The organism is Pseudomonas sp. PMCC200344 (assembly GCF_030053095.1).
Taxonomy (GTDB): Bacteria; Pseudomonadota; Gammaproteobacteria; order Pseudomonadales; family Pseudomonadaceae; genus Aquipseudomonas; species Aquipseudomonas svalbardensis.
Map to the genome: position 1 here is coordinate 5694395 of NZ_CP125618.1, position 56646 is coordinate 5751040.

At 59.5% G+C, this 56646-nt stretch carries 56 protein-coding genes and 1 pseudogene (2 of these 57 only partly in view); 26 read left to right on the forward strand and 31 right to left on the reverse strand.

The genetic code is table 11. From position 1 onward, the window contains the following. Positions 1 to 932, forward strand: the 3' end of a protein-coding gene (gene dxs, locus QFW87_RS26115) for a 1-deoxy-D-xylulose-5-phosphate synthase (protein ID WP_283189219.1). Its footprint begins 967 nt before the window's first position; the window shows 932 of its 1899 coding nt (coding positions 968–1899); the start codon falls outside the window, past its left edge; the stop codon is at positions 930 to 932. A gap of 171 nt (positions 933 to 1103) precedes the next feature. Beyond that, positions 1104 to 2987, forward strand: coding sequence for a TonB-dependent receptor (locus QFW87_RS26120; protein WP_283189220.1), 1884 nt, complete (start codon positions 1104 to 1106; stop codon positions 2985 to 2987). A 116-nt stretch (positions 2988 to 3103) separates the two neighbouring features. Here QFW87_RS26120 and QFW87_RS26125 read toward each other — a convergent pair whose 3' ends face one another. The 12 genes from QFW87_RS26125 to nrdR form a co-directional block, all read right to left on the reverse strand. Continuing rightward, positions 3104 to 3904: a cobalamin-binding protein gene (locus QFW87_RS26125; RefSeq protein WP_283189221.1), complete on the reverse strand. Its 801-nt coding sequence runs from the start codon at positions 3902 to 3904 to the stop codon at positions 3104 to 3106. Next, a complete protein-coding gene (locus tag QFW87_RS26130) occupies positions 3904 to 4323 on the reverse strand; it encodes an MFS transporter (protein WP_074871267.1) in 420 nt (139 codons plus the stop codon). Before QFW87_RS26130 ends, QFW87_RS26125 begins: the two co-directional genes overlap by 1 nt. Continuing rightward, a complete protein-coding gene (ribA, locus tag QFW87_RS26135) occupies positions 4320 to 4937 on the reverse strand; it encodes a GTP cyclohydrolase II (RefSeq protein ID WP_033059420.1) in 618 nt (205 codons plus the stop codon). Before ribA ends, QFW87_RS26130 begins: the two co-directional genes overlap by 4 nt. A gap of 306 nt (positions 4938 to 5243) precedes the next feature. Then, on the reverse strand, positions 5244 to 5981 hold the full coding sequence (locus tag QFW87_RS26140; RefSeq protein WP_283181830.1) for a transporter substrate-binding domain-containing protein: 738 nt from the start codon (positions 5979 to 5981) through the stop codon (positions 5244 to 5246). Positions 5982 to 6003: 22 nt separating this feature from the next. Then, positions 6004 to 6507 carry a phosphatidylglycerophosphatase A gene (locus tag QFW87_RS26145; RefSeq protein ID WP_003228639.1) on the reverse strand — a complete coding sequence of 168 codons (504 nt, stop codon included), beginning with the start codon at positions 6505 to 6507 and terminating at the stop codon, positions 6004 to 6006. Continuing rightward, on the reverse strand, positions 6504 to 7469 hold the full coding sequence (gene thiL / locus QFW87_RS26150; RefSeq protein WP_283189222.1) for a thiamine-phosphate kinase: 966 nt from the start codon (positions 7467 to 7469) through the stop codon (positions 6504 to 6506). Before thiL ends, QFW87_RS26145 begins: the two co-directional genes overlap by 4 nt. A gap of 20 nt (positions 7470 to 7489) precedes the next feature. Beyond that, positions 7490 to 7990, reverse strand: coding sequence for a transcription antitermination factor NusB (gene nusB, locus QFW87_RS26155; protein ID WP_008153530.1), 501 nt, complete (start codon positions 7988 to 7990; stop codon positions 7490 to 7492). Next, positions 7987 to 8463, reverse strand: a complete 477-nt coding sequence (ribE, locus tag QFW87_RS26160) for a 6,7-dimethyl-8-ribityllumazine synthase (RefSeq protein WP_003185938.1) — start codon at positions 8461 to 8463, stop codon at positions 7987 to 7989. Before ribE ends, nusB begins: the two co-directional genes overlap by 4 nt. A gap of 91 nt (positions 8464 to 8554) precedes the next feature. After that, entirely contained in the window at positions 8555 to 9646 is a 1092-nt protein-coding gene (ribBA, locus tag QFW87_RS26165; protein WP_283189223.1) for a bifunctional 3,4-dihydroxy-2-butanone-4-phosphate synthase/GTP cyclohydrolase II, read from the reverse strand. A 16-nt stretch (positions 9647 to 9662) separates the two neighbouring features. Next, the gene (locus tag QFW87_RS26170; protein ID WP_008033746.1) at positions 9663 to 10325 is read right to left on the reverse strand and encodes a riboflavin synthase; all 663 of its coding nucleotides are present in this window, start codon (positions 10323 to 10325) and stop codon (positions 9663 to 9665) included. Positions 10326 to 10371: 46 nt separating this feature from the next. Continuing rightward, the gene (ribD, locus tag QFW87_RS26175; RefSeq protein WP_283189224.1) at positions 10372 to 11505 is read right to left on the reverse strand and encodes a bifunctional diaminohydroxyphosphoribosylaminopyrimidine deaminase/5-amino-6-(5-phosphoribosylamino)uracil reductase RibD; all 1134 of its coding nucleotides are present in this window, start codon (positions 11503 to 11505) and stop codon (positions 10372 to 10374) included. Continuing rightward, the gene (gene nrdR, locus QFW87_RS26180; RefSeq protein WP_003228656.1) at positions 11502 to 11966 is read right to left on the reverse strand and encodes a transcriptional regulator NrdR; all 465 of its coding nucleotides are present in this window, start codon (positions 11964 to 11966) and stop codon (positions 11502 to 11504) included. Before nrdR ends, ribD begins: the two co-directional genes overlap by 4 nt. A 128-nt stretch (positions 11967 to 12094) precedes the next feature. Here nrdR and QFW87_RS26185 point away from each other — a divergent pair, with 128 nt between their 5' ends. From QFW87_RS26185 to trxA, 3 genes are all read left to right on the forward strand, one after another. After that, on the forward strand, positions 12095 to 12559 hold the full coding sequence (locus QFW87_RS26185; protein WP_283184638.1) for a YbaY family lipoprotein: 465 nt from the start codon (positions 12095 to 12097) through the stop codon (positions 12557 to 12559). Further along, positions 12556 to 13212 (forward strand): 50S ribosomal protein L11 methyltransferase, encoded by a 657-nt coding sequence (locus QFW87_RS26190; RefSeq protein ID WP_283189225.1) that lies wholly within the window; start codon positions 12556 to 12558, stop codon positions 13210 to 13212. The genes QFW87_RS26185 and QFW87_RS26190 overlap by 4 nt, the downstream gene beginning before the upstream one ends. Positions 13213 to 13306: 94 nt before the next feature. Continuing rightward, positions 13307 to 14179, forward strand: a complete 873-nt coding sequence (trxA, locus tag QFW87_RS26195; protein ID WP_283189226.1) for a thioredoxin — start codon at positions 13307 to 13309, stop codon at positions 14177 to 14179. Here trxA and QFW87_RS26200 read toward each other — a convergent pair. Next, the gene (locus QFW87_RS26200; RefSeq protein ID WP_223432919.1) at positions 14176 to 14523 is read right to left on the reverse strand and encodes a hypothetical protein; all 348 of its coding nucleotides are present in this window, start codon (positions 14521 to 14523) and stop codon (positions 14176 to 14178) included. The two genes, trxA and QFW87_RS26200, sit on opposite strands and share 4 nt — an antisense overlap. Before the next feature lie 135 nt (positions 14524 to 14658). Here QFW87_RS26200 and QFW87_RS26205 point away from each other — a divergent pair, with 135 nt between their 5' ends. The 5 genes from QFW87_RS26205 to QFW87_RS26225 all read left to right on the forward strand — a co-directional run bounded on the left by QFW87_RS26205 (position 14659) and on the right by QFW87_RS26225 (position 18710). Then, a complete protein-coding gene (locus QFW87_RS26205; RefSeq protein ID WP_283189227.1) occupies positions 14659 to 15249 on the forward strand; it encodes a DUF2796 domain-containing protein in 591 nt (196 codons plus the stop codon). A 151-nt stretch (positions 15250 to 15400) separates the two neighbouring features. Then, complete coding sequence (locus QFW87_RS26210) at positions 15401 to 16111, forward strand: ABC transporter ATP-binding protein (RefSeq protein ID WP_283189228.1); 711 nt, start codon at positions 15401 to 15403, stop codon at positions 16109 to 16111. Position 16112: 1 nt separating this feature from the next. Then, positions 16113 to 17378 (forward strand): ABC transporter permease, encoded by a 1266-nt coding sequence (locus tag QFW87_RS26215; RefSeq protein WP_283181838.1) that lies wholly within the window; start codon positions 16113 to 16115, stop codon positions 17376 to 17378. An 11-nt stretch (positions 17379 to 17389) separates the two neighbouring features. Continuing rightward, positions 17390 to 17908 carry a DUF3299 domain-containing protein gene (locus tag QFW87_RS26220; protein WP_283189229.1) on the forward strand — a complete coding sequence of 173 codons (519 nt, stop codon included), beginning with the start codon at positions 17390 to 17392 and terminating at the stop codon, positions 17906 to 17908. A 103-nt stretch (positions 17909 to 18011) separates the two neighbouring features. Continuing rightward, the gene (locus QFW87_RS26225) at positions 18012 to 18710 is read left to right on the forward strand and encodes an OmpW family outer membrane protein (protein WP_283189230.1); all 699 of its coding nucleotides are present in this window, start codon (positions 18012 to 18014) and stop codon (positions 18708 to 18710) included. Positions 18711 to 18946: 236 nt separating this feature from the next. On the opposite strand, the gene QFW87_RS26230 is transcribed toward QFW87_RS26225, so the two are convergent. Both QFW87_RS26230 and QFW87_RS26235 read right to left on the reverse strand, forming a co-directional pair. Continuing rightward, positions 18947 to 19876 (reverse strand): NAD-dependent epimerase/dehydratase family protein, encoded by a 930-nt coding sequence (locus QFW87_RS26230; protein WP_283181841.1) that lies wholly within the window; start codon positions 19874 to 19876, stop codon positions 18947 to 18949. Continuing rightward, positions 19869 to 20753, reverse strand: coding sequence for a sugar nucleotide-binding protein (locus QFW87_RS26235; protein ID WP_046053235.1), 885 nt, complete (start codon positions 20751 to 20753; stop codon positions 19869 to 19871). The genes QFW87_RS26230 and QFW87_RS26235 overlap by 8 nt, the downstream gene beginning before the upstream one ends. 312 nt (positions 20754 to 21065) lie before the next feature. On the opposite strand from QFW87_RS26235, the pseudogene QFW87_RS26240 reads away from it, so the two are divergent. Beyond that, a pseudogene (locus tag QFW87_RS26240) lies at positions 21066 to 25381 on the forward strand (DEAD/DEAH box helicase). Positions 25382 to 25501: 120 nt separating this feature from the next. Here the strand turns inward: QFW87_RS26240 and QFW87_RS26245 are convergent. After that, the gene (locus QFW87_RS26245; RefSeq protein ID WP_283189231.1) at positions 25502 to 27625 is read right to left on the reverse strand and encodes a mechanosensitive ion channel domain-containing protein; all 2124 of its coding nucleotides are present in this window, start codon (positions 27623 to 27625) and stop codon (positions 25502 to 25504) included. Positions 27626 to 28109: 484 nt separating this feature from the next. On the opposite strand from QFW87_RS26245, the gene QFW87_RS26250 reads away from it, so the two are divergent. Genes QFW87_RS26250 through QFW87_RS26265 form a run of 4 tightly spaced genes read left to right on the forward strand, consistent with a single transcriptional unit; the run spans position 28110 to position 32099 of the window. Then, positions 28110 to 29036: a DUF72 domain-containing protein gene (locus tag QFW87_RS26250; RefSeq protein WP_283181844.1), complete on the forward strand. Its 927-nt coding sequence runs from the start codon at positions 28110 to 28112 to the stop codon at positions 29034 to 29036. Further along, positions 29033 to 29830: an endonuclease/exonuclease/phosphatase family protein gene (locus QFW87_RS26255; protein WP_283181845.1), complete on the forward strand. Its 798-nt coding sequence runs from the start codon at positions 29033 to 29035 to the stop codon at positions 29828 to 29830. The genes QFW87_RS26250 and QFW87_RS26255 overlap by 4 nt, the downstream gene beginning before the upstream one ends. Continuing rightward, complete coding sequence (clsB, locus tag QFW87_RS26260) at positions 29827 to 31110, forward strand: cardiolipin synthase ClsB (protein ID WP_283181846.1); 1284 nt, start codon at positions 29827 to 29829, stop codon at positions 31108 to 31110. Before QFW87_RS26255 ends, clsB begins: the two co-directional genes overlap by 4 nt. Beyond that, positions 31110 to 32099 (forward strand): lysylphosphatidylglycerol synthase domain-containing protein, encoded by a 990-nt coding sequence (locus QFW87_RS26265; RefSeq protein WP_283189232.1) that lies wholly within the window; start codon positions 31110 to 31112, stop codon positions 32097 to 32099. The genes clsB and QFW87_RS26265 overlap by 1 nt, the downstream gene beginning before the upstream one ends. A gap of 11 nt (positions 32100 to 32110) precedes the next feature. Here the strand turns inward: QFW87_RS26265 and QFW87_RS26270 are convergent, their stop codons facing one another. From QFW87_RS26270 to QFW87_RS26280, 3 genes are all read right to left on the reverse strand, one after another. Next, complete coding sequence (locus QFW87_RS26270) at positions 32111 to 32869, reverse strand: alpha/beta fold hydrolase (RefSeq protein WP_283181848.1); 759 nt, start codon at positions 32867 to 32869, stop codon at positions 32111 to 32113. Further along, positions 32859 to 33968 carry a DUF3182 family protein gene (locus QFW87_RS26275; protein ID WP_283189233.1) on the reverse strand — a complete coding sequence of 370 codons (1110 nt, stop codon included), beginning with the start codon at positions 33966 to 33968 and terminating at the stop codon, positions 32859 to 32861. The genes QFW87_RS26270 and QFW87_RS26275 overlap by 11 nt, the downstream gene beginning before the upstream one ends. Before the next feature lie 177 nt (positions 33969 to 34145). Beyond that, entirely contained in the window at positions 34146 to 35132 is a 987-nt protein-coding gene (locus QFW87_RS26280; protein ID WP_283189234.1) for a GlxA family transcriptional regulator, read from the reverse strand. Between the two features lie 101 nt (positions 35133 to 35233). On the opposite strand from QFW87_RS26280, the gene QFW87_RS26285 reads away from it, so the two are divergent. The 10 genes from QFW87_RS26285 to QFW87_RS26330 all read left to right on the forward strand — a co-directional run bounded on the left by QFW87_RS26285 (position 35234) and on the right by QFW87_RS26330 (position 44423). Then, positions 35234 to 35788 (forward strand): cysteine hydrolase family protein, encoded by a 555-nt coding sequence (locus tag QFW87_RS26285; protein WP_283189235.1) that lies wholly within the window; start codon positions 35234 to 35236, stop codon positions 35786 to 35788. 269 nt (positions 35789 to 36057) lie between these two features. After that, on the forward strand, positions 36058 to 36639 hold the full coding sequence (locus QFW87_RS26290) for a YjfI family protein (protein ID WP_088500343.1): 582 nt from the start codon (positions 36058 to 36060) through the stop codon (positions 36637 to 36639). A gap of 24 nt (positions 36640 to 36663) precedes the next feature. Next, on the forward strand, positions 36664 to 37362 hold the full coding sequence (locus QFW87_RS26295; RefSeq protein WP_283181852.1) for a PspA/IM30 family protein: 699 nt from the start codon (positions 36664 to 36666) through the stop codon (positions 37360 to 37362). A 71-nt stretch (positions 37363 to 37433) separates the two neighbouring features. Next, positions 37434 to 37997 (forward strand): rhomboid family intramembrane serine protease, encoded by a 564-nt coding sequence (locus QFW87_RS26300; protein ID WP_283189236.1) that lies wholly within the window; start codon positions 37434 to 37436, stop codon positions 37995 to 37997. Positions 37998 to 38070: 73 nt separating this feature from the next. Continuing rightward, positions 38071 to 39105 (forward strand): ion channel, encoded by a 1035-nt coding sequence (locus tag QFW87_RS26305; protein WP_283181854.1) that lies wholly within the window; start codon positions 38071 to 38073, stop codon positions 39103 to 39105. After that, positions 39092 to 39766, forward strand: coding sequence for a DUF2491 family protein (locus QFW87_RS26310; RefSeq protein ID WP_283189237.1), 675 nt, complete (start codon positions 39092 to 39094; stop codon positions 39764 to 39766). Before QFW87_RS26305 ends, QFW87_RS26310 begins: the two co-directional genes overlap by 14 nt. 15 nt (positions 39767 to 39781) lie before the next feature. Then, positions 39782 to 40210, forward strand: coding sequence for a DUF350 domain-containing protein (locus QFW87_RS26315; protein ID WP_131062034.1), 429 nt, complete (start codon positions 39782 to 39784; stop codon positions 40208 to 40210). Positions 40211 to 40228: 18 nt separating this feature from the next. Continuing rightward, positions 40229 to 40942: a DUF1190 domain-containing protein gene (locus tag QFW87_RS26320; RefSeq protein ID WP_283181856.1), complete on the forward strand. Its 714-nt coding sequence runs from the start codon at positions 40229 to 40231 to the stop codon at positions 40940 to 40942. Between the two features lie 12 nt (positions 40943 to 40954). Continuing rightward, on the forward strand, positions 40955 to 42112 hold the full coding sequence (locus tag QFW87_RS26325) for a glutathionylspermidine synthase family protein (protein ID WP_283189238.1): 1158 nt from the start codon (positions 40955 to 40957) through the stop codon (positions 42110 to 42112). 106 nt (positions 42113 to 42218) lie between these two features. Continuing rightward, positions 42219 to 44423: an OsmC domain/YcaO domain-containing protein gene (locus tag QFW87_RS26330; RefSeq protein ID WP_129440772.1), complete on the forward strand. Its 2205-nt coding sequence runs from the start codon at positions 42219 to 42221 to the stop codon at positions 44421 to 44423. Between the two features lie 65 nt (positions 44424 to 44488). Here the strand turns inward: QFW87_RS26330 and QFW87_RS26335 are convergent, their stop codons facing one another. Both QFW87_RS26335 and QFW87_RS26340 read right to left on the reverse strand, forming a co-directional pair. After that, on the reverse strand, positions 44489 to 45016 hold the full coding sequence (locus QFW87_RS26335) for a single-stranded DNA-binding protein (protein ID WP_016969466.1): 528 nt from the start codon (positions 45014 to 45016) through the stop codon (positions 44489 to 44491). Positions 45017 to 45025: 9 nt separating this feature from the next. Then, the gene (locus QFW87_RS26340) at positions 45026 to 46423 is read right to left on the reverse strand and encodes an MFS transporter (RefSeq protein ID WP_095131472.1); all 1398 of its coding nucleotides are present in this window, start codon (positions 46421 to 46423) and stop codon (positions 45026 to 45028) included. Positions 46424 to 46614: 191 nt separating this feature from the next. On the opposite strand from QFW87_RS26340, the gene uvrA reads away from it, so the two are divergent. Next, positions 46615 to 49449, forward strand: coding sequence for an excinuclease ABC subunit UvrA (gene uvrA, locus QFW87_RS26345; protein WP_283181871.1), 2835 nt, complete (start codon positions 46615 to 46617; stop codon positions 49447 to 49449). A gap of 63 nt (positions 49450 to 49512) precedes the next feature. On the opposite strand, the gene bfr is transcribed toward uvrA, so the two are convergent. The 10 genes from bfr to rplO all read right to left on the reverse strand — a co-directional run. Beyond that, positions 49513 to 49977: a bacterioferritin gene (gene bfr, locus QFW87_RS26350; protein WP_007943775.1), complete on the reverse strand. Its 465-nt coding sequence runs from the start codon at positions 49975 to 49977 to the stop codon at positions 49513 to 49515. Between the two features lie 149 nt (positions 49978 to 50126). Continuing rightward, positions 50127 to 51581, reverse strand: coding sequence for a catalase (locus QFW87_RS26355; protein WP_283189239.1), 1455 nt, complete (start codon positions 51579 to 51581; stop codon positions 50127 to 50129). Positions 51582 to 51790: 209 nt separating this feature from the next. Continuing rightward, positions 51791 to 52177 carry a 50S ribosomal protein L17 gene (gene rplQ / locus QFW87_RS26360; protein ID WP_008145500.1) on the reverse strand — a complete coding sequence of 129 codons (387 nt, stop codon included), beginning with the start codon at positions 52175 to 52177 and terminating at the stop codon, positions 51791 to 51793. Positions 52178 to 52219: 42 nt separating this feature from the next. Further along, positions 52220 to 53221 (reverse strand): DNA-directed RNA polymerase subunit alpha, encoded by a 1002-nt coding sequence (gene rpoA / locus QFW87_RS26365; protein ID WP_003186012.1) that lies wholly within the window; start codon positions 53219 to 53221, stop codon positions 52220 to 52222. A 22-nt stretch (positions 53222 to 53243) separates the two neighbouring features. Further along, entirely contained in the window at positions 53244 to 53864 is a 621-nt protein-coding gene (rpsD, locus tag QFW87_RS26370; RefSeq protein WP_003210056.1) for a 30S ribosomal protein S4, read from the reverse strand. 18 nt (positions 53865 to 53882) lie between these two features. Further along, positions 53883 to 54272 carry a 30S ribosomal protein S11 gene (gene rpsK, locus QFW87_RS26375; protein ID WP_002555466.1) on the reverse strand — a complete coding sequence of 130 codons (390 nt, stop codon included), beginning with the start codon at positions 54270 to 54272 and terminating at the stop codon, positions 53883 to 53885. Positions 54273 to 54302: 30 nt separating this feature from the next. Beyond that, positions 54303 to 54659: a 30S ribosomal protein S13 gene (gene rpsM, locus QFW87_RS26380; RefSeq protein WP_003186020.1), complete on the reverse strand. Its 357-nt coding sequence runs from the start codon at positions 54657 to 54659 to the stop codon at positions 54303 to 54305. A gap of 130 nt (positions 54660 to 54789) precedes the next feature. Next, positions 54790 to 54906 carry a 50S ribosomal protein L36 gene (gene rpmJ, locus QFW87_RS26385; RefSeq protein ID WP_002555468.1) on the reverse strand — a complete coding sequence of 39 codons (117 nt, stop codon included), beginning with the start codon at positions 54904 to 54906 and terminating at the stop codon, positions 54790 to 54792. Positions 54907 to 54933: 27 nt separating this feature from the next. Continuing rightward, positions 54934 to 56262 carry a preprotein translocase subunit SecY gene (secY, locus tag QFW87_RS26390; protein WP_007896784.1) on the reverse strand — a complete coding sequence of 443 codons (1329 nt, stop codon included), beginning with the start codon at positions 56260 to 56262 and terminating at the stop codon, positions 54934 to 54936. Continuing rightward, positions 56263 to 56646, reverse strand: the 3' portion of a protein-coding gene (gene rplO, locus QFW87_RS26395) for a 50S ribosomal protein L15 (RefSeq protein WP_007896782.1). It continues 54 nt past the right edge of the window; only the last 384 of its 438 coding nucleotides appear in the window; the start codon falls outside the window, past its right edge; its stop codon occupies positions 56263 to 56265.

The window sequence follows — 56646 nt, forward strand, 5'->3', positions numbered from 1 at the left end:
AAGCTGGCGGGCCGAAGTATTCCGGTGTGTTCGGTGAATGGCTATGCGACATGGCCGCTTCTGATCCGCGCTTGGTCGGCATCACTCCCGCGATGAAGGAAGGCTCCGATCTGGTGGCCTTCAGCGAGCGTTTCCCGCTGCGCTATTTCGATGTGGCGATTGCCGAACAACACGCCGTGACCCTCGCTGCCGGCATGGCCTGCGAAGGCGCGAAACCGGTGGTGGCGATTTATTCGACGTTCCTGCAACGTGGCTACGACCAATTAATTCATGACGTCGCGGTGCAAAACCTCGACGTGCTGTTCGCCATCGACCGCGCGGGTCTGGTGGGCGAAGACGGCCCGACTCACGCAGGTAGCTTCGACCTGTCGTTCCTGCGCTGCATTCCCGGCATGCTGGTGATGACCCCGAGCGACGAAAACGAACTGCGCAAAATGCTCACCACTGGCCACCTGTTCAACGGCCCGGCGGCGGTGCGTTATCCGCGCGGCTCTGGCCCGAACGCGACGATCGAGAAAAACCTCGAACCGATCGAAATCGGCAAGGGTGTGGTTCGTCGCCAAGGCAGCAAAGTCGCCCTGCTGGTGTTCGGCGTACAACTGGCCGAGGCGCTGAAAGTCGCCGAAACGCTGGATGCAACCGTGGTCGACATGCGGTTCGTCAAACCGCTCGATGAAACACTGGTTCGCGATATCACCGGCCGCCACGAGCTGCTGGTGACCATCGAAGAGAACGCGATCATGGGCGGTGCCGGTGGCGCCGTCAGCGAATTTCTCGCCCGCGAAAACATCCTCAAGTCGATGCTGCACCTGGGCTTGCCGGACAGTTACGTCGAGCATGCCAAGCCTGCGCAAATGCTGGCCGAGTGTGGGCTGGATGAGGCCGGGATCGAAGCTTCGATTCGTCAGCGCTTGCAACTGCTGAGCATCTAAACCTCAGACTTATGCAAAACCCCTTGTGGGAGCGAGCCTGCTCGCGATAGCGGACTGACAGTCAACTTATTCATTGACTGACACACCGTCATCGCGAGCAGGCTCGCTCCCACATTGGTTTTTTGTGCCTTTCAAAACCTGTGCTCGCCTCAAAGCGCCGATGGACTGCTGATGAAACTCTCCCGCCTCGCCCTGACGCTGACCCTGCTACCGGCCGGCGAACTGCTGGCCGACACCTTCGAACGCGACCAGGCCCTGAAGCTTCCCGACGTGCTGATCAGCGCCAACCGTCAGGTCGAAGCGCGCAATGACAGCAGCGCCGCCAACACCGTGTTCACCCGCGAAGACATTGATCGCCTGCAACCGAGCAGCGTGACTGACTTGCTGCGTCGTGTGCCGGGTGTGCAGGTCGGACAAACCGGCGGGCGCGGGAGTCTGCCGGGGATTTACATCCGCGGCACCAAATCAGCCCAAAGCCTGGTGCTGGTCGACGGCCAGCGCATCGGCAACTCCACCTCCGGCGACAGCAACCTGCAACACATCAACATCGAACAGGTCGAGCGCGTGGAAGTGCTGCGCGGTTCCCGCTCGGTGATTTATGGCAGCGATGCGATTGGCGGGGTGATCCAGATCTTCACTCGTCGCGGCGGCGAGCAAGGCCTGCAACCGCGAATGCACGTGGGCTTTGGCAGCAACCAGACCTGGGAACGCAGCCTCGGGCTGTCCGGCGGCGACGAGCAGACCCGATTCAACCTGGGTGCCAGCCTCGATGAAACTGCCGAAATCAATCGCACCCGCGAGTCCTATTCCAGCGACGGCGATCATGACGAATACCGCAACAAATCGATGAGTTTGAGCCTGAGTCACGCCCTCACCGATGACATCGAAATCGGCGCCAATCTGCTGGATAACCGTGGCAAAAGCGAGTTCGACAATCCGTTCGGCCGCTTCGACATGGACGCGTTCGAGTCAGTCCAGCAACAGCCCTACAGCGACTTCGCAGTGAGCAGCGTCAGCAGTTACGTCGATGCGCGGATCAATGACCTGTGGAAAACCCGCGTCGAGTTCGGCCACAGCGAAAACCGCGAGAAGACTTTGGACAAGCTCAGTGACGAGCGCAGCGTGTTCAACACTTACCGTGATTCGGTGAACTGGCAGAACGACCTGACCCTCGACGAGCGCAACAGCCTGATCCTCGGCGGCGACTGGTACGAGGACCGGATCAACAGCAGCACGCCATTCGACGAGGACAGCCGCTGGAACCGTGCGGCGTTCATTCAGCATCATTACCAGGCAGAAAGCTTCTCCACCGAACTGGGCCTGCGCCGGGACCGGAACCAGCAGTTCGGCGGCCAGAATAGCTGGAGCGGCACCTTCACCCTACCGCTGAATCCGGACAACGATGTGCTGCTGACCTACAGCGAAGGCTTCCGCGCGCCGACGTTCAACGATCTGTACTACCCCGATTTCAGTAATCCGGATCTGAAACCCGAGACCTCGAAAAGCTACGAACTGCAATGGCGCAGTCAGCTGACCGACACCGCTCGCCTGGAAGCTTCTTTGTACCGTACGGACCTGGAAGACGCGATTATTCTCGGTAGCAACTCACGGCCACAGAACGTGGCCTCGGCACGGATCAACGGGTTCGAAGCGGCATTGAAACAGGAACTGTTCGGCTGGCAGAGCAACCTCGGCGTGGCGATCATCGACCCGCGGGATCGCGACAGCGGCCACACCCTGGCTCGGCGCGCGCGGCGGACCTTGAGCCTCGATCTGGATAGGCAGTTCGACCGGCTGCGGCTCGGCGCCAGCTGGCAGGCTGTGAGCAGCAGCTATGACGATGAGAACAATCAGCAGCCGTTGGGCGGGTACGCGTTGCTGGGGTTGCGCAGTAGCTGGGAATTGAATCGTGAGATCAAGTTTGAGTTGAAGGTCGATAACCTGCTGGACAAGGGTTATAGCCGGGCGCTGTACAGCCATGACGGCAGTCAGAATGGGTATCGTGAAGAAGGTCGGGCGTGGATGTTTGGGGTGACCTGGACGCCGGAGCTCTGATCTGAAACCAGCGGTGTTTGGGCTGGCCTCTTCGCGAGCAGGCTCGCTCCCACAGGGGGGTTCGCACAGAGATCCAATGTGGGAGCGAGCCTGCTCGCGAAGGCCGCTCCTCGGTCTCAGCGGTCCGGCGCGATCACATGGCACAACTTCGCGGTCGCTTCGATCATCTGCCCGCTCGGCCGCTCCAGCCCCTTATCCGTTACCAACAGCAATTGCCCCTGCGCCACTGCGGCAACCTGCGGCCAGGCTTTCCACGCATCGAGCTGCGCCTGATCACTGGCCAGAATCACGTCTGGATTACGCTGCAATACCGCTTCAATACTGACCTGCGGCGCCGGCAACGCCAGGTCGGCAAACACATTGCGCGCCCCGCACACCTCAAGCGCATCGCTGATGATCTGCCCGCCGCCAACGGTGTACAGCGGCCGATCCCAGACCTGATAAAACACCCGCAATGGCACATCCCGACGATAACGCTGGCGCAGCGAATCCAATCGTTGACGCAAATTTTCTGCCAATGAAACGCCACGCTCCGGACGGCCGAGTTGTGAGGCAATCGCCTCAATCTGCGACGTGAGTTGTTCGAGGCTGTGGGGTTCAGCAACGTAGGTCGGGAGGTTCAACCGCTTGAGCTGTTCACGCTGGGCCGGGCCAACGCTACCGGGCCAGAGCAACAGCAGATCGGGTTTGAGACTGAGCAGCTGTTCCATGTCCAGCTGACCGTACCGACCAACGGAAGGAAGGTCTTTGAGTTCAGCAGGACGCTCTCCCGCATCCAGCACACCCACCAACAGGTCGGCTGAATCCAGCTCAACAACGATTTCAGAGAGCGATGGCGCGAGGCTGACAACGCGTTCGACCGCAACCGTCGGGCCACTGACGGCCAGCAGCAAAACCGCCAGCCAGACGGGTCGCATCAGCCGAGTTGACGCGGAATACGGTAGAGGTAAAACAGCACCAGGGTCGACAGCGCCAGCAGCATCAACGGCACGGCTTCGAGGCCGACGAATACCGCCAGCGCGGCGATCCAGGCCGGCAGGCCGGCAGCCAGGAACGCCGTGCGACGCTTGGCAGCCAAGGCGATCCAGGCAGCAGGTTCTTCAGGGGTATCGAGGGCTTTTTGAGTGGCGATCAACGCGTGTTTGTAGCCGCCAAAGAATTTCAGGCTGACAAACATCGACGCCACACCGGCGATGAACAACGGCATCGCCAGCACCGGCAGGATCGCCTCGCTCTGGCCAAATACGCCGTTGATCACGAACAGCGGCACCAAAGCCAGCGCCAGGTATTGCCACCAATTGACGGACAGTCGCCGCCGAACCTGACCGCGGGTCACGCCCGGTCTGCCTCACCCTGGTGCTCGTTGCCCATCATGTGGTCGAGCTTGCTGGCCTTGGTGGCCAGGTAGAGTTTGTTATGCGGGTTATGGCCGGTGTGCAGCGGCACGCGCTCGGCGACCACGATGCCCATGTCGGTCAAGGCTTTGACCTTGCGTGGGTTATTGGTCATCAGACGCAGGGATTTCACGCCCAGGTGCTCCAGCATCGGCAGGCACATGGCGTAGTCACGTTGGTCGGCGGCAAAGCCCAGACGCTCGTTGGCTTCAACGGTATCGGCGCCGCCATCCTGCAATTCATAGGCGCGGATCTTGTTCAGCAGGCCAATACCACGGCCCTCTTGACGCAAGTACAGCAACACGCCCCGGCCCTCACGGGCGATGGCCTGCAAGGCAGCCTCGAGCTGCGAGCCGCAGTCGCAACGCTGGCTGAACAAGGCATCGCCGGTCAGGCATTCGGAGTGCAACCGGCCGAGTACCGGGGCACCGTCGACGAACTCACCCAGGCTCAGCACAACGTGCTCGCGCCCGTTTTCTTCATCGAGAAAGCCGTGCATGGTGAATTGCGCAAAAGGCGTTGGCAGCTTGGAAGCGGCGACAAAAACGACAGGCACCGGTGTGCTCCTGATCAATAAGTACTGGAGATTCGCAGAGGCGGCATTGTAACAGCACGTTCCGACAGACGCTTAGGCTGAATTATGGGGCATAACAATCAAAAAGTTAGATCACTAGTGCCTAAGGCCCAGTCTACGCACGCCCTGTAATTGAATGGACTCGCCCACGCCGAGGCGTCAATGCGCCACGGTGGCAGAGCCGTCGTGAAACCTGTCGACTCGGTCAGTCTGATACACCGCGGTGCCTGAATTTACGACGGCTTCGCCGCCGGACGCAGGCTTCGCCAGCGGCTACAGGGTTCGCGCTTAGTTTGAGTCGAACGGATAGGGTTGTTTCCAGCGCTCGAAGATCGGTTTCAGCTGGCCGTTCTTCACCAGTTGCTCCATGCGTTGGTCGAAAAGCGCCATCAGGGTGCGAGCCTTGGGGGTCTTGGCAAAGCACAGATACAGCGGCAGTTCCGCGATGTGGGTGCGACGGAACTGCGACGGATCCTTGGCCCACCTGAGGACATAGTCGACCTCGGTCAGCGCGTCGATGTAAAAGTCGGCGCGGTTGCGGGTCAACATCGACAAAATCCCGGTACGCCGCATGACTTCGTTATAGCGGCGTACGTTAGGCAGGTAATCCTGAAAGTCGTAGCCGCGGACCCAGGCCAGTCGATAGTTGCCCAGGGTTTCCGGGGTCGGCGCAGGGTTGCTGGCCAGCCCCAAGGCATAGATGTGATCGGTATCGAAGTTCCAGCGCGGATAGAGCAGATCGCTGGACTCATCAAGATAGGAGCCGACACAGGCATCCACTTCGCCGCGCTGGGCCAGGCCCATGGAGCGGACGTAGGGTTCGCTGCGGATGTCCAGCTTGACCCCCGCTGGCTCGAAGACTTCCCGCAACACGTCCCAGCCCAGACCGTGGCCATCGGCGGCGGTGTAGTCTTCCCAATCTTCGCTGGCCAGATGAATCACCGACGGCGTTGCATCCCCGTCACTAGCTTGGGCGAGCGAGCAAAACATCGCGAAAATCATCACAGCCAACCAGCGCCGAGCCATCCCTAGTCCCCTGTTTTGCCCGTCAGGCAAAAATCCATACCAGCCCCTGCATCGCCAACCACGCAAACACCCCGGCCAATACGTCATCGAGCATGATCCCAACGCCGCCATGCACATGCCGGTCGATCCAGCGAATCGGCCACGGCTTGAGGATGTCGAAGAAGCGGAACATCAAAAACCCCGCCAGCAACCAGTACCAACCTTCCGGCACCAGCCACAGGGTGATCCACATCCCGACCATTTCGTCCCAGACGATGCCTTCATGGTCGTGCACCCGCAAATCGTCAGCGACCTTGCCGCACAGCCAGAAGCCAAACAGCATGGTGATGCCGAGCATCAGCCAGTAACCCCAATCGGGCAGCATCTGCCACAACGGGATAAAGGGTAGCGCAACTAACGAACCCCAGGTGCCCGGTGCTTTTGGCAAGGTGCCCGAGCCGAAGCCGAACGCCAGGAAATGCCACGGATTGCGCCAGACCGAGGGCGGTACGAATTCCGCCGGGACCTGTTTGGGATGATCTGTCACGGTGTCTCCCGAAAATGTTGATAGCCCCGGGTTTGCGGGGTGATGTCTTGTCCATCGGCGTCCAGCAGCACTACGCCCTGCCCCGTCACAACACGCCCGACCACATGGATCGGCCAGCCGTCGCTCAACAATTGCGGCAACTCGACGGACGGCAAGGTAAAGGCCAGCACGTAATCATCACCACCGCTCAGGGCCGCTTTTTCGGCACCCGACTGGCCGAGGAAGGCGACTAAAGCGTTCGACAGTGGCAGCATGTCCCGTTCAACCTGAATGCCGACCTTCGACGCGAGCGCGATGTGCCCGCAGTCCGCGAGCAGGCCGTCGGAGATGTCCAGCGCCGAGGTGGCTTTGCCGCGTAGCGCCTGGCCCAACGCGAGTTGCGGCTGCGGCGACCAGTAATGTGCCAGCAGTGGATCGGCGACGATGGCTTCAGCCGTCCGCTGACCGAGCACCAGCGGCAATGCCCCCGCCGCGTTGCCAAGCTCACCGCCAACGCACAGCAAGTCGCCTGGCTGCGCACCGCTGCGGGTCAACGCCAGACCTGCCGGTACACGACCGAACACGGTCATGGTCAGGCTCAACGACCCACGGGTGGTATCACCGCCCACCAGCGCCACACCACAGCGCTGCGCCATGATGTTCAAACCACGGGCGTAGGCGTCCAGCCAATCGGCGGTCACCGTCGGCAAGGTCAGGGCAAGGGTAAAGGCAACGGGAGTGGCGCCCATGGCAGCCAGATCGCTGACGGCCACAGCCAGCGAGCGCTGACCGAGCAGAAACGGGTCGCAAGGATCTGTGAAATGCACACCGGCAACCAGTGTGTCGGTGGAAATTGCCAACTGCTCCCCGGGGGGAACAGCCAGCAAGGCGCAGTCATCGCCGATCCCGAGGGCAACGCCTTCGCCGCCTTGCGCACAAGGCGCGGCGGCGAAGAAATTGCGGATCAGCTCAAACTCGCCCATGGCAGCCATTCAAGCGCGAATCAGCGCTTGAACGCCTTCACTTCAGCTTCACGCAGACGCGGGGCCAGCTTGTCGAGTACACCGTTGACGAACTTGTGGCCGTCGGTGGAACCGAAGACTTTCGCCAGCTCGATACCTTCGTTGATCACAACGCGGTACGGCACGTCGACGCGCTTGAGCAGTTCCCAGGTCGACAGGCGCAGAACGGCCAGTTCAACCGGGTCCAGCTCTTCGATCGTGATGTCCAGGCACGGTGTCAGTGCAGCGTCGATCTCAGGCTTGTGAGCCGGAACGCCGTGCAGGATGTCGTGAAAGTAAGCGGCATCGACATCGCTGAAATCGTTATCGACCCGGAACTGCGCTTCGATCTCGTTCAAAGATTGCTTGGCCATGTGCCATTGGTACAGCGCTTGAGTCGCGAGCTGACGGGCTTCGCGACGCTTGACGCTTTTCGATGGCTTGCCGGCATCCGCAGGCTTTGGATCGCGCGGGTTGAAACGATCGCTTTCGTCGCTAATCACTTGGCCTCCAACTGCGCCAGCAGGCTGACCATTTCCAGAGCGGACAGGGCAGCTTCAGCACCTTTGTTACCGGCCTTGGTGCCGGAACGTTCGATGGCTTGCTCGATGGAATCAACAGTCAGCACGCCAAATGCGACTGGAACGCCGAACTCCATGGACACCTGGGCCAGGCCCTTGGTGCATTCGCCAGCCACGTATTCGAAGTGCGGAGTACCGCCACGAATGACCGCGCCCAGGGCGATGATTGCTGCGTATTCGCCCTTTTGAGCGACTTTTTGCGCAACCAGCGGGATTTCGAAGGCGCCAGGGGCGCGGATGATGGTGATGTCGCTTTCGCTCACGCCGTGGCGAACCAGGGCATCAACTGCACCGCTGACCAGGCTTTCAACGACGAAGCTGTTGAAACGGCCTACTACCAAAGCGTAGCGGCCTTTAGGGGCGATGAAGGTACCTTCGATGGTCTTCAGGGTCATTCGTTAGATCTCTTAAAGAGCCGGGACGCGTTTTCTACGCGTCCCTCAGTGATGTGTTAACCGCGAATCAAGGACTGGAAACAACCGGTCATTATTCGGAGGGCACGTATTCTACAACTTCCAGATCGAAACCGGATATCGCATTAAATTTCATTGGCGCACTCATCAGGCGCATTTTGCGCACGCCCAGGTCCCGGAGGATCTGCGAACCGGCACCGACAATGCTGTAGGTGGTCGGTTTTTTCGCCGGTACGTGCTCCGCGGTTTCGCGGATATGCGCCAGCAACACGTCGCCATCGAGCGGGTGACCGAGCAACAGCACCACACCGCTGCCCGCCTCGGCAACCGCGGCCATCGCGGCGCGCAGGCTCCAGCGGCCAGGCTGCTTGACCATCAACAGGTCGCGCAACGGGTCCATGTTGTGCACCCGAACCAGGGTCGGCTCTTCGGCGCACACGGTGCCCAGAGTCAGGGCCATGTGCACGTCGCCTTCCACGGAATCACGATAGGTCACCAGGTTGAATTGGCCCAGTTCGCTGTCCAGCGGCTGCTCGGCAATCCGCTGAACGGTACGTTCGTGGATCATCCGGTAGTGAATCAGGTCGGCGATGGTGCCGATCTTGATGTTGTGTTCGGCAGCAAACGCTTCCAGTTCCACGCGGCGGGACATGGTGCCGTCGTCGTTCATCACTTCGCAGATCACGCCGCTCGGCTCGAAACCGGCCATGCGCGCCAGGTCGCACGCCGCTTCGGTGTGGCCGGCGCGAGCGAGGGTGCCGCCGGCCTGGGCCATCAGCGGGAAGATGTGACCGGGGCTGACGATGTCTTCAGCCTTGGCGTCTTTCGCGGCAGCCGCTTGCACTGTACGCGCACGGTCGGCGGCAGAAATGCCGGTGGTCACGCCGGTGGCCGCTTCGATGGACACGGTGAACTTGGTGCCGAAGCCGGAACCGTTGCGCGGCGCCATCAAGGGCAGCTTCAGCAGTTCGCAGCGCTCGCGGCTCATCGGCATGCAAATCAGGCCACGGGCGTGCTTGGCCATGAAGTTGATGTGTTCAGGCTGGCAGCACTCGGCGGCCATGATCAGGTCACCTTCGTTCTCGCGGTCTTCGTCATCCATGAGGATGACCATCTTGCCTTGGCGGATGTCTTCAACCAGTTCTTCGATGCTATTGAGCGCCACAAGGCACCCCCTTGGGTCAGGATTTGAGGTAGCCGTTGGCGGCCAGAAAGCTTTCGGTGATGTTGCTGGAGGTTGGCTCTGCGGCTTTATCGCCTAAAAGCAGGCGTTCCAGATAACGTGCCAGCAAGTCAACTTCAAGATTCACCCGGCGACCTGGCTGGTAAGACGCCATGATGGTTTCGCTCAGGGTGTGCGGAATGATCGTCAGCAAGAACTCGGCGCCATCGACCGCGTTCACGGTCAGGCTGGTGCCGTCGACGGTGATCGAGCCTTTATGGGCGATGTACTTGGCCAGCTCTTTGGGAGCGCGGATGCGGAACTCCACAGCGCGAGCATTCTCAGTACGGGCAACCACTTCGCCCACGCCATCGACATGGCCGCTGACCAGATGCCCGCCGAGGCGAGTGGTCGGGGTCAGGGCTTTTTCCAGGTTGACCGGGCTGCCGCTTTTCAGATCATTCATGGCGGTGCAGTCGAGGGTTTCGCGACTGACGTCCGCCGCAAAGCCGTTGCCTGGTAACTCAACCGCGGTCAGGCACACGCCGTTGACCGCGATGCTGTCGCCCAGTTTGACGTCGCTCAGATCGAGCTTGCCGGTTTCTACGTGTACCCGCACATCTCCGCCTTTTGGGGTCAATGCACGAATACTGCCGATGGATTCGATGATGCCGGTAAACATGGAGTCCTCCTCGAGAACAGGGCCGTCGCGTGGCGCAGGCCCGGAATTATACGCTCGCCGCTGGCGAAGGAATGGCGATGACTCGCCAGTCATCGCCAACCGCGCGAATTTCGGTGATTTTGAGTTCAGGCGCATCCTTCATTTGCGCGAGCGGCCAATCCAGCAACGGGCGCGCAGACGAACCTAAAAACTTGCCAGCGATGAAAATCTGAAACTCGTCCACCAGCCCTTGCTGAGCGAAAGCCCCGGCGAGACGCGGCCCCGCTTCGACCAACACTTCGTTGACCCCACGGGCAGCGAGTTCGACCAGCAGTTTGCGCAGGTCGACCAAGCCGTCCTCGCCCGCCACGATCAGGCATTCCGGACCGTTGGCGTATTGCTCCTCGATCGCCATGCACGTGGCGACCAATGCAGGCCCGGCCTTGAAGAACGGCGCATCCAGCGGCACGCGCAGGCGGCCGTCGATCAGCACGCGAAGCGGCGGACGGCTCATGGCCAGGGCCGTTTGCTCAGGATCCAGGCCTAGTTCATCGGCACGCACAGTGAGACGGGCGTTGTCTGCCAGCACCGTGTCGGCGCCGGTCAGCACTACGCTGGCCTGGGCGCGCAGGCGTTGTACCGCAGAACGCGCCGCTGTACCGGTGATCCATTGGCTTTCACCGCTTTCCATCGCTGTCCGACCGTCGAGGCTCATGGCCAACTTGACCCGCACGAACGGTAAGCCGTGCTCCATGCGCTTGAGGAAACCTTCATTAAGCTTGCGCGCTTCGCCTTCCAGCACGCCGCTTTCGATAGCGATGCCGGCCTGGGCCAGGCGCTGCATGCCGCGACCGGCAACCGACGGATTCGGGTCTTGCATCGCCGCGACTACCCGAGCCACACCGGCATGTACCAGCGCATCCGCACAAGGCGGCGTCCGTCCGTGGTGGCTGCAAGGTTCAAGGGTCACGTAAGCGGTGGCGCCTCGAGCCTTATCGCCGGCGGCGCGCAGGGCATGGACTTCGGCATGGGGTTCGCCGGTGCGCACGTGCCAGCCTTCGCCGACAATCTGCCCGTCCCGCACGATCACGCAGCCCACCCGAGGGTTGGGGTGTGTCGTGTAATGACCTTTGCGCGCCAGTTCCAGGGCGCGAGCCATATAATGGGCGTCGAGGATGGCTTGTTCTACGGAGGTGGTCATTCTTTCACCGGCTCACGGGCCAGGCGATCGATCTCTTCGCGGAACTCGTTGAGGTCCTGGAAGCGCCGATACACGGAGGCGAAACGAATGTAGGCGACTTCGTCGAGCTTTTGCAGCTCGGCCATCACCAGTTCACCGACGACAAGGGATTTAACCTCTCGCTCACCGGTGGCGCGCAGTTTGTGTTTGATGTGCACCAACGACGATTCCAGGCGCTCGACACTCACCGGGCGCTTCTCCAGCGCACGCTGCATGCCGGCGCGGAGTTTTTCTTCGTCGAACGGCTGACGGCTGCCGTCGGTTTTGATCAGGCGCGGCAACACCAGTTCGGCAGTCTCGAACGTTGTGAAACGCTCGCCGCAGGCCAGGCATTCACGCCGGCGGCGTACCTGTTCGCCCTCGGCGACCAGACGCGAGTCGATGACCTTGGTGTCGTTGGCACCGCAGAAGGGACAGTGCATGGTGGCAGGCAACAAAAAAAGGGAGGGCCATGGTAGCGCATCCCCGTGGCAAGACAAGCCATAGGGTTTGCGGTATACAGACGGGCTATAGAGCTAGATCCATGGATTTCACCTTGCTGGAGCCGAAAATGTCCCTAAGACCGCTCGTTTTGCTCAGTCTTTTCAGCCTGCTGGTGGCCTGCAGCAGCGATGCGCCCAAGCCCCAGCCGCCGACGCCAGGCCCCGCGCCACAACAGGCACAGAAGAAAGCCAGGGAATCGGCCAACCTCGGCCCGCTGCCCGCATATCAGCGTGAATTGAGTGGCACCTTGCAAGGCGTGCCGGCCGGCGCCGAAGTCGAACTGGCGCTGCTGGTGATCGACGACAAGGACCGTCCGCAACAATTGCTGGCCAGTTCCAGCCTGATCGGCACCAATCAGATTCTGCCGTTTCACCTGCGTTTCAACCCGGAATCCTTCCCGGTCGGTGCCCGCGTTGAACTGCGTGGCCGCGCCAGCCAGTCCGGCCAGCTGATTTTGCATCTGCCGTCGCAAGTCATCAGCCAGCCAACGACGCAAGTGCTGGGTCAGCTGCAGTTCGTCAAAGCGCCATGACTGCACCGTTCGACCTGCAACAGGCGTTAGGCGAACTGCTCGGTGACGCACAGCTGGTTGCCTGTGAATTGCCGGACACCGACCTGAAGCTTTGGCTGATCGACGGCGACAACATGGACCGCGCGTTCAGCCCGGAAGAAACCCGGCGGATTCTGCATGAGCCGCCCTATTGGAGTTTTTGCTGGGCCAGTGGGCTGGCGGTCGCCCGCTATCTCGCCCAGAACCCGCACTGGGTCGAGGGCAAACGGGTGCTGGATTTCGGTGCCGGTTCCGGGGTGGCGGGGATTGCGGCGGTGAAGGCCGGAGCGCTGGAAGTGGTGGCCTGTGACCTCGACCCGCTGGCGATCGCTGCGTGTCGGGCGAATGCCGAACTTAATGACGTCCACCTCAACTACTCGACGGACTTTTTCGCCGAAGCGGATCGCTTTGATCTGATTCTGGTGGCCGACGTGCTGTACGACCGGGCGAATCTGCCGTTGCTCGATGAATTCCTGAGTCGCGGCCAGCAAACCCTGGTGGCCGATTCGCGCGTGAGGGATTTTCGCCACCCGTTGTATCAACGCATCGAGATGCTGGAAGCGATGACCTTGCCCGATCTGGCCGAGCCCGAAGAGTTTCGGCATGTGAGCCTCTACCACGCGCGGCGCGGCTAAAAGCTTCGCGGGCAATCTGTCAGACTGACCACACTTTCAGCCACACCCCGCCAAGTCGTATAGTTGCCCCATTCACGCTTTTACGAGATCCCCCATGAGTCAGGAAACGCCGTACATCTTCGACGCCACGACTGCCGATTTCGAGCAGTCGGTGATCGAGAACTCTTTCCACAAACCGGTGCTGGTGGATTTCTGGGCCGAATGGTGTGCGCCGTGCAAGGCCTTGATGCCAATGCTGCAAACCATCGCCGAGAGCTATCAGGGCGAGTTGCTGCTGGCCAAGGTCAACTGCGACGTTGAACCGGACATCGTTTCGCGCTTCGGCATTCGCAGCCTGCCGACGGTGGTGCTGTTCAAGGACGGTCAGCCGGTGGATGGTTTTGCCGGTGCACAGCCGGAATCCGCCGTGCGCGCGATGCTTGAGCCTCACGTGCAAATGCCTCCACCGGCTGCTGCCGACCCGTTTGAACAGACTCAGGTGCTGTTTGATGACAACCGCTTTGCCGACGCAGAAGCCACCCTCAAAGTGCTGCTGGGCGAAGACAACACCAATGCCAAGGCACTGATTCTCTACGCCCGCTGCCTCACCGAACGTGGCGAGCTGGGTGAAGCGCAAACCGTGCTCGACGCGGTCAAGAGCGACGAGCACAAGGCCGCCCTCGCCGGCGCCAAGGCGCAGATCCAGTTCCTCGGCCAGGCCAAGGATTTGCCGGATGCGGCAGACCTGAAAGCGCGCCTGGCAAAAAATCCGCAGGACGATGAAGCGGTTTATCAGCTGGCGATCCAGCAACTGGCCCGTCAGCAGTACGACGCGGCGCTGGATGCATTGCTCAAGCTGTTCGTGCGCAATCGCAGCTACAGCGAAGGCTTGCCGCACAAGACCTTGCTGCAGGTGTTCGAACTGCTGGGCAACGATCACCCGCTGGTGACCACGTACCGCCGCAAGTTGTTTGCTGCGCTTTACTAACCTGCGTTGATCCAGCTGTAGAGCGGCGTATCCCCGCCGCTCGTCACTTTCACATCTGAGCAGTGGCGCAAACGCACCAGCAACCGCTTGCCCGACGCCGCGCTGCCGGTCAAACCTTCCAACTGATCGAGCAAATCCGGCCCGCTCAATTGCCCGGCCTTGCGCAGCAAATCCTTGGCGATCTGCCACAGCGCATCATCCTGATTGATCGGTTTTGCCGGTGCAGCACTGGCCTCCGGTTTCACCACCTGCAACTGCGCACCAAGCCGTGCCCAGTCGCCGTCATCCATCTCCAGCGTCAAATCCACCGGCCAGTCGCCGATGCTTCCGCGTATACGCAACATAAGACTGCTCCTGCACATTTCTGACTTGCATGCTCCCATGGGACTTGTGCAACGCCAAGCAGGCGGTCAAACTCTCGCCACCTACGTTATAAGATTACATAACAAATTCTTCATTTTACTTTTCGGAGACCCGCCATGCGCCGTCTGCTTCTCGCTCTGCCGTTTGCCCTGTTGCCGCTGGCCGTCGCCCACGCTGCCGATGAACATGATCATGATCATGATCATGACCATGGCAGCCTCAGCGCCCACGAACATGGTGTCGGGCGCCTGAACGCAGCGCTGGACGGTCAGACTCTGGAGCTGGAACTGGAAAGCCCGGCGATGAACCTGGTGGGTTTCGAACACGCCGCCACCACCGACGCCGACAAAGCCAAAGTTGCCGCCGTTCGTGCGCAGCTGGAGAAACCGCTGGTGCTGTTCAACTTGCCGAAAGCCGCCGGTTGCGTGGTTGCGACTCAGGAACTGGAAAGCCCGCTGTTCGGTGACAAACCCGATATCGATGATGATCACGACGAAGCGGGCAAGGACGGGCATCACCACGACCACAGCGAAATCCACGCTCACTACCAATTCAGTTGCTCGGCACCGGGCGCGCTGAAAAACCTGGATCTGGCGAACATCTTCAACACCTTCCCGGCGACCCAGAAGATTCAGGTACAACTGATCAGCCCGAGCGGGCAGCAAGGGGTTGAAGTGACGGCCAAGGCTGCCGCCCTCCAGTTCTAAACTCACCGCAGTACCAATGTGGGAGCGGCGGTGCGACGATTCGACTTGCTCGCGAAGGGGCCGTCAAATTCAACACAATTGTTGACCGTTAGACCGCTTTCGCGAGCAAGCCCGCTCCCACAGGGCTCACCTATTACCTGACCGGTTTCACATGACCCAAGCACTCATCGAACTGTCCGACCTGGGCTTCAGCTGGCCCGGTCATCCGCCGCTGCTGGATATCCCGGCGTTTCGCCTGGAGCCTGGGGAAACCCTGTTCCTCAAAGGTCCCAGCGGCAGCGGCAAGACCACCCTGCTCGGCCTGCTCGGCGGCGTGCAGAAGCCTGATCGCGGCAGCATCCGATTGCTGGGCCAGGAGCTGACCGAACTCTCGGCCGGCGCTCGCGACCGCTTTCGGGTCGATCACACCGGCTACATCTTCCAGCAGTTCAACTTGCTGCCGTTTCTCTCGGTGCGCGAGAACGTTGAGCTGCCCTGCCACTTTTCCAAACTGCGCGCGGAACGGGCGATCCAGCGCCACGGCAGCGTCGATCAGGCGGCGGCCACCCTCCTCGCCCACTTGGGTCTGAAGGATGAAAGCATCCTCAGTCGTCGCGCCGATTCGCTGTCCATCGGCCAGCAGCAACGGGTTGCCGCTGCGCGCGCGTTGATCGGTCAGCCTGAATTGGTGATTGCCGACGAACCGACTTCGGCCCTGGATTACGACGCTCGCGAGAATTTCATTCGCTTGCTGTTCGCCGAATGCCGCGAAGCCGGATCGAGCCTGCTGTTCGTCAGCCATGACGAGAGCCTGGCACCGCTGTTCGATCGCCACCTGTCGCTGGCCGATCTCAATCGCGCCGCCAACCCGTCCGAGGTCTGAGATGTATTTGTTTCGTCTAGCCATGGCCAGCCTGGCTAACCGCCGCTTCACCGCGATCCTCACCGCGTTCGCCATTGCCCTATCGGTCTGCCTGCTGTTGGCCGTGGAACGGGTGCGCACCGAAGCCAAGGCCAGTTTCGCCAGCACCATCAGCGGCACCGACCTGATCGTCGGCGCACGTTCCGGCTCGGTAAACCTGTTGCTGTACTCGGTGTTCCGCATTGGCAACGCCACCAACAACATCCGTTGGGACAGCTTCGAACACTTCGCCAACAACCCGAAAGTGAAGTGGGCGATCCCGATGTCCCTCGGCGACTCCCATCGCGGTTACCGCGTGATGGGCACCACCGAGGCGTACTTCGAGCACTATCAATACGGTCATCAGCAACACCTGGAACTGGCCGACGGCCGCGCCTTCGCCACCGACCCGTTCGAAGTGGTACTCGGCGCCGAAGTGGCCGATGCGCTGCACTACAAACTCGGTGAGAAACTGGTGCTGGCCCACGGCGTGGCGGTGATCAGTCTGGTCAAGCACGACGACAAGCCGTTCACCGTGGTCGGCATTCTCAAACGCACCGGCACCCCGGTGGACCGCACGTTGCATATCAGCCTCGGCGGTATGGAAGCTATCCACATCGACTGGCACAACGGCGTGCCAGCGCGCGGCAACGGCCGGATCAGTGCCGACCAGGCACGCAACATGGACCTGACGCCGCAAGCGATCACCGCGTTCATGCTCGGCCTCAACAGCAAGATTTCGACCTTCGCGCTGCAGCGTGAGATCAACGAATTTCGGGGTGAACCGATGCTGGCGATCCTGCCGGGCGTGGCGCTGCAAGAGCTGTGGAGTTTGATGAGCACGGCGGAAAAAGCCTTGTTCGTGGTCTCGCTGTTCGTGGTGCTGACCGGGTTGATCGGCATGCTCACGGCGATCCTCACCAGCCTCAACGAACGCCGTCGGGAGATGGCGATTCTGCGTTCGGTGGGTGCCCGCCCGTGGCACATCGCAACCTTGCTCGTGCTGGAGGCGTTTGCCTTGGCGCTGTCGGGCGTGATTGCCGGGGTGGGTCTTTTGTATGTGGGCATCGCCTTGGCCCAAGGTTATGTGCAAGCGAATTACGGCTTGTATCTGCCGCTGGCCTGGCCGAGCGAATATGAATGGACGCTGCTCGGTGGCATCCTGATCGCCGCGTTGCTGATGGGCAGCGTGCCGGCCTGGCGCGCGTATCGCCAATCCTTGGCCGATGGCCTGTCGATCCGTTTATGAGGACGTTGAACATGCCCCGCGCTGTGCTTGCGCTGTTGATGCTGGTCGCCTTGCCCCTGTGGGCGGCCGAGCCGAAAGACCTGACCTGGTCGGAAATGATCCCACCGGACGCCGCACCAGAAGTGCCGAACATGACGCCACTGCACGACCTGTCACAGATGGGCAACGCATTGGCCGCCGAATCGGCGCCAGCGGCCAAGCAAGACATGCCCAATGCACCGGTGGTGAAAAGCCTCGACGGTCAGAACATTCGGCTGCCGGGCTACATCGTGCCGCTGGAAGTGAGTGAAGAAGGTCGCACCACGGAGTTTCTGTTGGTGCCTTATTTCGGCGCCTGCATCCATGTGCCGCCACCGCCGTCGAACCAGATCGTGCACGTCAAAAGCGAGGTGGGTGTGAAGCTTGATGAGTTGTATCAGCCGTACTGGATCGAAGGGGCATTGCAGGTCAAGGCATCCAGCAGCGAATTGGCGGATGCCGGGTATCAGATGCAGGCTGGCAAGATTTATGTGTATGAGCTGCCGGAGTGAATGACGTCCCCATCACTGTTTCATTGAGCTGAGTCAAAAGACCGTATCAGACGGCTCCGTACCATTGGACATCGAATATTTTTAACGTCCTTTGGAGCCCTCCATGCACAAGTCCTTGCTCAGCGCTTCGCTGTTTGCCCTCGCGCTCGCAGCACCGTTAGCCTACGCCCACGAAGCCGGCGATATCATCGTTCGCGCCGGTGCAATCACCGTCAACCCGAAAGCCGACAGCTCCAGCGTCAAGGTTGATCAAGGCCCGCTGAAGGGTGCCGATCTGGGTGGCAAGGCCACCATGAGCAGCGACACTCAACTGGGTCTGAACTTCGCTTACATGCTCAACAGCCACTGGGGGATCGAGCTGCTGGCGGCCTCGCCGTTCGAGCATGACGTGAAGATCAAAGGCACCGCCCTGGGCGCAGCCAACGGCAAACTCGGTACGCTGAAACACCTGCCACCGACGTTGAGCATTGTGTATTACCCACTGGACGGGAAGTCCGCATTTCAGCCGTATGTCGGCGCCGGTATCAACTACACCTGGATCTACGACGAGCACGTCGGCAGCGAAGCCAGCGCCAACGGCTTCAGCAACTTCAAAGCGGATAACTCTTGGGGCATGGCGTTCCAGGTCGGCGCCGACTACATGCTGACCGACAACATCATGATCAACGCCCAAGTGCGCTACATCGACATCGACACCACCGCGACGGTGCAAAATAACGCAGTGGCACAGGGCACTCGTGCCAAGGTCGATGTGGACGTAGACCCGTTCATCTACATGGTTGGCCTGGGTTACAAGTTCTAAACCCGCCACACAAAAAAAGGCGCCTCGAAAGGCTAATGCCAGTCAGTTAAGCCAAAACGCGATCCGTAGCAGCTGGCGAAGCCTGCGTTCGGCTGCGCAGCAGTCGTGAAATCAGACGATGCGGTGTTTCAGGAAGACCGCAAACTCAGGTTTTACGACTGCTGCTACGGATTGTGTCGTTCCTTAACTGACTGGCATTAGCCTCGAAAGGCGCCTTTTTCATGACTGCGGAAACCTCAGCGCCCCAACAACCGCGCCAGGCCGACACGCATCGGTGTCTGCTCCGGGTAGGTAAAGCGCTCCAGCAAACGCTGATTGTTCGCTCGTGAGTGACGGATGTCACCGGAGCGTGCCGGGCCATAGCTCACCGGCGGCAATTGACCGACCACCGTTTCAAGGGCTTCAAGCATTTGCTTGAGGGTCGTGGCCTGGTTCCAGCCGACGTTGACCGCGCCGACTTCGACCTGCGGTTTCTCGATGGCTTGCACCAACAAGTCGACCAGGTCTTCGACGTAGACGAAATCGCGAGTCTGCTCACCATCGCCGAACACAGTGATCGGCAGGCCCTTCTGCGCGCGCTCGCTGAAAATGCTGATCACCCCAGAATACGGCGAGGACGGATCCTGGCGCGGGCCGAAGATGTTGAAGAAGCGGAAAATCACCGGCTCCAGACCATGCTGGCGACGGTAAAAATCAAAGTACTGCTCGCTCGCCAATTTGTCCGAAGCGTAGGGCGTCAACGGTGCCTTGGGCGTGTCTTCGTCGATCGACTCGCCTTCGCCATTGTTGCCGTAGACCGCTGCGCTGGACGCGTACAGCACCCGCTTGACGCCGGACTGGCGCATGGCTTCGCAGACATTCAGCGAGCCAATGAAATTGCTCTGGTGAGTCTTCACCGGATCATCCACCGACGCCTGCACCGACGCCACTGCGGCCAGGTGTGCCACAGCGCTGCATCCGACCATCGCCCGTGCTACCAGCGCGGCATCGGCGACATCGCCCACGATCAGTTCGACGCCAGGATTGTCCAGCGGCAAATTGCTGCGCTTGCCGGTGGAGAGGTCATCGAGAATGCGCACCGAATGGCCCGTGGCGAGTAAGGCATCGGTGAGGTGCGAGCCAATGAAACCGGCGCCGCCGGTGATTAAAACAGGGCTGTCAGCCATGGCGATAAAACCTATCCAGTAAGCCCGGGAGTGCCGCACGCCAGGCGCGGGGCTTGATCCCGAAAGTGTGCAGAATTTTCTTGCAGGCCAGCACCGCGTGTTGCGGTTCTTCGGCGGCGTCGGGCCGGGCGGCGTGAGCCTGGGCGGTCGGCGCTTCGATGGCCAGCGGATGCAGCGCGCGTGCTTCGGTGAGGATCGCCTGCCCAAGTGCCAGCGGCGTGGTCGCCTCATGCCCGGCGTAATGGTAGGTGCCCCACAGCGGCGCCGAGCAATCGAGTTGCTTGAGGACCGAGATGATCACCCGGGCGGCGTCATCCACCGGCGTCGGATTGCCCCGACGGTCGTCGGCCATCAGCAATTCTTCAGGTAGTTCGGCGCGACCGAGGAAACGCCCGAGGGTGCCGTCAGGGCTGTCATCCAACAGCCAGCCGAATCGCAGCAACACGTGTTGCGGGCAGGTGGCACGGACGCTTTGTTCGATCCGCCACAAGGCCTGACCGCGCAGGCCCAAGGGCACCGGTTCGTCTTTTTCGCTGTAGGCCGTCGCCCGGGAACCATCGAACACGCGATAGCTCGACGGTTGCAACAGCACGATGTTGTGATGCTGGCACAGTTCGGCCAGACGCTCGATCGCCCGCTCCTGCCCGGCCAGACGCTGTTCGCTGACCGTCTCCGCCTGAAACCAGTCGAAGTAATAGGCGAGGTTGATCAACGCGTCCGGACGGGTGTCGTCGAGCAGTTGCGTCAGGGTCGCGGCGTCCCAGCCGTCTTGCGGTGGGCGGGGGGCGAGGAAGCCGATATCTTCCTCCGCACCGAGGCGAATCAGCGCCTGCCCAAGGGCATTTCCGCCGCCCAGTAACATAAGGCGCATTCGCATAGAGTCAGCAGGCCCAGTCTGATTGAAACAATGGCTTTATCGACACCGCTCGCGGGCGATGCCGTCGATAGTTGCCGGAATCGTTGCATTTTGCGGGTTTAGTGCGCAACCGTCATCCGTAAAGTGTAGATCCCTGGGTTTTGCGCCGCCTATGATGGCCTCTTCGCGGGCAAGTCGGATCGCCGCACCGCTCGCTCCTACAAAGCGCCACCGGCCCTGTAGGAGCGAGGCTTGCCCGCGAAGGGGCCATTAAAATCACAGAGATCCCAGCGGTACTTGCATCTTCAGCCCCCCGCCCGCATAAATTGCTGCATGAATCTGCCAATCCCGACGGACAGCGCCCTGGCAGGCTTCCACCCCGCCGTCAGCGCCTGGTTCAGCAGCACCTTCCCGACGGTCACCGCCGCCCAGGCCCGGGCGTGGCCGCTGATCCGCCAGCACCGTTCGACGCTGGTCGCCGCACCCACGGGATCCGGCAAGACCCTCACCGCGTTCCTCGCGGTCATCGACGACCTGGTCCACCGCGCAATGGCCAACGAAGGCCATCTGCCGGATGAAACCCTGGTGGTCTACGTCTCACCTCTTAAAGCCTTATCCAACGACATACAAATCAACCTGCAAGACCCGCTGGCCGGCATCACCGAGCAGTTACGCGAGATGGGCCTGCCGCAATTGCAGATCAACACCGCGTGCGCACCGGCGATACACCGCAAAAAGACCGCTCGGCGATGCGCAAGACCGCGCCGCATATTCTGGTGACCACCCCGGAATCCCTTTACGTGCTGCTCGGCTCCGACTCCGGCCGGCAAATGCTCAGCACCGCCCGCACGGTGATCGTCGACGAAATTCACGCGATCGCCGCCAGCAAGCGCGGCAGCCATCTGGCCCTTAGCCTCGAGCGACTGCAAGCGTTGTGCCCGCAACCGCTGATGCGGATCGGCCTGTCTGCCACGCAAAAACCCATCGAAGCCGTCTCGCAGTTTCTGGTTGGCCGTGATCGCGCGTGCGAAATCATCGACATCGGCCACGCCCGCCCGCGGGATCTGGACATCGAAGTGCCGCCCGTGCCGTTGTCGGCGGTGATGGCCAACGACATCTGGGAACTGGTCTACGACCGCCTCGCCGCCCTCGCCCGCGAACACCGCACCACGCTGATTTTCGTCAACACCCGACGCCTCGCCGAACGCCTGAGCCGTCACTTGAGCGAACGCCTCGGCAAGGACGCGGTGGCCGCCCATCACGGCAGTCTGGCCAAGGAGTTTCGTCTCGACGCCGAACAGCGCCTCAAGCGCGGCGACCTGCAAGTGCTGATTGCCACAGCGTCCCTGGAACTGGGGATCGATATCGGCGATGTCGACCTGGTCTGCCAGATTGCCTCGCCGCGTTCGATTGCCGGGTTCCTGCAACGGGTCGGCCGCTCCGGGCACCAAGTCGGCGGCATGCCCAAGGGCCGTTTGTTCGCCACCACCCGCGACGACCTGATCGAATGCGCCGCCCTGCTCGACTGCGTGCGGCGTGGCGAACTCGACACTTTGCAGATTCCGAAGGCGCCACTGGATGTACTCGCGCAACAAATCATCGCCGAGGTCAGCTGCCAGGAATGGCAAGAGCAGGCGCTGCTGGAGATGTTCCGCAACGCCTCGCCCTACCGCGAACTCGACGAAAAACACTATCAAGCGCTGCTGCAGATGCTCGCCGAAGGCTACAACGGTCGCCTGGGCATCCGCAGCGCTTACCTGCACCGCGACGCCTTGACCCGCACCCTGCGTGGTCGCCGGGGCGCCAAACTGACGGCCGTGACCAGTGGCGGGACGATCCCGGACAACGCCGACTACAGCGTTTTACTCGAACCCCAAGGGCTGAACATCGGCAGCGTCAACGAAGACTTTGCGGTGGAAAGCATCGCCGGGGATGTCTTTCAATTGGGCAACACCTCCTACCGAATTCTGCGGGTCGAAACCGGCAAGGTCCGGGTCGAAGACGCTCAGGGCCAACCGCCGACCATTCCATTCTGGCTCGGCGAAGCGCCGGGGCGCAGTGCTGAACTGTCGTTTGCCGTGGCCCGCCTGCAAGCGCAACTCGATGAGCTGCTCGGCGCCACATCCGGTCATTTGCAGCCTGCGACCGACTGGCTGACCGACACCCTCGGTCTGAACCTGGCCAGTGCCGAACAATTGGTCGATTACCTGGCCCGTGCGCGCCTGACCCTCGGCGCCCTGCCGTCACAAGACACGCTGCTGATGGAGCGGTTTTTCGACGAGTCCGGCGGCACGCAATTGATCATCCACACGCCGTTCGGCAGCCGCATCAACCGTGCCTGGGGTTTAGCCCTGCGCAAGCGTTTCTGCCGCACCTTCAACTTCGAATTGCAGGCTGCCGCCAGCGAAGACGCCATCGTCCTGTCGCTGTCCACCAGCCACAGTTTTGAACTCGATGACGTCTGGCGCTATTTGCACAGCAACAGCGCCGAGCACACCCTGATTCAAGCCGTGCTCGATGCGCCGCTGTTCGGTGTGCGCTGGCGCTGGAATGCCGGGGTCGCTCTGGCGCTGCCGCGCTACAGTGGCGGACGCAAAGTCCCGCCGCAGATCCAGCGGATGAAAAGCGAAGACCTGCTCGCCAGCGTGTTTCCCGACCAGATTGCCTGCGTGGAAAACCTCGCTGGCGAACGGGAAATTCCCGACCATCCACTGGTGGAACAAACCCTCGACGATTGCCTGCACGAAGCCATGGACAGCGAAGGCTGGCTGGCGTTGTTGCGGCGCATGGAGCGCGGTGACATCCGCTTGATCAGCCGCGACCTGCCGGCGCCCTCGCCGCTGGCAGCGGAAATTCTCAGTGCCCGCCCCTACACCTTTCTCGACGATGCGCCGCTGGAAGAGCGCCGCACCCAAGCGGTGCTCAACCGTCGCTGGAGCGATCCGCAGTCCACCGACGACCTCGGCGCGCTGGATGCGGACGCGATTCAAGCCGTGCGCGAGGAAGCCTGGCCAACGCCGACTCGCGTCGATGAAATGCATGAGGCGTTGATGAGCCTCGCGTGCATCACCGACGCCGAGGCCCAGGCCAATCCAGACTGGCTCGATTGGCTGAACGCCCTGGCCGACAGCGGTCGCGCCAGCCGACTGCCAGTCAAAGCAGGGCAAGCGCTGTGGTTGGCACTGGAGCGGCTGACTTGCCTGCAGGCGATTTATCCACAAGCGATTTTGCAGCCACCGTTGGAGGCGTTGCCCGGGTTCGATGAAGTCTGGACGGCGGACGAAGCGGTACCCGAAGTGATTCGTGCGCGGCTCAGCGCGTTCGGTCCGTTGCCGCTGAACGCGATTGCCGAACCGCTCGGTTTACCGGCGACTCAAGTCACCCAGGCGTTGGCGCAACTGGAACGCGAAGGCTATGTGCTGCGTGGTCAATTCACGCCCGGCACGGCGGAGGAAGAATGGTGCGAGCGGCACCTGCTGGCGCGGATTCACCGCTACACCGTCAAGCGTCTGCGGCGGGAAATCGAGCCCGTGGCGTTGCAGGATTTCATGCGTTTCCTGTTCGACTGGCAGCATCTGTCTGCCGCGACCCAAGGCCAGGGCAGCGCAGTATTGCCCGCGATAGTCGGTCAGTTCGAAGGCTACCCCGCCGCCGCTTCAGCCTGGGACAGCGATATTTTGCCGGCGCGAGTAAAAGACTATTCAGCAAGTTGGCTGGATGACCTGTGTCGCAGCGGCAAACTGGTGTGGACTCGCCTGACCGCACGCAACAAGAGCGCCAGCACGGCGTTACGCAGCACGCCGATTCTGCTATTGCCGCGCAGTCAGGTCGGGTTGTGGAGCGGGTTGACCGAACAGACGCCCATCAGCGAACTATCGCCCAAGACGCAAAAAGTTTATGAAGCACTCAGCCAGCACGGCGCGCTATTTTTCGATGAGCTGACTCACGAAGCCCACCTGCTGCGCTCGGAACTGGAAATCGCCTTGCAGGAATTGGTCGGCGCCGGGTTGGTGAATGCCGACAGTTTCGCCGGTCTGCGAGCACTGATTACTCCGGCCAGCAAACGCCAGAATCGCAGCAGCCGACGCGGGCGCGGAGCGTTTGTCGGCGGGATGGACGATGCGGGACGCTGGGCGCTGTTGCGGCGCGGGGCGCCTGCGCCGGTTGTGGAAAACAAGCGCCCGGCACCCACGCCGAGCGACACTCTGGAACACATTGCCATGACCTTGCTCCGGCGCTACGGCGTGGTGTTTTGGCGCCTGCTGGAACGTGAAGCGGATTGGCTGCCGAGCTGGCGGGAATTGCTGCGCACTTTCCATCGGCTGGAAGCTCGAGGCGAGATTCGCGGCGGGCGGTTTGTCAGTGGCTTGGCCGGTGAACAGTTTGCGTTGCCCGAGGCCATTCCATTACTGCGCGAGGTGCGGCGACGGCCGCATGACGGAAGTTTGATTGCCGTGTGCGGGGTTGATCCGCTGAACCTCGCCGGGACGCTTTTACCTGGCGCGAAGGTGCCGGCGCTAGCGAGTAATCGATTGGTGTATCGCGATGGATTACCCGCCGCTGCCGAGATCGCGGGCAAGCAGATTTTCTGGCTGGAGCTGGATCAGCAATCGACTACCGAGCTGCACAACAAACTGATCCGGCATTGATGTTGTCGGCAACGGCCCCTTCGCGAGCAAGCCCGCTCCCACATTTGATCGCCTTCCCCTGTGGGAGCGACGGTGCGACGATTCGACCTGCTCGCGAAGAGGCCAGTAAGCGCACCAAAATCATTGGGTACGCGGCTGATCCGGCAGGAACACCGATGAATGCTCCGATGCAATCCCATCGCTTTGCGGCGGCTCAACAGCCTGCCGGGGCATCAAGACCTGCTGTGGATAAGTCTGCGCGAAATGCACCCACGGGCTGTTATCCACAAGTTTTTTCAAACGCTGGTTGAACGCCCGACTCACTGCGTATTGCCCGCCCGACACCGTGCGGAACTGTGCCGTCAGCACCACGCCGTTGAGGTCCATCTTGTCGACACCAAACACATCCAGCGGCCCTTGCAGGTTGTACTTGAGGAACGCATCGTCGCGGATGGAATCGCCGGCCTCGCGGATCAACTCGATAGCCTTGTCGACATCGGTGTCGTAGGTGAACTGCACCGAGAAAAATGCATAGGCGAATTGCCGCGATTGATTGGTTACGGCCTTGATCTGACCGAACGGCACCGAGTGTACAAACCCCTTGCCGTCGCGCAGGCGCAAGGTGCGGATGGTCAGGCCTTCGACGGTGCCGGCGTGGCCAGAGTCGAGCACCACCCAATCGCCAATCGACAACGTGTCTTCGATGATGATGAACAACCCGGTGATCACGTCCTGCACCAGTTGCTGGGAACCGAAACCGATGGCCAGCCCCACGACACCGGCACCGGCCAAAAAGGGTGCAACGTTGATTCCCAGGTTGGCCATGGTGGTGATGGCGCAGATCACCACCAGGATGATTTTGATCGCGTTGCGCAGCAGCGGCAGGATGGTTTTGGTTCGGGTACTGGGTTGGCGCGCCGAGCGTTTGTTAACGGGTGGCTTCAGGGCTTCCTGAATCGCTGTGTCCAACACCACCCAGCCCATCCAGGTCACCAGGAAAATCAAACCGATACGACTCAGGGAATCGCTGATCGCCCGGCCGACCGAATTGCTCACCGCAAACTCGAACAGCGACACACCCCAGATGCGCCCCAGGACATCAATGAACACAATCGCCAGGGCGATCCGCAGCAACGCGTGCGAAAGGCTGAGAAAGCGTTCTTTGTAGGCACTGCTGCGACGCGCGGCCACGTCACTGCGCGACTTGAACAGGTGATGCAGCGACGTGCTGAGAAACACCGTCGCAATCAGCAACACCGTAGTAAACAGCGCACAGCGCAGCACTTTCTGGTTGTCGTCGCCAATGCCGATCAGGTTGATCACCGACACCAGCACCATCAACAGAATCGGCCAGTACCAGAGCCCGGAAAAGATCCGCAACATTTCACGCACGGCCGGCTGAGTGAGGCGCTGGGCCAATGGCAAAATGCGGATCAGATGGGCGACCGGACGGCGCATTTTGATCACCAAAAAACCAAAGGTGATCGAGGCCGCCACCCCGGTGAACACCGCGACACTGCTGGTGAGATTGCCGCCGAGCAGGCGGGCGATCTGCGGACTGGTCAAGCCGTCGCTCAGGGCCACGAGAAAGCCCATCAAAAAGAGCGGTCGTGGGCTGTGCTGACGAATAATCTGCACCGCCCGGCGCTTATGACCGGCGTTGAACAGCACCACCAGCGACAACAGCAACGACGCGGCGAAAATGCCGCTGCTGGTGGCATAAGCGAAACACAATGCCAGCGCCCGGCCGGCGGACACTTGCAAGAAGTGGCTGACATAGAGCGTCAGGGGCAGGCTGATCAGCGCCGGAACCGTGTAGGGCAACACATAACCCAGTAAGGCCTGACCGCGCTCGCGAGTGAGCAGCAGGCGGTTCTGGCACAGACGTTTGGTGAGCAGCCCTCCCAGCAACCAGAGCAGCGCAAAGACGCCAATCCACACACCGGACAACAGCAGGAAATCCCCCGCCACGCTCCAGCTTGAACGGGCCGATGGATGATTGACCAGTTTATCCACCTCAACCGCTGCCCGGTCTGCACGCAGACGCCAAGCGTCCAGCAGGTCCTCGTTGAGATCGAGTTTTCCCTGAACTTCCTCAATGCTCGAACTGATGGCACCCAGCAAACCACCCTGTACCAGCGGTTCGGGGTGTGCCAGTGGTGTCGCGGCGGTGGCCGGCACACCCGGCAGTGCGGCAGCCTCCAGCTCGTTGCTGCCGAAAATCAGCAATGCCCCCAGTAGTATCGCGGTCTTGAACTTGAACAAACGCGGTGCTCCGGCAAAAGGGTCTGTAAGGAACTGATCGGGGAATTGTAGGCAAGTTCGGTTTTGGCCGTGAGATAACCAGCTAATGCGGCCATAACGCAATCCGTGTAGCAGCTGGCGAAGCCTGCGTCCGGCTGCGCAGCAGTCGTAAAGTCAGACACTGCGGTGTGTCAGATTCACCGTGCAATCAGGGTTCACGACTGCTGCGCAGCCGGACGCAGGCTTCGCCAGCTGCAATTACAGGGTCTGCGTTGCAGTTGAAAAACCTTTAACCCATTCGATATTTGATCTACACGCAAATATCAAATGCCCATCCCTCTATTTTTCCGCATAACCCGCCATCGCCATCGTGTTAGGCATGGCCCGAGAGATCGCCGGACACTAATAGAGACTTTAACCATCCGTAGTCCCGTCGAAACTTTCTCGCCCGCCCCGCAGTCATCAAAAGACAGGGCAGTCCGAGAACCATTAGACGGGAGGCGACATGGCGGCGATCCACATCGGTATTTCAGGCTGGCGCTACACGCCCTGGCGGGGGGATTTCTACCCGAAGGGGCTGACCCACAAGCGCGAATTGCAGTTCGCCTCACGGGCGGTCAACAGCATCGAAATCAATGGATCGTTTTACGCCCTGCAACGGCCCGAACGTTATGCCCAGTGGTACGCCGAAACCCCGAGGGGCTTCGTTTTCAGCATCAAGGCGCCGCGTTTCATCACCCACATCAGGCGACTGCGGGACGTCCATAAACCCTTGGCGAATTTCTTTGCGTCCGGGGTGCTGGAACTTAAAGAAAAACTCGGTCCGATCCTCTGGCAATTTCCGCCAAACTTCAAATTCGAAGCCGAGCTGTTCGAAACCTTTCTGGAGCAGTTGCCGCACAACACCGAAGAGGCCGCCGCCCTCGCCCGCCAGCATGATTCGCACGTGAACGGTCACGCCAGCATGAAGGCCTACGGGAAAAAGCCTTTGCGCCATGCCGTAGAAATCAGAAACGAGAGCTTCGTCGACCCCGCCTTCATTCGCCTGCTCAAACGCTATAACGCGGCACTCGTCATCGCCGACACTGCCGGTAAATGGCCGTACCGCGAAGACCTCACCAGCGACTTCGTTTACCTGCGCCTGCACGGTGCCGAAGAACTTTATGCCAGCGGTTACACCCCCGAGGCGCTGAAACGCTGGGGTGACCGGATCGAGGCTTGGCATCACGGCCAGCAACCGCCCGACCCGCAGCTGATCGCACCCCGGCAAAAGCCCAAGGCGCGCAAGTCCCGTGAGGTGTTTTGCTACTTCGACAACGACATCAAAGTCCGCGCGCCCTTCGATGCCCGACGCTTGCTGGAGCGCTTTAATCTGGATAAAGACCTCGCCACCCGTCCCGGTGAACTGGCCGCCGAAGGAGTGCTGTCATGAGCATTTCCGAACCGGTCGGCACCACCGACGAACAGCAGACCATCATCACCTCCGTGCGCCGCTTTACCGTGCTGACGGTCAACACGCACAAGGGGTTCACCGCGCTCAACCGGCGTTTCATCCTGCCGGAATTGCGCGAAGCGGTGCGCAGCGTGTCCGCCGACGTGGTGTTTTTGCAGGAAGTCCACGGCACCCACGAGCATCATCCCCAGCGCTACAACAACTGGCCGGCGATGCCGCAATACGAATTCCTCGCCGACACCCTGTGGCCGCAGTTCGCCTATGGACGCAACGCGGTCTATCCGGCAGGCGATCACGGCAATGCGCTGCTGTCGAAATTCCAGATCATTCGCCACGACAACCTCGACGTCTCCATCAACGGTCACGAGAACCGCGGCATCTTGCATTGCGTGCTGCGCCTGCCCGGTGACGGCCGGGAAGTGCATGCCATTTGCGTGCATCTGGGTATTCGCGAAACCCACCGGACTGAACAACTCAAGTTGCTGGCCCAGCGCCTCGAAGAACTGCCGCGCGATGCCCCGGTGATCGTTGCCGGTGACTTCAACGACTGGCGCCAGCGTGCCGATGCACTGCTCACACCCTGCGGTTTACGGGAAGTTTTCGCTGAACTGCACGGCAAACCAGCGCGCAGTTTTCCAGCGCGATTGCCAGCGTTGCGTCTTGACCGCATCTACGTGCGCAACCTCAAGGCCAGTCATCCGCAAGTGCTGGCCGCGCGGCCCTGGTCACACCTTTCCGACCATGCACCGCTATCGGTGGAGATCGAGCTATGAGCAGCCCATCGATGGATAAAACCAATGTGGAGCACTTATCCACAACCCCGCCGATCCGTGAACCGGGCGTGGTCGACGTCGAATATGGCTGGCAAGGCAACAACCGCGTAGAGCTGCTGGAAAACGGCGAAGCGTATTTCCCTCGGGTGTTCGAGGCCATGCGTCAGGCGAAGACTGAAATCCTGCTGGAAACCTTCATTGTGTTCGAGGACAAGGTCGGTAACGAGCTGCAGGAAGTACTGATCGCCGCCGCTCAACGCGGCGTGCGGATCAGCGCCAGTCTCGATGGCTTTGGCTGCGGTGAACTGAGCACGGGATACCTCACCGCCCTGAGCGAGGCCGGCGTGCGCATCCAGATTTTCGACCCGGCGCCCAAACATCTGGGCATCCGCACCAACTGGTTCCGCCGCCTGCACCGCAAGATCGTGGTGGTCGATGGCACGATTGCGTTCATCGGCGGCATCAACTTTTCGGCCGACCATTTGGCTGACTTCGGCCCTGAGGCCAAGCAGGATTATTCCGTGGAAGTACAAGGCCCGGCGGTGGCCGATATCCATCACTTCGCCTTGCTGCAAAGCGGTCGCCCGGCTCGCGCCAAATACTGGTGGCAACGCCGCAGGCAACGGCGCTCGGAACTGGCGTTCACCGATCATGACGGCCAGGTTCGCCTGGTGCACCGCGACAACGGCGAACATCCGACCGACATCGAAGAGGTTTACCGACAGGTGCTGCGCAGTGCCCAGCGCCGAGTCGTGATCGCCAACGCCTACTTCTTTCCGGGCTATCGCCTGCTGCGCGAGATCCGCGACGCGGCGCGCCGTGGCGTTGATGTGCGGCTGATCCTGCAAGGTCAGCCCGATATGCTGGTGGCCAAACTTGCCGCGCGCATGACCTATGACTACTTGCTCAAATCCGGCGTGCAGATTTACGAATATTGCGACCGTCCGCTGCACGGCAAAGTCGCGCTGGTGGATGAGGATTGGAGCACGGTCGGCTCGAGCAACCTCGACCCGTTGAGCCTGTCCTTGAACCTGGAAGCCAATGTGTTGATCCGCGATCGCGCCTTCAACCGCGACCTGTTCAAGCGCCTCGAAGACCTGAGTAACAACCATTGCAAGGTCATGTCCGCAGACAAGTCCCCGCGCGGGCGGGTCTGGCACATGACCGTCGGCTTTCTGGTGTTTCACTTTCTGCGGCACTTCCCGGCCTGGGCCGGTTGGCTGCCGGCGCATAAACCGCGCCTGAAACCTTTTTCCCATTCCGCCGGGAGTGACACCTGATGAGCCACTCTGATACACAACCGGTGCCCCACGCCGACACCCCGACCAAATCCCGCTGGAGCCGCTGGAAACGGCCGCTGACAATGCTGTTTTTCCTGGCGCTGATCGTGCTGTTCACGATGCTTGCCCAGCGCATTGAATGGGATGAAGTGTTCGACAACCTCGCAGATTTCAAGGTGCGCACGCTGATCATCGCGTCTGGTCTGACCTTGGTGAGTTTTCTGGTTTACGCCTGCTTCGACCTGATCGGCCGTACCTACATTCGCCAGGACCTGACGTGGAAGCAGATCCTGCCGGTGGGGATTATCAGCTATGCCTTCAACCTCAATCTGAGCGCTTGGGTCGGCGGTATTGCCATGCGTTATCGGCTGTATTCGCGACTCGGGGTGAGCAAGGGCAACATCGCGAAAATTCTCGGGTTGAGCCTCGCGACCAACTGGTTCGGTTACATGGTGATTGCCGGTGCGGTGTTCAGCAGCGGGCTGGTGCGAATGCCGCCAGGCTGGAAGCTGAGCACGGGTGCGTTGCAAGGTGTGGGCGTGTTGTTGCTGCTGGTGGGTGCGGGGTACCTGGCAGCGTGTCAATTTTCCAAGCGACGGGAGTGGGCGATACGCGGGGTGGAAATCAACCTGCCGTCCCTGCGCATGGCGGTGCTGCAACTGGCCCTCGGGGCGCTGAACTGGTCGCTGATGGCGGCAGTGATTTTCACCTTGCTGCCGAGCAAGCTGGATTACCCGCTGGTGCTCGGGGTGTTGCTGATCAGCGCGATTGCCGGCGTCATCACGCACATTCCTGCCGGACTTGGCGTGCTTGAAGCGGTGTTCGTGGCGCTGCTGCAACATGAAGCGTCCCGAGGCAGCCTGGTGGCCGGATTGCTCGCCTATCGGGCGGTTTATTTCATCTTGCCGCTACTGATTACCCTGGTGATGTACTTGATTGTGGAAGCCAAGGCCAAGTCGATGCGGATCGAGAAGAAACCGAGGCATTAACAGCCAAAATTTTACGATGACTGAATAATGCTCAACCGCTCGCCCACCACCATTTCGGTGATCCAGCCCACCAGGATCGAGGTGTACGCCTGTTGCGAAACGGGCTCACTCAAGGCGTGATCAGCGCCGTCGATAATCCGGTGGGTCAGCGAGTGGGTCTGCTGACAGGCAGCGCGGTAGCTCATGATGGTTGCGTGGGGCACATGGTCGTCTGTCTCCGATTCGACCAGCAGCACATCCCCGGTGAATTGCGAACAGGCATGCAGCGCACGATTGCTGTCGGCGCGGACTAACGTGCGGCGGTAATCACGTAAATCGAGCTTGTCCAGGTCACGTTTGGGCGTGTGCCATTGATCATCGCGATACAGCGCCGGCACCCGCAGCGCCAGCCAGCGCACCGGACGCAATGACGTCAGGATCGAGGCCAGATAACCGCCATAACTGGTGCCGACTACGGCAATCGCCGATGTATCGAGCGCCGGGTGCGCGAGCAAGCGGTCATACGCCGCCAGCAGGTCGCGCAGGTTGTCTTCGCGAGTCACTCGACTCAGCGCAATACCGGCCCCGCCGGTATGCCCGCGCAAGTCGAATGTCAGGCACACGCAACCCAAACCGGCGATGCCTTTCGCCCGCTCCAGGTCTCGCTCCTGACTGCCGCCCCAACCGTGCACAAAGAGCACGCCGGGCACTTTCGATTTGGGACTGAGAAAGGTCCCGATCATCTGTTCATCGTCGATGTCGATTTGAATGGTTTCGCTTCTAGCCGTCATAGGATTTAACCGTTACGTACTTGAGGAGAAAGTCACTGCTTTGCGCTGGCCCGCGATACACCTCGATGGCGTCCGCCGGCAGCGGCTGGTCGATGTAGGTCTCGACCGAAGACACGCGAATAGCACGCATCCCGGGGTCGTTGACGAAGCTTTGCAAGGCGGCGACTTCGGCGCTGCTGGCACCGCCCATCCGCCAGGACTGCTCGAGCACGCCGCTGCGCTGTTTGCCATTACTGTCCACACCTTGGGCGATGTCGTAGTTGCGCCGCGAGGCGTAGAAACCGGGATAAGCCTCATCCGCGGCACGGTCGAACACTTGCGCCTGACGGATCGCCAGCCGCACATCGTCCGGCAGTTCCAATTCGAGCAAATCGTCGTATTGCCCCCGCACTACCAGCAGGTTAGACCCTCCATAAACCTGCTCCCCCTGACCGTCTTCGGTCAAGTATTGATCACCGCAATAACTCAGCACCGTGTCGCCGATAAAACTCTGACCGACGCTGTGGGTGATCACTTGGTCCAGGTCCTGCTCCAGCACCACGCCTTCAGTGAACAGCGCTTTGGCATCGGGTCTGGCGAGGATGGCATCGAACTGGTCGAGGCTTTTGATCACTTCCTGACCGCGTCCGGCGCAGGCATGAATCGGCTTGATGCGGATCGGCCCGCTGTAGAGCAAATGCTCCGCCGCAGGACGCGCATCGTCCATGGAAAAAACACTGAGGCCGTCGAGCACCACGCTGCGCACACGTTCGGAAAACAACGGTGACCAGCCTTCCGGTGCGTGAGCATCTTTGTTGCGCAGCCCGTGACTGATGGCTTTGGTGCAGATGAAATCATGGTCGACGTAACCGCCCCACAAATCCTCCGGTCCCTTGACGCCCAATTGCCGGGCGGCAGCGACGCCCACAAGCGTCTGGGTCGGCAACAGATAAAGGTCTCGACCGTTGTGCAGCTCCGGGTCGTAACTGCCGCCGTATTTAAGCCCCAGGATCTGCGCCAGCCAACGGGCCAGCGCACGATTGGTCTCTACTTCGTGGAACGGAGCCTCGGGGCGCACGGAGTGAGCGACCACCAGTTTCTTGCGGCTTGCTGGGGTCATGCGTCCCCCTTCAATCTGCGCTTGATGAATGTAGTTGAAAGGGTGCAGAGATCAGGCCAAGGAGGGCCGAAGACAAACGTTTTTCAAATCAGCCAGTTGCGAAAAACGTGATGGCACCGTGCCTGCTTGATTCTGCACGACAAGGGATACAACTCTGGCATTTTGCACGACTGACGCTCATCCCTGACTAGCTCCCACCCCAAACCGTGTCCGGTATTCACTTGGCGCCAACCCGGTAATCTTCTTGAACGTCGCCCGAAAGGCACTCGGATCCTGATAACCCACCGTCCAGGCAATGTGATCGATGGTGCCGTTGGTGAACTCGAGCATTTCCCGGGCCTTGCCGACTCGCAGGTGCTGGCAGTACTCAGTGGGTTTGAGTCCGGTTGCCGCACGAAATCGACGCAGGAACGTGCGCTCTTCCAGCCCTGCCCGCTCGGCCATCGTCGCCAGCGACACATCGGTCGCTCCGGTGCTTTGCAGCCAATGCTGAACCTTGAGAATCGAAGCATCTCCATGGCTGAGAATGGGCGAAAAATTGCTGCCGCATTCACTCGCGCTGTCGCTGTGTTCCACCACCAGAAACCGCGCGGTACTGGTGGCGATGCTTGGCCCCAGCAGACGGTTGACCAGGCGCAAGCCCAGTTCGGACCAGGCCATCAGCCCGGCGGTCGTGATCAGGTCGCCGTCGTCAACGATGGGAGTGTCAGCCTTGAGCTTGATCGCCGGATAACGCTCGGCGAAGGCTTTGGCCGAGGTCCAGTGAGTAGTGGCGCTACGGCCGTCGAGCAGGCCGCTCTCGGCCAACAGAATCGACCCCACACAAACCCCGCCGAGTGTCGCGCCATTGGCATGTTGCTGACGCAGCCAGCGAATGAGCCCCTGCGGTGCCAGACCTTCGGAAAAACCGGCAATCGACGGCGGGATCAACACCGCCACCAACGCGCCGTCCGGAGCGGGATGACTGTCGTAAACCCGCTTGGGCGCCTGATCGCCATCAACCTGCCAATGGCTGACCCGCAGCAACGGCAACTGCGCCGCCTGATGCTCGGCGGCAATCCGGTTCGCCACCCCGAACAAGTCCGTCAATCCATGCACCGCCGCCATCTGCGCACCGGGATAGATCAGCACGCCCAACTCGGCGATTGCCCTTTCTGCGTCCATTGTCAGTTTTCCCCCTTCTATTGTCGGTGCGGCCAATCCTCGGACGGCCTGCCAGACCCAATACTTCATTCCACACCAACAAGCATTTCGAGGAAACAGTCATGGCCAAGCACGCACTCATCGTAGTCGATATCCAAAACGACTACTTCCCCCAAGGCAAGTGGCCGCTGGTCGGCGCCGACGCCACCGCGGGCAACGCCGTTCGTCTGCTCAAAGCTTTCCGCGATGCCGGTGATTCGGTGGTGCACATCCGCCACGAATTCACCTCCGACGAAGCGCCCTTTTTCACTCCAGGCTCCGAGGGCGCGAAGCTGCACCCTAAAGTCCTCAACCGCGCCGACGAACCGGTCGTGCTCAAACACTTCGTCAACTCGTTCCGCAAAACCGAACTACAGTCAATCCTCGACGAGCAAGGCATCAAGGAACTGGTCGTCGTCGGCAGCATGAGCCACATGTGTGTCGACGGCATCACCCGCGCGGCTGCCGATATGGGCTATACCGTCACGGTGATCCACGACGCCTGTGCCTCCCGTGATCTGGAGTTCAACGGCGTCACCGTTCCGGCAGCCCACGTTCATGCCGCCTTCATGTCGGCCCTGGGTTTTGCCTACGCCAGCGTGGTGTCCACCGACGAATTTCTCGCGGCCAGTCGCTAACGCCCCCTGAAACAACTCGATAAACAAAAGGCCCGCCGAGCTTTCGCGTTGTGGGCCTTTGCGTTTCCGGTCGCTAAAAATCTCACGCGTGAGCTATTGAGAGGTGTAAAAAATCACTGTAGTGTTTCTCACGCGTGAGATTTCACAACGGAGTCACCAGTATGAAAAGCCGCTCTCCATCAGGTCCGCCTGCCGAGCCTGATACCGATACCGCGAGCAGCAAGGGAGAGCGCTCGAAACCGTCCGCGAAAAAACCGTCGAGCTTCTACATGAAGCAGATGCGCGCGGGCCTGGGTGCCGCCGGTTATGTGAAACACGAGACTTGGGTGCTTCCCGAAAACCGAAGCCTGCTCAAGCAGATGGAGAAACAGCTACGCCAACCGATCCTGGCTGGCTCATTCATGTCGGAGAATTACATGAGCGCAGGTAACAACTGGAACATCGATCGCCTCTACAGTGCCCTTCAGGCCCTCGACGAAGTGGTTTCGAACGACATCACCCTCTCCCTCGTTCAAGGCTCCGAGTCCAGCATCAAGCTGGAAATGAACGATTTCGGTGGCTTGCCGATTTACATCGCCGTGGTTGGCGATCAAGTCATCGTGGATACCGTTCTGGTTGATGTCGAGTCCATCAACGACGTACCGGCATTCAACGATGCCGTTCTGCGCAGCCGGGAAATGTTCCCGCTGTCCTCGATCGGTATCGAGTCCATGCCCAACGGGCAGATCGTTTACAACATGTTCGGCGCACTGAGCTCCGACTCCAGCCTGACCAACGTCGTGACCGAGGTCAAAACCCTCGTCGACAACGTCCAGCGCGCCAGCGAAGCCTTTGAACGTTTCTTCATCTAATTTTTCGGGAACAGGAAATATCCAATGACTCAGTCCATCTGGAGCAAATTGTTCACCGCGCTGCGTGGCGGTGCCAATGAAGTCGGCGAATCAATCGTCGATCAACAGGCCCTGCGCATCCTCGACCAGGAAATCCGCGATGCTGACAGCGCCCTGGCCAATGCCAAGCGTGAGTTGGTCACCATCATGGCCAAGCACAAGCTGTCGGCTGATCGTGTGGCCGAGCACAACGCCAAGATCAAGGACCTCGAATCCAAGGCCATGGCCGCGATCCAGGCCAACCGCGAAGACCTGGCGTTGGAAGTGGCCGAAGCCATTTCGACCCTGACCAATGAGCTTGATGTCGAGCAAAAGCAGGCCACCGAATTCGGCGGTTACGCGGACAACATGCGCAAAGACATTACCAAGGCCGAAAGCCGCATCAAAAGCCTGCGCCAGCAAGTGGACATGGCCAAGGCCCGCGAAAGCGTACAGAAAGCCCAGGTCAGCGCTTCGATCGCCAGTGGCGGCGCCAACGGCAAGCTGGAAACCGCCGTCGGTACACTGAACCGCCTGCAGGCCAAGCAGCAGCAACGCGCCGCTGAACTGGAAGCCCAGGATCAACTGGCCGATGCATCGACCGGTACTGATCTGGAACGCAAACTGCGCGAAGCCGGCATTACCCCGGATTCGGGCAGCGCCAACGCAATCCTGGATCGGCTGAAGAAAAAATCAGCCGAGTAACCGGGCCGGGCGCAAGCTGAACAGGAAGGGCATTCATTGCCCTTCCTTTTTTTGTCGAGTAGAGGTCAAGGATGGATGCCCTGAAGGGTTTCAAGACAATTGCCGGCCTGGCAATCCTCATGGTCGCGCTGCAAGTACTCAACACCGCGACCGGCTACAGCCTTGTTGCATTTGGCCTGGTCCCGAGGACATTGCACGGTCTGCTCGGCATCATTACCTCGCCTTTTCTGCACGCGTCCTTTGCGCACCTGAGCGCCAACCTGATTCCCTTTTTGATCCTCGGCACGTTGGTCATTGTCGATGGGCTCAATCGCTTCATCGCCGTGAGCGCGATCATCATTGGCCTGGGCGGCTTGCTGGTCTGGCTGTTCGGGTTTTCCGGGATGCACATCGGTGCCAGCGGATGGGTGTTCGGGCTGTGGGCGTACATTCTGTCGCGCGCCTGGTTCCAGCACAGTTGGGGTAACCTGATCACGGCCGCGGTCGTCGCCCTACTGTATGGCGGCTTGGTGTTTGGCTTCCTTCCACGCCAGGGGGTTTCCTTCGAAGGCCATATCGCTGGGGCATTCGCCGGATTTATTGCGGCCAAGGTACTTCTCTCGACGCCCGGCAACAGGTTTAATGCCGCCCGGTAAAGGCAATTGAACGTTCAGGAGTTCGGGCCTGCGCATTGCCAGGAACGAGTCATCCCACGGAGTCAGGGACGTCATGTCTATTTTTCTTTTATTACGCGTGTATGCCTCGTCCTTCTTCCACCGTTTCGGCTGGGCGGGACTGGCGATTGCCTTGGGCATCCACCTGAGCACGGCCTGGCTCGGCCTGGTGCTTCTGGGCGAACAACACCTCACCGCCCCCGCCACGTTTACCTATTTCTACCTCACCACCACGCTGACGGTAGGTTACGGCGATCTTGCTCCCCAAACCTCGGCGGGACGGGTTTTCGTGGCTACCTGGGTCATGCTCGGGGGCATTGCGCTGCTGACGGCAGCCATCGGCAAAACCACCAGCAGCGTCATTGATGTATGGAGAAAAAGCATGAAGGGCAAAGGTGATTTCACCGGCAAGGTCGGTCACACCGTTCTCATCGGCTGGGAAGGTGCGTCCAGCGAGCGAGTCATTGAATTACTGCTGCAGGACGAAACGTCCAATGACAACTTGATCGTCATTTGCGATAGCGACCTCGAAGAAAACCCCATGCCGGGCAAAGCAGACTTTATCAAAGGCGAAAGTCTGTCCTCTGCCGCACTTTTGCTGCGTGCCGGCGTTCCCGGTGCCGAGCGCGTCCTGGTGCGAACCCATTCAGACGATCTGTCCCTGGCCACCGTGCTGGCGATCAATCAACTGAGCCCTGTCGGGCATGTGGTCGCCCACTTCAATGACAGTGAAATCGCCGCGCTCGCCAGCGCCTACGCGCCCAGCCTGGAGTGCACCTCAAGCATGGCCATCGAGATGTTGGTGCGCGCCTCTCAGGATCCGGGCTCGTCAGTAGTCATCAATGAATTGCTGTGCGTGGGTCAAGGCGCCACCCAGTACCTGATGAAACTGCCCGAGGCTTTTGAAGCAACATTCGGCGATCTGTATGCACAGATGAAAGAGCATCACAACGCGACCCTTATAGGGTACCGCGCCAAAGGCGCCCGACACCCTTCGATCAACCCGCCCGGCGCCACTCGCGTTGAGGGCGGTGAACTCTTCTACATCGCCTCCACTCGCCTCAAGGAAATCTCCAATGGGATGGTTTAAACAGTTGATGGGGCTTGAGGCCCCGAAAGCGAATACGGAATCGAAATGGACAACCAACGAAACCCTGCCCGCCATCGGTCCGCTGGGCCTGGCATTGGGTAAAGAGGTGATGTTCGACACCACCCTGAAGTTGTTGCTCGACGGTAACACCACAGTGGTGATCCCTGGCGCCCAACAGATCTGGAGCGCTGGCACTGTTGATCTCGGGCAGTCGACCTGGCTGTCACGCTATTACATGAACGACGAAGATTACTGGCTGCAAGTGCACACCACCGGCGCCATCGCCGGGCAGGTCGAGTCGGTGATCCTGTTCAACTACCTCAGTTACGTGACCATCAGCAGCGAGGCGGAGTTGAGTCGGTTGGCCGGCCCGCAAAGCCTTATCGGTCTGCCGACCTACACCCACAGCGGCGTCGAATACACCCGCGAATGGGGCACCGAGGATGGCCAGACAGAACTGGTAGCGTTGAGCGAATACCTGAAAAACACGGATGAGTCCTACAGCATTGAACACCGTTCGATGCTGTACGCGCGCGAAACCGGCCTGACCGATCGCCGTGAATTCCTGCTGTTTTCCGTCGAAGAAGATGCCGAAGGCGCCATCAGCCTGAGCACGTCGCGGGGCATTTCGCTGTACACCACCGACCTGAACACTTTTTAAATAAGGAAGAATTCCATGCTAGAAGCGCTCTCCATCTCCCTGAACAAAGCCGCCGTGTTCGGGTTTGTTGCGTACATCCTCGGCGCCGCTGTGCTGTTCGCGCTGTTCCAGTTCATCTACACCCGAATCACTCCGCACAAGGAGTTTGAACTGATCCGTTCGGGCAACGTCGCGGCCGCAATCGCTTTGGGCGGTGCGCTCATCGGTTTCGCGATACCGGCCAGCAATGTGATTGCCTACTCGATCAGCCTGCTCGACTTTGTCGTCTGGTCGCTGATCGCCGCCGTCGTGCAACTGCTGGCGTTCCTGGTGACTAGCCTGGTCTTGAAAGGCACGTCGGAACGCATCAAGAAAGGTGAAATCGCGGCGGGTGTCTATGTCGCGGCAGTGGCCATCAGCGTCGGTATGTTGAACGCCGCCTGCATGACCCCTACCCCGAACTGATCGCGCAGGGAGCTCCCGATGAAACGAAGCAAGTACGTTCAACTGTCGCTGGCCGCCTCGGTCGCCATGGCGATATCCGGCTGCGGGCCGACGGAAAAAACCTACCCGGTGCAGAAGAAGTACAACTTCCAGTCCGTCCAGCAATGTGCCGATGAAAAACTCCCGGTAGACGTCTGCTCTGACGCCTACATGGCTGCCATGACGGAGCATCGGCGCATTGCGCCGGTCTACGACAATCAGGCCGATTGCGACGCGGACTTTGTCGCAGACTGGTGCCAGCAAGATTCCACCGGCAAGTTCATCCCGAAACTGGGCGGTTTCGAACTGACCGCCGATGGCGAAGTGACGCAGTCCCAAGTGGACGCGGCCAAGGCCCAACTGCCCGCCTCGGAAGCGAACAGTGGAGGCTCCGGATTCTCCGGCACCAGCCTGCTGACCGGTTTGCTGATCGGCAACATGCTGAGCAACAACCGCAACAGCTTTTTCTCGCAACCGGTGTATCGCTACCGCGATGACCGCGGCGGTTACTCGTCTTCCACGCTCAGCCAGCGGATTGCCAAGGGCTCGACCTTTACCAAGTCCAATCAGGCGAGGTACGGCAGCAGCAACTACGCCGATTCGATTCGTTCCGCCAGCAAGCCGGTGTCGGTTGCCTCGTCCACCTCCCGTGGCGGTTTCGGCAGCAAGGCCAGCGCACGCAGTGGCTGGGGCGGCGGCGGTTCGAGCAGTTAAGGAAACCGGGCCATGAAAAAGATTCTCTGCGCAGAACGTCATGACTGGAAACAGACCGCCGAAAGCCTCGGCTTTCTGTTCCATACCATCGACGACGAACCCTATTGGGACGAGAGCGCGTATTACCAGTTCACGCTCAAGCAGATCGAAAACGATCTCGAAGACCCGACCACCGAAATTCATGAGATGTGCATGGACCTGGTAGCCCGGGTGGTTCAGAGCGAAGAGTTGCTGGAGCGCCTGAGCATTCCTGCGCCGTTCTTCGACATGATTCGGACTTCATGGCTCGAAGGCCACCCGCACCTCTATGGGCGCATGGACTTCTCGTATAACGGCACCGGACCGGCAAAATTGCTGGAACTCAACTACGACACGCCGACCAGCCTCTATGAAGCGGCAGCGTTTCAGTGGGGCTGGCTGGAGCAATGCATCGAACGCGGCTTATTGCCCAAGCATGCCGACCAGTTCAACAGCATTGACACCAAACTGCATCAGGCCTTCGCCCAGCTACAGCTTAAACAGCCTTTCTATTTCGCCTCGATGAAAGACTCAGTCGAGGACAAGGGCACCACCGATTACCTGCGCCTGATCGCCGAAAAAGTCGGAATAGAATCACGCCACATCGACATCGAAGACATCGGCCTCACCGCTGACGGACGTTTCGTCGATCTGGAAGATCGCTGGATTCCTCACCTGTTCAAACTGCATGCGTGGGAGTTCATCTTCCACGAGCCCTTCGGTGCAGCGATTGCCCAGAGTGATACGCAGTTTTTCGAGCCCGCGTGGAAATCCATCATTTCCAACAAAGGCATCCTGCCGCTGCTATGGGACTCCAACAAAGGACACCCGAACCTGCTCGCCGCCCACCTGGATACCAATCCGAACACAGCGGTGCCCAAGGGCTGGGTGCGCAAACCGTTCTTCTCGCGGGAAGGCGCCAACATCGAGTTGCAAACCGCTGAGGGCCTGATCGTAAAAGAGGACGGCCCCTACACCGACGCGCCGTTTATCCTTCAGGAATTCGCACCGTTGCCGCAGTTTGGCGACAGCTACACGCTGATCGGTTCCTGGGTGATCGGCGATCAGGCCGCCGGTATCGGTGTGCGGGAAGACAACAGTCTGATCACCAAGGATTCAAGTCGGTTCTTGCCGCATTTGATACTCGACTGATCCATCCATCGCCGGTGTGGACATAAGTACGATGCCCGCAAGACTTATAGCTGAAATGCCGGATAATGGCGGCCAAATCGTCTAGCCGTTATTCTGGTAATCCCCCATGGAAATCAAGGTCAACTTTCTCGACAACCTTCGACTTGAAGCCAAGTTCGACGACTTCACGGTGGTGGCCGATCAACCTATCCGCTACAAGGGCGATGGCTCGGCACCGGGTCCGTTCGACTACTTCCTGGCTTCGTCGGCGCTGTGTGCGGCTTATTTCGTGAAGCTGTACTGCGACACTCGCAGTATTCCCACCGAAAACATCCGCCTTTCGCAGAACAACATTGTTGATCCGGAAAACCGCTACAACCAGATTTTCAAGATCCAGGTCGAGTTGCCGGCGGATATTTCCGACAAGGACCGCCAGGGCATCCTGCGTTCCATCGACCGGTGTACCGTGAAAAAAGTGGTCCAGGCCGGGCCTGAGTTTGTGATCGAAGAGGTGGAAAACCTCGACGCCGATGCCCAAGCGTTGCTGATGCCTGCTTCTACCTCAGAGGCGAGCACGTATATTGCGGGCAAGGATCTGCCGCTGGAGCAGACCATTGCCAATATGTCGGCCATTCTGGCGGACCTGGGCATGAAGATTGAAATCGCCTCGTGGCGCAATATCGTTCCCAACGTGTGGTCGCTGCATATCCGCGATGCGCACTCGCCGATGTGTTTTACCAACGGCAAGGGCGCAACCAAGGAAGGCGCGCTGGCGTCGGCGTTGGGCGAGTTTATCGAGCGACTCAACTGCAACTTCTTCTACAACGATCAGTTCTGGGGCGAAGAGATCGCCAACGCGCCGTTTGTGCATTACCCGGACGAACGCTGGTTCAAGCCTGGCCGTAAAGATGAACTGCCGGCCGAAATCCTCGACGCGTACTGCCTGAAGATTTACAACCGCGACGGCGAGTTGCGTGGCTCCCACCTGATCGACACCAACTCGGGCAATGAAGAGCGCGGCATCTGCTCGCTGCCATACGTGCGCCAGTCGGACGGCGAAGTGGTGTATTTCCCGTCCAACCTGATTGAAAACCTGTTCCTGAGCAACGGCATGAGTGCCGGCAACACGCTGGCCGAAGCCCAGGTGCAATGCCTGTCGGAGATCTTCGAGCGTGCGGTAAAACGCGAAATCATCGAAGGTGAATTTGCACTGCCGGATGTGCCCGCCGATGTGCTGGCGAAGTACCCCGGGATACTGGCCGGTATTCAGGCGCTGGAAGAGCAAGGGTTCCCCGTATTGGTGAAGGATGCATCCCTGGGCGGTGAATTCCCGGTGATGTGCGTCACGTTGATGAACCCGCGTACCGGCGGTGTGTTCGCCTCGTTCGGCGCGCACCCGAGCCTGGAAGTGGCGCTGGAGCGCAGCCTGACCGAACTGCTCCAGGGCCGCAGCTTCGAAGGCCTCAACGACTTGCCCCAGCCGACGTTTGAAGGCCATGCGGTGACCGAGCCGAATAACTTCGTCGAGCACTTCATCGATTCCAGCGGCGTGGTGTCGTGGCGCTTCTTCAGCTCCAAGTCCGATTACGAATTCGTGGAGTGGGACTTCTCCGGCCAGGGTGAAAACTCGAATGCCGAAGAAGCCGCGACCTTGTTCGGCATTCTCGAAGGCATGGGCAAGGAAGTGTACATGGCGGTCTACGAGCATATCGGCGCGACGGCATGCCGCATCCTGGTGCCGGACTATTCGGAAATCTATCCCGTGGACGACCTGATCTGGGATAACACCAACAAAGCGCTTTTCTTCCGCGCCGATATCCTGAACCTGCATCGCCTGGACGACGACGAACTGCAAGCGCTGGTTGAGCGCCTGGTGGAAAGTGAGCTGGATGACTACACCGACATCACCTCCCTGATCGGCATCGAATTTGACGACAATACGGCCTGGGGTCAGCTGACGATCCTGGAGTTGAAGCTGCTGATTTATCTCGCCTTGCAGCAATTTGAAGAGGCGAAAGAGGCAGTGGAGATGTTCCTGCAGTACAACGACAACACGGTTGAGCGCGGCTTGTTCTACCAAGCCGTCAATGTGGTGCTGGAGATGAAGCTGGACGAAGACCTGGAACTGGAAGACTACGAGGCCAATTTCCGCCGGATGTTTGGCAACGAGCGCACGGATGCCGCGATCGGATCGGTGGACGGCAGCGTGCGTTTCCATGGCTTGACGCCGACCAGCTTGAAACTGGAGGGGCTCGACAGGCACCTGCGGTTGATCGATAGCTACAAGAAACTGCACTCGGCACGGGCCAATGTGACCGCGTTATCGAGTTAATAGCGCCAACAAAAAAGCGAAGCCAGATGGCTTCGCTTTTTTGTTACTGACTGGATAGCTGCTTTTTAGAACGGGATATCGTCATCAAAGCTGTCGAAATCCGGAGCCGGCTGCGGAGCGGCCTGCTGTGGAGCTGGTGCCTGGCGCGACTGTTGCGGTGCCGACTGCTGCGGACGCGGGGCCTGTTGGCGTGGGGCCGGGGCGGACTGCTGGTAGTTGTTGCCCCCGCCTTGTTGGTCGCCCTGTTGTGGACGGCCGCCCAGCAGTTGCATGGTGCCTTGCATGTCGACCACGATTTCAGTGGTGTAACGCTTGATACCGTCTTTTTCCCACTCGCGGGTCTGCAGCTTGCCTTCGATGTAGACCTGCGAACCTTTACGCAGGTACTCGCCGGCGATTTCGGCAACCTTGCCGAACATCGACACACGGTGCCATTCGGTCTTCTCGACTTTCTGACCGGTTTGCTTGTCGGTCCACTGTTCGCTGGTCGCCAGACTCAGGTTGGTCACGGCGTTACCGTTAGGCAAGTAGCGAACTTCGGGATCCTGGCCGCAAGTGCCGACCAGTATGACTTTGTTAACCCCACGGGCCATAACGTTCTCCTAGGCTACGCACGCTGCCCCGGCCGGGTTGTTCACCAGGCGTTCAAGGGTGGTGCGATCCAATAGTTCTGTGTCCAATTTGATGTAAATCGCCGCTTCATCTTCGACGATCACTGCATCTGTTACCCCTACGACGGCCTTCAGGCGCTCGACCAGACCCGCTTCGCGGATCGCCTCGGGCGACAACGGCAAGCGCAGGCTCGTCACGTAGGGAGGTTCGCGCATGGTAACAGCAAAGGCCAGCCAGAGGGCAGCCAGACCGGCGCATCCAAGGAACACAACCGACAGACCGCCATGCTGAAACAGCCAGCCGCCGAGGATGCCGCCCAGTGCCGAACCGAGGAACTGGCTGGTGGAATAAACCCCCATCGCCGTGCCCTTGCCGCCTGCCGGTGAAACCTTGCTGATCAGCGATGGCAACGAAGCTTCCAGCAAGTTGAACGCGGTAAAGAACACCACCGTCCCGATCACCAGAGCTCGCAAGCTATCGCCGAACTGCCAGAAGAATAGCTCAGTGAGCATCAGCGTCGCGACGGCGCCGAGTAAAACTCGTTTCATTTTGCGTTTCTTCTCGCCGTAGATAATGAACGGGATCATGGCGAAGAAGGAAATCAGCAGCGCGATCAGGTACACCCACCAGTGCTGCTCTTTGGGCAGCCCGGCTTTTTCGACCAGCGCCAGCGGCAATGCAACGAAGCTCGACATCAACATCGCGTGCAACACAAAAATGCCCAGGTCCAGACGCAGTAAGTCTGGATGCTTGAGCGTCGGTATCAGTGCCTGGCGCGCAACGCCGGATTCTCGGTGCTGCAACGGCCCGGTCGAGCGCGGCACCATGAACATCACGATTACGATGCCGAACAGCGCCATGCCGCCCGTGGCGAGGAACAACCCGGACAGACCAAAGGCGCGGGTCAACAACGGTCCTACAACCATCGCGACAGCGAACGACAGACCGATCGTCATGCCGATCATGGCCATGGCTTTGGTCCGATGCTGTTCGCGGGTCAGGTCTGACAGCAACGCCATCACCGCCGCGGAAATCGCCCCGGCGCCTTGCAGGATTCGTCCGGCGATCACGCCCCAGATCGAGTCGGCATTGGCCGCCAGCACGCTACCGAGGGCAAAGACGATCAGCCCCAGGTAAATCACCGGACGGCGACCGATGCGGTCGGAAATGAAGCCGAAAGGAATTTGAAAGATCGCCTGGGTCAGGCCGTAAGCGCCAATCGCCAGCCCGATAAGGGCCGGGGTCGCTCCTGCCAGATCCATCCCATAGGTCGCCAGTACCGGCAACACCATGAACATGCCAAGCATACGGAAGGCGAACACCAGGGCCAGACCGCTTGCTGCGCGGGTCTCACTGCCACTCATGCGTTCGCTGTGGGGATCGTGCATGGAAAAACCTCATGTGAACCGGCGGCGATTCTACCAGTCCCATCGATTGACGGGGTATATCGCGACGCTTTGACGCGCTCTGCTGACAGACTCTTCATGTAAGGCTGCAACCCGCTCATTCGATAGTGTGCATCCATCCAGTATTTGGCCGTATACTCCTACGTTTTCGACGCCCGCCGAGCGAGGCCACTTTGGACAAGATCCTGATTCGTGGGGCCCGAACCCACAACCTGAAGAACATCGACCTGACCCTGCCACGGGACAAACTGATCGTCATCACCGGCCTGTCCGGCTCCGGAAAATCATCCCTGGCATTCGACACGCTGTACGCCGAAGGCCAGCGCCGCTACGTCGAATCGCTGTCGGCCTACGCGCGGCAATTTTTGTCGATGATGGAAAAACCTGACGTCGACACCATCGAAGGTTTGTCGCCAGCCATTTCCATCGAGCAGAAATCGACCTCGCACAACCCGCGTTCGACGGTCGGCACCATCACCGAAATCTACGATTACCTGCGCCTGCTTTACGCTCGCGTGGGTATTCCGCGTTGCCCGGATCACGACATTCCGCTGGAAGCCCAGACTGTCAGCCAGATGGTCGACCTGGTCCTCGCCCAACCGGAGGGCAGCAAGCTTATGCTGCTGGCACCGGTGATCCGCGAGCGTAAAGGCGAACACCTTTCGGTCTTCGAAGAACTGCGCGCCCAAGGCTTTGTGCGGGCTCGGGTCAACGGACGGCTCTGCGAGCTGGACGAATTGCCGAAGCTGGATAAGCAGAAGAAGCACTCGATCGATGTGGTGGTCGACCGCTTCAAGGTGCGCGCCGACCTGCAACAGCGCCTGGCCGAGTCGTTCGAGACCGCTTTGAAGCTCGCGGACGGCATTGCCCTGGTCGCGCCGATGGACGACGAGCCCGGCGAAGAAATCATCTTCTCCGCGCGCTTCGCCTGCCCGATCTGCGGTCATGCCATCAGCGAGCTGGAACCCAAGCTGTTCTCCTTCAACAACCCGGCCGGCGCTTGCCCGACTTGCGATGGTCTGGGTGTTAAGCAGTTCTTCGACATCAAGCGATTGGTCAATGGCGAACTGACGCTCGCGGAAGGCGCGATTCGTGGCTGGGACCGGCGCAACGTCTATTACTTCCAGATGCTCGGGTCGTTGGCTTCGCACTACAAGTTCAGCCTGGAAGTGCCGTTCAACGAACTGCCGGCCGATCAGCAGAAGTTCATCCTGCACGGCAGCGGTTCGCAGAACGTCGACTTCAAATACCTGAACGACCGTGGCGACATCGTCAAACGTTCGCACCCGTTCGAAGGCATCGTGCCTAATCTGGAACGTCGCTACCGTGAAACCGAGTCCGCCTCGGTGCGTGAAGAGCTAGCCAAGTTCCTCAGCACCCAGCCTTGCCCGGATTGCCGCGGTACTCGCCTGCGGCGTGAGGCTCGGCATGTATGGGTGGGCGAGAAGACGCTGCCGGCAGTGACCAATCTGCCGATTGGCGATGCCTGTGAGTACTTCGGTGTTCTAAAACTTACTGGCCGTCGCGGTGAAATTGCCGACAAGATTCTCAAGGAAATTCGCGAGCGACTGCAGTTCCTGGTCAACGTTGGCCTGGACTATTTGTCGCTGGATCGCAGTGCGGACACGTTGTCCGGTGGTGAAGCGCAGCGTATCCGTCTGGCCAGCCAGATTGGCGCAGGCCTGGTTGGCGTTCTGTACATTCTCGACGAACCATCGATTGGCCTGCACCAGCGAGACAACGATCGGTTGCTCGGTACGCTCAAGCACTTGCGGGATATCGGCAACACGGTGATCGTGGTCGAGCACGATGAAGATGCGATTCGCCTGGCTGACTACGTGGTGGATATCGGTCCGGGCGCAGGTGTACACGGCGGACACATTGTCGCCGAAGGTACGCCGGCCGAGGTCATGGCTCATCCAGACTCGTTGACCGGCAAGTACTTGTCGGGCCGGGTAAAAATTGCAGTCCCGGCCAAACGCACACCGAGGAACAAGAAGCTGTCGCTGTCCCTCAAGGGCGCTCGCGGCAACAACTTGCGCAATGTCGACCTGGACATTCCAATCGGCCTGCTGACTTGCGTCACCGGCGTGTCTGGCTCGGGCAAGTCGACACTGATCAACAACACGCTGTTTCCTTTGAGCGCCACGGCACTCAATGGTGCAACGACGCTTGAAGCGGCTGCTCACGACAGCATTAAAGGTCTGGAGCATCTGGATAAGGTTGTCGACATCGATCAGAGTCCGATCGGACGCACGCCACGCTCAAACCCGGCGACGTACACCGGACTGTTCACACCGATTCGCGAACTGTTCGCCGGTGTGCCGGAGTCCCGCTCCCGCGGTTATGGTCCTGGACGCTTCTCCTTCAACGTAAAGGGCGGACGTTGCGAAGCTTGTCAGGGCGATGGCCTGATCAAGGTAGAAATGCACTTCCTGCCGGATATCTATGTCCCGTGCGACGTCTGCAAGAGCAAGCGCTACAACCGCGAGACTCTGGAGATCAAGTACAAGGGCAAGAACATCCACGAAACCCTCGAGATGACGATCGAGGAGGCGCGAGTGTTCTTCGATGCGGTTCCGGCCCTGGCGCGCAAGCTTCAGACGTTGATGGATGTCGGCCTGTCGTACATCAAGCTTGGGCAGTCAGCGACCACGCTGTCGGGTGGTGAAGCCCAGCGGGTGAAGCTGTCCCGCGAACTGTCCAAGCGCGATACCGGCAAGACGCTGTATATCCTCGATGAGCCGACAACTGGCCTGCACTTCGCTGATATTCAGCAGTTGCTCGACGTATTGCATCGATTGCGCGACCACGGCAACACTGTGGTGGTGATCGAACACAACCTTGATGTAATCAAAACAGCCGACTGGCTGGTGGACCTGGGGCCGGAAGGCGGTTCAAAGGGCGGTCAGATCATTGCCGTCGGTACGCCGGAAGAAGTGTCGGAGATGAAACAGTCTCATACCGGCTTCTACCTCAAACCGCTGCTGGAGCGCGATCGGGCCTGAATCCAGCGCACAAAAAAGCCCCTGTCACTTGCTCAGCGACAGGGGCTTTTTGTATCGGTGCAATCAGGCGTGAGATTGCAGGTAGTTCTCGAGACCGATCAACTTGATCAGACCCATCTGCTTTTCAAGCCAGTAGGTGTGGTCTTCTTCGGTGTCATGCAATTGAACCCGCAGCATCTCGCGACTGACATAGTCCTTGTGCTGTTCGCAGAGCTTTATACCCTTGCAGAGCGCGGCGCGGACTTTGTATTCAAGTCGCAGGTCAGCGGCAAGCATGTCCGGCACGGTAGTGCCGACATCAAGGTCGTCCGGGCGCATGCGCGGCGTACCTTCGAGCATCAGAATTCGGCGCATCAGGGCATCAGCGTGCCCGGCTTCTTCTTCCATCTCGTGGTTGATACGTTCGTAGAGCTTGGTGAAACCCCAGTCCTCATACATCCGCGAATGGACGAAATATTGATCACGCGCCGCCAGTTCGCCGGTCAGCAACGTGTTGAGGTAATCGATTACGTCTGGGTGGCCTTGCATCGCCCTACATCTCCCTGCTTGAAAGTCTGTAGTTTGAACCAAGCAGACTGTTTGGTCACTCTGCTTGCGCGATAAAAGCGAAGATATTCTGAGAAAAGTGGTTTAAATAACGCAAAAACCGCCCAGATGAGGGCGGTTCTGCTTCTCGTTTAGACTTCGTTAAGCTGTACGCCCAACGCCGCTGCGATTGCTTCTCCGTACGCCGAGTCGGCCCTGAAGAAATGCTGTAATTGACGATCAATCACGTCGCCGGAGACGCCGCCCATGGCGCCGGCAATGTTGTTGACCAGCAGGGCTTTCTGCTCATCACTCATCAGACGGAACAGCGCACCGGCGTGGCTGTAATAGTCGGTATCTTCGCGATGATCGTAACGATCAGCCGCCCCGCTTAGAACCAGCGCGGGCTCTGCATAGCGAGGCGCTTGTTTCGGCGATTCGATGTAGCTGTTCGGCTCGTAGTTAGGTGTTGCACCGCCATTGCTGCCAAACGCCATCGAACCGTCGCGCTGATAGCTGTTTACCGGGCCGCGAGGCGCGTTCACCGGCAATTGCTGGTGGTTGGTGCCAATGCGGTAGCGGTGAGCATCTGCGTAAGCGAACACTCGCCCTTGCAGCATGCGGTCAGGCGACAAACCGACACCCGGGACCATGTTGCTCGGCCCGAACGCCGCTTGCTCGACTTCAGCAAAATAGTTCTGTGGGTTGCGGTTAAGCTCCAGTTCGCCAACTTCGATCAGCGGAAACTCTTTCTGCGACCAGGTTTTGGTCACGTCAAACGGGTTCTCGTAGTGCGCCGCGGCCTGTGCCTCCGTCATGATCTGGATGCACACGCGCCATTTCGGGAAATCACCGCGCTCAATCGCGCCGAACAGATCACGCTGTGCGTAATCCGGATCGGTACCGGCCAGGCGTGCTGCTTCTGCTGGCGCCAGGTTTTTAATCCCTTGCTTGGTTTTGTAGTGCCACTTCACCCAGTGGCGCTCGCCATTGGCGTTGATCAGGCTGTAGGTGTGACTGCCGAAGCCGTGCATGTGACGGTAGCCATCGGCGATGCCGCGGTCCGAGAACAAAATAGTGACCTGGTGCAACGCCTCAGGTGAGTGCGACCAGAAGTCCCACATCATTTGCGCGCTTTTCAGATTGCTTTGTGGCAGACGTTTTTGGGTGTGAATAAAGTCCGGGAATTTCAAAGGATCGCGGATGAAGAACACTGGCGTGTTGTTGCCGACGATGTCCCAGTTACCTTCTTCGGTATAGAACTTCAGGGCGAAACCACGTGGATCACGCTCAGTATCAGCAGAACCGCGCTCGCCGCCCACGGTGGAAAACCGCAGGAAGGTTGGGGTTTGCTTGCCGACAGATTCAAACAGTTTGGCGCTTGTGTACTCGGTGATGTCCCGAGTTACGGTGAACGTACCGTAAGCACCCGAACCTTTGGCGTGTACACGGCGCTCTGGGATGTTTTCACGGTTGAAGTGGGCAAGCTTCTCGATCAGGTGAAAGTCGTCGAGCAGCAGCGGGCCACGAGGGCCGGCGGAACGGGAATTCTGGTTATCAGCGACAGGAGCGCCACTGGCGGTGGTAAGTGTTTTATTTTGGCTCATGCAATGTCTTCCTCTGTCAGTCTTTCCTACTGCCGGCTAATCGGCTGAGAGGGAGTATTGACCATCAACATGGCACCATCAAATTCATTAAATTGTGAGAATCGATAGATAAATACTAATGAGGCTTTATCGCTTAGGCTTTTCGATACTTTTCGAGCGCGCACAAAAAACCGGGCACTAGGCCCGGCTCTTCGTTTCAGACTGACGTCTTACTCAGCGGATACAGCTTCACCACCGGCAGGACGATCAACCAACTCGACGTACGCCATAGGCGCGTTGTCGCCAGTGCGGAAACCGCACTTGAGGATGCGCAGGTAGCCACCCTCACGGGTAGCGTAACGCTTGCCCAGGTCGTTGAAGAGCTTACCAACGATAGCTTTCGAACGAGTGCGGTCGAAAGCCAGACGGCGGTTAGCCAGGCTGTCTGTCTTGGCCAAGGTGATCAGCGGCTCAGCAACGCGACGCAGTTCTTTAGCTTTCGGCAGTGTAGTTTTGATCAGCTCGTGCTCGAACAGCGACACTGCCATGTTTTGAAACATGGCCTTGCGGTGCGAGCTAGTGCGGCTCAGGTGACGACCACTTTTACGATGACGCATGGTTCATTCCTTACCAAACACAACGTTCGGTGATTACGACGATCAGGCAGTCGCCTTGTCGTCCTTCTTAAGACTTGCAGGCGGCCAGTTGTCGAGGCGCATGCCGAGGGACAGACCGCGGGAGGCCAGAACGTCCTTGATTTCAGTCAAGGATTTCTTGCCAAGGTTCGGAGTCTTCAACAGCTCTACTTCGGTACGCTGAATCAGGTCACCGATGTAGTAGATGTTTTCCGCCTTAAGGCAGTTAGCCGAACGTACAGTCAGTTCCAGATCGTCAACCGGGCGAAGCAGGATCGGATCGATCTCGTCTTCCTGCTCGACAACCACTGGCTCACTGTCACCTTTGAGGTCGACGAACGCAGCCAACTGCTGTTGCAGAATGGTTGCAGCGCGGCGAATTGCCTCTTCAGGATCCAGAGTACCGTTGGTTTCCAGATCAATAACCAGCTTGTCCAGGTTAGTACGCTGTTCGACACGGGCGTTTTCCACCACGTATGCGATACGGCGAACCGGGCTGAACGAAGAGTCAAGCTGCAAGCGACCGATGCTGCGGCTTTCGTCTTCATCGCTCTGACGCGAGTCTGCCGGTTCATAACCACGACCACGAGCTACGGTGAGCTTCATGTTCAGGGCGCCGTTAGACGCCAGGTTAGCGATTACGTGATCGGGGTTAACGATCTCGACATCATGATCCAGCTGAATATCGGCAGCGGTAACCACCCCCGAACCCTTCTTCGACAAGGTCAGCGTAACTTCGTCACGGCCGTGCAGCTTGATAGCCAGACCTTTAAGGTTCAACAGGATTTCAATTACGTCTTCCTGTACACCTTCGATGGCGCTGTACTCATGGAGCACACCGTCAATCTCGGCCTCGACTACTGCGCAGCCGGGCATTGAGGACAACAGGATGCGGCGCAGCGCGTTGCCCAGGGTGTGGCCAAAACCACGCTCGAGAGGCTCGAGAGTGATCTTGGCGCGGGTTGGACTGACAACCTGCACATCAATATGGCGGGGTGTCAGGAACTCATTTACCGAAATCTGCATGGATGCACCTATTTTCTAGCCCTTACTTGGAGTAGAGCTCGACAATCAGGCTTTCGTTGATGTCGGCGGACAGATCACTGCGAGCAGGAACGTTCTTGAAAACGCCCGACTTCTTCTCAGTGTCTACTTCTACCCATTCTACGCGGCCACGTTGGGCACACAGATCGAGAGCTTGGACAATGCGAAGTTGGTTCTTTGCTTTCTCGCGAATCGCGACCACGTCACCAGCACGAACTTGGTACGACGGCACGTTTACGGTCTGACCGTTAACGCTTACGGATTTGTGCGATACCAGCTGACGGGATTCGGCACGAGTAGAGCCAAAACCCATACGGTATACAACGTTGTCCAGACGGCATTCGAGCAGTTGCAACAGGTTTTCGCCAGTTGCGCCTTTCTTGCCAGCAGCTTCTTTGTAGTAGCCGCTGAATTGACGCTCGAGAACGCCGTAGATACGACGGACCTTCTGCTTTTCACGCAGTTGGGTGCCGTAATCGGACTGGCGACCGCGGCGTTGGCCGTGGATACCAGGTGCTGCTTCAATGTTGCACTTCGATTCGATCGCGCGCACGCCGCTCTTCAAGAAGAGATCGGTGCCTTCGCGACGAGCGAGTTTGCATTTTGGACCAATGTAACGAGCCATTCTTTACAATCTCCTGGATTACACGCGGCGCTTCTTCGGCGGACGGCACCCGTTGTGCGGGATTGGCGTCACGTCGGTGATGCTGGCGATCTTGTAGCCACAGCCGTTCAAAGCGCGGACTGCAGATTCACGACCTGGACCTGGACCTTTGACGTTAACGTCGAGGTTTTTCAGGCCGTATTCCAGCGCAGCTTGACCAGCACGTTCAGCAGCTACTTGAGCAGCAAACGGCGTGGACTTGCGGGAACCGCGGAAACCCGAACCACCGGAGGTAGCCCAGGAAAGAGCGTTGCCTTGACGGTCGGTGATGGTCACGATTGTGTTGTTAAAAGATGCATGGATGTGGGCGATGCCATCAACCACTGTCTTTTTAACTTTTTTACGAGGACGAGCAGCAGGTTTAGCCATGATTAATTTCCTGTCGATTCGCTGGGGCGATTACTTGCGGATCGGCTTACGCGGACCTTTACGGGTACGCGCGTTAGTCTTGGTACGCTGACCGCGCACTGGAAGACCACGACGATGACGCAGACCGCGATAGCAACCGAGGTCCATCAAACGCTTGATTTTCATGTTGATTTCGCGACGCAGGTCACCTTCAGTGGTGAACTTCGCCACTTCGCCACGCAGCTGTTCAATCTGCTCGTCGCTCAGATCTTTGATCTTTGCGGCTGGGTTTACCCCAGTCACTGCACAGATCTTCTGTGCAGTAGTGCGACCAACACCATAGATGTAGGTCAGCGAGATAACAGTATGCTTGTTATCTGGAATGTTAACGCCTGCAATACGGGCCATTCAGTGGGACTCCAATTGACAGCTACCTACGCCCCGGAAGCCAAGAAATAGGGCGCGAGATAATATCGCTGTAATAACAAATAATCAACCCGGCAGCGCACTAGCTGCCGGGCTTGAAGCACAATCACACTCAGCCTTGGCGCTGTTTGTGACGCGGTTCCGCGCTGCAAATTACTCGAACAACACCTTCGCGGCGAATAATTTTGCAGTTACGGCACAGCTTTTTCACCGATGCACGAACTTTCATCACCAACTCCTCGAACCTTATGGGTACTCAGCGCAACATGCCGCTGCCGTAACCCTTCAGGTTGGCTTTCTTCATCAGGGATTCGTACTGGTGCGAAACGAGGTGCGATTGTACTTGAGACATGAAGTCCATCACAACCACGACCACGATCAGCAACGAGGTCCCGCCAAGGTAGAACGGAACGTTTGCTGCAACCACCAGGAACTGGGGCAACAGGCACACGGCCGTCATATATAGAGCACCGAACAGGGTCAAACGAGTCAGAACGCCATCAATGTAGCGCGCAGACTGCTCACCTGGACGGATGCCCGGAATAAAGGCACCGGACTTCTTCAGGTTTTCCGCTACGTCTTTCGGATTGAACATCAACGCCGTATAGAAGAAGCAGAAGAAAATAATCCCTGCACTAAACAGCAGAATATTCAACGGCTGACCAGGAGCGATCGACTGCGAGATGTCCTGCAGCCAGCCCATACCTTCAGACTGACCAAACCAGGTACCCAACGAAGCCGGGAACAGCAAAATGCTGCTCGCGAAAATGGCTGGTATAACACCGGCCATGTTCACCTTCAACGGCAAGTGGCTAGTCTGCGCAGCAAAGACCTTACGACCCTGCTGACGCTTGGCGTAATGAACAGCAATACGACGCTGACCACGCTCAATGAACACCACGAAACCGATAATCGCTACTGCCAGCAAACCGATGGCAACCAAGGCAAAAATGTTGATATCACCCTGACGCGCAGACTCGAAAGACTGCCCGATCGCTCTCGGAAGACCGGCGACGATACCTGCGAAAATCAACATCGAGATACCGTTGCCAACACCACGCTCAGTAATCTGCTCACCCAGCCACATCATGAACATCGCACCAGCCACAAACGTGGATACCGCGACGAAATGGAAGCCAAAGTCACCAGTGAACGCAACGCCCTGCCCTGCCAGACCAATGGACATGCCAATTGCCTGAACGAGAGCGAGGACGACAGTGCCGTAGCGGGTGTACTGAGCGATCTTGCGACGCCCAGCTTCACCTTCCTTCTTCAACTGTTCCAGCTGCGGGCTGACGGCGGTCATCAGCTGCATGATGATCGATGCCGAAATGTACGGCATGATTCCCAGTGCAAAGATGCTCATCCGCTCCAGCGCGCCGCCGGAAAACATGTTGAACAAGCTAAGAATGGTCCCCTCATTCTGTCGAAACAGGTCCGCGAGTCGGTCCGGGTTGATACCTGGAACCGGGATGTGTGCGCCTATTCGGTAGACGATAATCGCCAGGAACAGAAAACGCAGACGAGCCCAGAGTTCAGACATACCGCCTTTGCCGAGCGCAGAGAGAGCACCTTGCTTAGCCATTTATTCCTCGAACTTGCCGCCAGCTGCTTCGATAGCCGCACGCGCACCTTTGGTGGCGCCGATTCCCTTTCCGATGGTGACAGCGCGAGTAACTTCGCCGGACAGCATGATTTTCACACGCTGTACGTTGACGTTGATCACGTTGGCATCTTTCAGGGACTGCACGGTGACGATGTCGCCTTCCACTTTAGCCAGCTCGGACAAACGCACTTCTGCGCGATCCATGGCTTTCAGGGAAACGAAACCGAACTTCGGCAGGCGACGATGCAGCGGCTGTTGACCGCCTTCAAAGCCTGGAGCAATGGTGCCACCGGAGCGGGAGGACTGACCTTTGTGGCCACGGCCACCGGTCTTGCCCAAACCACTACCGATACCACGGCCCGG

Excerpts from the sequence above, each read along its gene's own strand:
- ribE (WP_003185938.1), bottom strand. The coding sequence starts at position 8,463 with ATGACCCTGAAGACCATCGAAGGTACCTTCATCGCCCCTAAAGGCCGC.
- QFW87_RS26275 (WP_283189233.1), bottom strand. The coding sequence starts at position 33,968 with ATGACCCCAGCAAGCCGCAAGAAACTGGTGGTCGCTCACTCCGTGCGC.
- QFW87_RS26205 (WP_283189227.1), top strand. The coding sequence starts at position 14,659 with ATGCGCCGTCTGCTTCTCGCTCTGCCGTTTGCCCTGTTGCCGCTGGCC.
- QFW87_RS26285 (WP_283189235.1), top strand. The coding sequence starts at position 35,234 with ATGGCCAAGCACGCACTCATCGTAGTCGATATCCAAAACGACTACTTC.
- nrdR (WP_003228656.1), bottom strand. The coding sequence starts at position 11,966 with ATGCACTGTCCCTTCTGCGGTGCCAACGACACCAAGGTCATCGACTCG.
- QFW87_RS26280 (WP_283189234.1), bottom strand. The coding sequence starts at position 35,132 with ATGGACGCAGAAAGGGCAATCGCCGAGTTGGGCGTGCTGATCTATCCC.
- rplQ (WP_008145500.1), bottom strand. The coding sequence starts at position 52,177 with ATGCGTCATCGTAAAAGTGGTCGTCACCTGAGCCGCACTAGCTCGCAC.
- ribD (WP_283189224.1), bottom strand. The coding sequence starts at position 11,505 with ATGACCACCTCCGTAGAACAAGCCATCCTCGACGCCCATTATATGGCT.
- QFW87_RS26185 (WP_283184638.1), top strand. The coding sequence starts at position 12,095 with ATGTCCCTAAGACCGCTCGTTTTGCTCAGTCTTTTCAGCCTGCTGGTG.
- QFW87_RS26320 (WP_283181856.1), top strand. The coding sequence starts at position 40,229 with ATGAAACGAAGCAAGTACGTTCAACTGTCGCTGGCCGCCTCGGTCGCC.
- QFW87_RS26235 (WP_046053235.1), bottom strand. The coding sequence starts at position 20,753 with ATGCGAATGCGCCTTATGTTACTGGGCGGCGGAAATGCCCTTGGGCAG.
- QFW87_RS26305 (WP_283181854.1), top strand. The coding sequence starts at position 38,071 with ATGTCTATTTTTCTTTTATTACGCGTGTATGCCTCGTCCTTCTTCCAC.
- QFW87_RS26230 (WP_283181841.1), bottom strand. The coding sequence starts at position 19,876 with ATGGCTGACAGCCCTGTTTTAATCACCGGCGGCGCCGGTTTCATTGGC.
- rpsD (WP_003210056.1), bottom strand. The coding sequence starts at position 53,864 with ATGGCTCGTTACATTGGTCCAAAATGCAAACTCGCTCGTCGCGAAGGC.
- QFW87_RS26190 (WP_283189225.1), top strand. The coding sequence starts at position 12,556 with ATGACTGCACCGTTCGACCTGCAACAGGCGTTAGGCGAACTGCTCGGT.
- QFW87_RS26330 (WP_129440772.1), top strand. The coding sequence starts at position 42,219 with ATGGAAATCAAGGTCAACTTTCTCGACAACCTTCGACTTGAAGCCAAG.
- QFW87_RS26335 (WP_016969466.1), bottom strand. The coding sequence starts at position 45,016 with ATGGCCCGTGGGGTTAACAAAGTCATACTGGTCGGCACTTGCGGCCAG.
- QFW87_RS26220 (WP_283189229.1), top strand. The coding sequence starts at position 17,390 with ATGCCCCGCGCTGTGCTTGCGCTGTTGATGCTGGTCGCCTTGCCCCTG.
- rpmJ (WP_002555468.1), bottom strand. The coding sequence starts at position 54,906 with ATGAAAGTTCGTGCATCGGTGAAAAAGCTGTGCCGTAACTGCAAAATT.
- QFW87_RS26270 (WP_283181848.1), bottom strand. The coding sequence starts at position 32,869 with ATGACGGCTAGAAGCGAAACCATTCAAATCGACATCGACGATGAACAG.
- bfr (WP_007943775.1), bottom strand. The coding sequence starts at position 49,977 with ATGCAAGGCCACCCAGACGTAATCGATTACCTCAACACGTTGCTGACC.
- QFW87_RS26250 (WP_283181844.1), top strand. The coding sequence starts at position 28,110 with ATGGCGGCGATCCACATCGGTATTTCAGGCTGGCGCTACACGCCCTGG.
- QFW87_RS26315 (WP_131062034.1), top strand. The coding sequence starts at position 39,782 with ATGCTAGAAGCGCTCTCCATCTCCCTGAACAAAGCCGCCGTGTTCGGG.
- thiL (WP_283189222.1), bottom strand. The coding sequence starts at position 7,469 with ATGGGCGAGTTTGAGCTGATCCGCAATTTCTTCGCCGCCGCGCCTTGT.
- QFW87_RS26355 (WP_283189239.1), bottom strand. The coding sequence starts at position 51,581 with ATGAGCCAAAATAAAACACTTACCACCGCCAGTGGCGCTCCTGTCGCT.
- QFW87_RS26300 (WP_283189236.1), top strand. The coding sequence starts at position 37,434 with ATGGATGCCCTGAAGGGTTTCAAGACAATTGCCGGCCTGGCAATCCTC.
- secY (WP_007896784.1), bottom strand. The coding sequence starts at position 56,262 with ATGGCTAAGCAAGGTGCTCTCTCTGCGCTCGGCAAAGGCGGTATGTCT.
- QFW87_RS26225 (WP_283189230.1), top strand. The coding sequence starts at position 18,012 with ATGCACAAGTCCTTGCTCAGCGCTTCGCTGTTTGCCCTCGCGCTCGCA.
- rpsM (WP_003186020.1), bottom strand. The coding sequence starts at position 54,659 with ATGGCCCGTATTGCAGGCGTTAACATTCCAGATAACAAGCATACTGTT.
- rpsK (WP_002555466.1), bottom strand. The coding sequence starts at position 54,272 with ATGGCTAAACCTGCTGCTCGTCCTCGTAAAAAAGTTAAAAAGACAGTG.
- QFW87_RS26140 (WP_283181830.1), bottom strand. The coding sequence starts at position 5,981 with ATGGCTCGGCGCTGGTTGGCTGTGATGATTTTCGCGATGTTTTGCTCG.
- rpoA (WP_003186012.1), bottom strand. The coding sequence starts at position 53,221 with ATGCAGATTTCGGTAAATGAGTTCCTGACACCCCGCCATATTGATGTG.
- QFW87_RS26170 (WP_008033746.1), bottom strand. The coding sequence starts at position 10,325 with ATGTTTACCGGCATCATCGAATCCATCGGCAGTATTCGTGCATTGACC.
- QFW87_RS26295 (WP_283181852.1), top strand. The coding sequence starts at position 36,664 with ATGACTCAGTCCATCTGGAGCAAATTGTTCACCGCGCTGCGTGGCGGT.
- QFW87_RS26255 (WP_283181845.1), top strand. The coding sequence starts at position 29,033 with ATGAGCATTTCCGAACCGGTCGGCACCACCGACGAACAGCAGACCATC.
- QFW87_RS26340 (WP_095131472.1), bottom strand. The coding sequence starts at position 46,423 with ATGCACGATCCCCACAGCGAACGCATGAGTGGCAGTGAGACCCGCGCA.
- trxA (WP_283189226.1), top strand. The coding sequence starts at position 13,307 with ATGAGTCAGGAAACGCCGTACATCTTCGACGCCACGACTGCCGATTTC.
- QFW87_RS26325 (WP_283189238.1), top strand. The coding sequence starts at position 40,955 with ATGAAAAAGATTCTCTGCGCAGAACGTCATGACTGGAAACAGACCGCC.
- QFW87_RS26290 (WP_088500343.1), top strand. The coding sequence starts at position 36,058 with ATGAAGCAGATGCGCGCGGGCCTGGGTGCCGCCGGTTATGTGAAACAC.
- QFW87_RS26310 (WP_283189237.1), top strand. The coding sequence starts at position 39,092 with ATGGGATGGTTTAAACAGTTGATGGGGCTTGAGGCCCCGAAAGCGAAT.
- clsB (WP_283181846.1), top strand. The coding sequence starts at position 29,827 with ATGAGCAGCCCATCGATGGATAAAACCAATGTGGAGCACTTATCCACA.
- QFW87_RS26210 (WP_283189228.1), top strand. The coding sequence starts at position 15,401 with ATGACCCAAGCACTCATCGAACTGTCCGACCTGGGCTTCAGCTGGCCC.
- QFW87_RS26200 (WP_223432919.1), bottom strand. The coding sequence starts at position 14,523 with ATGTTGCGTATACGCGGAAGCATCGGCGACTGGCCGGTGGATTTGACG.
- QFW87_RS26265 (WP_283189232.1), top strand. The coding sequence starts at position 31,110 with ATGAGCCACTCTGATACACAACCGGTGCCCCACGCCGACACCCCGACC.
- QFW87_RS26215 (WP_283181838.1), top strand. The coding sequence starts at position 16,113 with ATGTATTTGTTTCGTCTAGCCATGGCCAGCCTGGCTAACCGCCGCTTC.
- QFW87_RS26120 (WP_283189220.1), top strand. The coding sequence starts at position 1,104 with ATGAAACTCTCCCGCCTCGCCCTGACGCTGACCCTGCTACCGGCCGGC.
- QFW87_RS26125 (WP_283189221.1), bottom strand. The coding sequence starts at position 3,904 with ATGCGACCCGTCTGGCTGGCGGTTTTGCTGCTGGCCGTCAGTGGCCCG.